Source organism: Pseudomonas sp. GW822-FHT07A10, assembly GCF_058798795.1.
This window is the reverse complement of the sequence record NZ_JBXAKV010000019.1, coordinates 1-55,266: the sequence shown is the minus strand read 5'-3', so window position 1 is coordinate 55,266 and position 55,266 is coordinate 1. Positions and strand designations below refer to the sequence as shown.

The 55,266-nt window shown below is 60.2% G+C and carries 53 protein-coding genes and 2 tRNA genes (1 of these 55 only partly in view); 37 read left to right on the top strand and 18 right to left on the bottom strand.

Annotated elements, in window-relative coordinates; translation table 11 throughout:
• The 3 genes in view from bufB to AC1RL4_RS25745 are tightly spaced (each overlapping or abutting the next) and all read left to right on the top strand, a layout consistent with a single transcriptional unit that may run on beyond the window.
• On the top strand, nt 1–584 hold the 3' portion of the coding sequence (gene bufB, locus AC1RL4_RS25755; protein ID WP_204125340.1) for an MNIO family bufferin maturase. 271 nt of this gene lie to the left of the window's left edge; the window shows 584 of its 855 coding nt (coding positions 272–855); the start codon falls outside the window, past its left edge; it ends in the stop codon at nt 582–584.
• Nucleotides 581–1,339 (top strand): HvfC/BufC N-terminal domain-containing protein, encoded by a 759-nt coding sequence (locus tag AC1RL4_RS25750; protein WP_230175519.1) that lies wholly within the window; start codon nt 581–583, stop codon nt 1,337–1,339. Before bufB ends, AC1RL4_RS25750 begins: the two co-directional genes overlap by 4 nt.
• Entirely contained in the window at nt 1,336–1,815 is a 480-nt protein-coding gene (locus tag AC1RL4_RS25745; protein ID WP_028939249.1) for a DoxX family protein, read from the top strand. Before AC1RL4_RS25750 ends, AC1RL4_RS25745 begins: the two co-directional genes overlap by 4 nt.
• Before the next feature lie 41 nt (nt 1,816–1,856).
• On the opposite strand, the gene AC1RL4_RS25740 is transcribed toward AC1RL4_RS25745, so the two are convergent.
• Nucleotides 1,857–2,771: a LysR family transcriptional regulator gene (locus AC1RL4_RS25740; RefSeq protein ID WP_019580939.1), complete on the bottom strand. Its 915-nt coding sequence runs from the start codon at nt 2,769–2,771 to the stop codon at nt 1,857–1,859.
• A gap of 106 nt (nt 2,772–2,877) precedes the next feature.
• Between AC1RL4_RS25740 and AC1RL4_RS25735 the strand changes: the two genes are divergently transcribed.
• The 3 genes from AC1RL4_RS25735 to AC1RL4_RS25725 all read left to right on the top strand — a co-directional run bounded on the left by AC1RL4_RS25735 (nt 2,878) and on the right by AC1RL4_RS25725 (nt 5,945).
• Nucleotides 2,878–3,477, top strand: a complete 600-nt coding sequence (locus tag AC1RL4_RS25735; protein ID WP_019580940.1) for a short chain dehydrogenase — start codon at nt 2,878–2,880, stop codon at nt 3,475–3,477.
• 93 nt (nt 3,478–3,570) lie between these two features.
• Complete coding sequence (locus tag AC1RL4_RS25730; protein WP_230175520.1) at nt 3,571–4,236, top strand: COG3650 family protein; 666 nt, start codon at nt 3,571–3,573, stop codon at nt 4,234–4,236.
• A 95-nt stretch (nt 4,237–4,331) separates the two neighbouring features.
• Complete coding sequence (locus tag AC1RL4_RS25725; protein ID WP_019580942.1) at nt 4,332–5,945, top strand: NAD(P)/FAD-dependent oxidoreductase; 1,614 nt, start codon at nt 4,332–4,334, stop codon at nt 5,943–5,945.
• A 43-nt stretch (nt 5,946–5,988) separates the two neighbouring features.
• Here the strand turns inward: AC1RL4_RS25725 and AC1RL4_RS25720 are convergent, their stop codons facing one another.
• Nucleotides 5,989–7,086, bottom strand: coding sequence for a PLP-dependent cysteine synthase family protein (locus AC1RL4_RS25720; protein ID WP_173861174.1), 1,098 nt, complete (start codon nt 7,084–7,086; stop codon nt 5,989–5,991).
• A 247-nt stretch (nt 7,087–7,333) separates the two neighbouring features.
• On the opposite strand from AC1RL4_RS25720, the gene nhaA reads away from it, so the two are divergent.
• The 3 genes from nhaA (at nt 7,334) to AC1RL4_RS25705 (ending at nt 10,057) form a co-directional block, all read left to right on the top strand.
• Entirely contained in the window at nt 7,334–8,521 is a 1,188-nt protein-coding gene (gene nhaA / locus AC1RL4_RS25715; protein ID WP_230175521.1) for a Na+/H+ antiporter NhaA, read from the top strand.
• Nucleotides 8,522–8,642: 121 nt separating this feature from the next.
• Nucleotides 8,643–9,824 (top strand): S-type pyocin domain-containing protein, encoded by a 1,182-nt coding sequence (locus AC1RL4_RS25710; protein WP_028939247.1) that lies wholly within the window; start codon nt 8,643–8,645, stop codon nt 9,822–9,824.
• The gene (locus AC1RL4_RS25705) at nt 9,821–10,057 is read left to right on the top strand and encodes a DUF7683 domain-containing protein (protein ID WP_018926910.1); all 237 of its coding nucleotides are present in this window, start codon (nt 9,821–9,823) and stop codon (nt 10,055–10,057) included. Before AC1RL4_RS25710 ends, AC1RL4_RS25705 begins: the two co-directional genes overlap by 4 nt.
• Before the next feature lie 83 nt (nt 10,058–10,140).
• On the opposite strand, the gene AC1RL4_RS25700 is transcribed toward AC1RL4_RS25705, so the two are convergent.
• Nucleotides 10,141–10,605, bottom strand: coding sequence for an outer membrane lipoprotein (locus tag AC1RL4_RS25700; RefSeq protein WP_019580945.1), 465 nt, complete (start codon nt 10,603–10,605; stop codon nt 10,141–10,143).
• Nucleotides 10,606–10,771: 166 nt separating this feature from the next.
• Here AC1RL4_RS25700 and AC1RL4_RS25695 point away from each other — a divergent pair, with 166 nt between their 5' ends.
• Nucleotides 10,772–11,008: a hypothetical protein gene (locus tag AC1RL4_RS25695; protein WP_230175522.1), complete on the top strand. Its 237-nt coding sequence runs from the start codon at nt 10,772–10,774 to the stop codon at nt 11,006–11,008.
• 5 nt (nt 11,009–11,013) lie between these two features.
• On the opposite strand, the gene pdxH is transcribed toward AC1RL4_RS25695, so the two are convergent.
• The 5 genes from pdxH to dinG all read right to left on the bottom strand — a co-directional run bounded on the left by pdxH (nt 11,014) and on the right by dinG (nt 18,948).
• A complete protein-coding gene (gene pdxH, locus AC1RL4_RS25690) occupies nt 11,014–11,661 on the bottom strand; it encodes a pyridoxamine 5'-phosphate oxidase (protein ID WP_007935906.1) in 648 nt (215 codons plus the stop codon).
• 24 nt (nt 11,662–11,685) lie between these two features.
• Nucleotides 11,686–12,678, bottom strand: coding sequence for an OmpA family protein (locus tag AC1RL4_RS25685; RefSeq protein WP_019580948.1), 993 nt, complete (start codon nt 12,676–12,678; stop codon nt 11,686–11,688).
• Between the two features lie 114 nt (nt 12,679–12,792).
• Nucleotides 12,793–13,938 (bottom strand): serine hydrolase domain-containing protein, encoded by a 1,146-nt coding sequence (locus AC1RL4_RS25680; RefSeq protein ID WP_230175523.1) that lies wholly within the window; start codon nt 13,936–13,938, stop codon nt 12,793–12,795.
• Nucleotides 13,939–14,202: 264 nt separating this feature from the next.
• A complete protein-coding gene (locus AC1RL4_RS25675) occupies nt 14,203–16,707 on the bottom strand; it encodes a beta-galactosidase (protein WP_230175524.1) in 2,505 nt (834 codons plus the stop codon).
• Between the two features lie 96 nt (nt 16,708–16,803).
• Nucleotides 16,804–18,948, bottom strand: coding sequence for an ATP-dependent DNA helicase DinG (dinG, locus tag AC1RL4_RS25670; RefSeq protein ID WP_007935913.1), 2,145 nt, complete (start codon nt 18,946–18,948; stop codon nt 16,804–16,806).
• 99 nt (nt 18,949–19,047) lie between these two features.
• Here dinG and AC1RL4_RS25665 point away from each other — a divergent pair, with 99 nt between their 5' ends.
• Nucleotides 19,048–19,512: a CopD family protein gene (locus AC1RL4_RS25665; RefSeq protein ID WP_019580951.1), complete on the top strand. Its 465-nt coding sequence runs from the start codon at nt 19,048–19,050 to the stop codon at nt 19,510–19,512.
• A 163-nt stretch (nt 19,513–19,675) separates the two neighbouring features.
• Here AC1RL4_RS25665 and AC1RL4_RS25660 read toward each other — a convergent pair whose 3' ends face one another.
• From AC1RL4_RS25660 to AC1RL4_RS25645, 4 genes are all read right to left on the bottom strand, one after another.
• The gene (locus AC1RL4_RS25660; RefSeq protein WP_028939243.1) at nt 19,676–20,434 is read right to left on the bottom strand and encodes a hypothetical protein; all 759 of its coding nucleotides are present in this window, start codon (nt 20,432–20,434) and stop codon (nt 19,676–19,678) included.
• Nucleotides 20,427–20,705 carry a DUF1145 domain-containing protein gene (locus AC1RL4_RS25655; protein ID WP_019580953.1) on the bottom strand — a complete coding sequence of 93 codons (279 nt, stop codon included), beginning with the start codon at nt 20,703–20,705 and terminating at the stop codon, nt 20,427–20,429. Before AC1RL4_RS25655 ends, AC1RL4_RS25660 begins: the two co-directional genes overlap by 8 nt.
• Before the next feature lie 162 nt (nt 20,706–20,867).
• On the bottom strand, nt 20,868–21,581 hold the full coding sequence (locus AC1RL4_RS25650) for a PA1041 family peptidoglycan-binding anchor lipoprotein (RefSeq protein ID WP_019580954.1): 714 nt from the start codon (nt 21,579–21,581) through the stop codon (nt 20,868–20,870).
• Between the two features lie 90 nt (nt 21,582–21,671).
• Complete coding sequence (locus tag AC1RL4_RS25645) at nt 21,672–22,367, bottom strand: PA1041 family peptidoglycan-binding anchor lipoprotein (RefSeq protein WP_019580955.1); 696 nt, start codon at nt 22,365–22,367, stop codon at nt 21,672–21,674.
• Between the two features lie 180 nt (nt 22,368–22,547).
• Here AC1RL4_RS25645 and AC1RL4_RS25640 point away from each other — a divergent pair, with 180 nt between their 5' ends.
• The 4 genes from AC1RL4_RS25640 to AC1RL4_RS25625 all read left to right on the top strand — a co-directional run bounded on the left by AC1RL4_RS25640 (nt 22,548) and on the right by AC1RL4_RS25625 (nt 24,307).
• The gene (locus tag AC1RL4_RS25640) at nt 22,548–23,045 is read left to right on the top strand and encodes a DUF6231 family protein (RefSeq protein ID WP_018926922.1); all 498 of its coding nucleotides are present in this window, start codon (nt 22,548–22,550) and stop codon (nt 23,043–23,045) included.
• Nucleotides 23,046–23,049: 4 nt separating this feature from the next.
• Nucleotides 23,050–23,526, top strand: a complete 477-nt coding sequence (locus tag AC1RL4_RS25635) for a YchJ family protein (RefSeq protein WP_028939241.1) — start codon at nt 23,050–23,052, stop codon at nt 23,524–23,526.
• A gap of 77 nt (nt 23,527–23,603) precedes the next feature.
• A complete protein-coding gene (locus AC1RL4_RS25630; RefSeq protein WP_019580957.1) occupies nt 23,604–24,092 on the top strand; it encodes an LEA/WHy family protein in 489 nt (162 codons plus the stop codon).
• A gap of 5 nt (nt 24,093–24,097) precedes the next feature.
• On the top strand, nt 24,098–24,307 hold the full coding sequence (locus AC1RL4_RS25625) for an SEC-C metal-binding domain-containing protein (RefSeq protein WP_007906737.1): 210 nt from the start codon (nt 24,098–24,100) through the stop codon (nt 24,305–24,307).
• 193 nt (nt 24,308–24,500) lie between these two features.
• On the opposite strand, the gene AC1RL4_RS25620 is transcribed toward AC1RL4_RS25625, so the two are convergent.
• Nucleotides 24,501–25,058, bottom strand: coding sequence for a cysteine hydrolase family protein (locus tag AC1RL4_RS25620; RefSeq protein ID WP_096479619.1), 558 nt, complete (start codon nt 25,056–25,058; stop codon nt 24,501–24,503).
• Nucleotides 25,059–25,259: 201 nt separating this feature from the next.
• Here AC1RL4_RS25620 and AC1RL4_RS25615 point away from each other — a divergent pair, with 201 nt between their 5' ends.
• The 8 genes from AC1RL4_RS25615 (at nt 25,260) to AC1RL4_RS25580 (ending at nt 35,168) form a co-directional block, all read left to right on the top strand.
• On the top strand, nt 25,260–27,710 hold the full coding sequence (locus tag AC1RL4_RS25615) for a penicillin acylase family protein (RefSeq protein WP_096479618.1): 2,451 nt from the start codon (nt 25,260–25,262) through the stop codon (nt 27,708–27,710).
• 161 nt (nt 27,711–27,871) lie between these two features.
• The gene (locus AC1RL4_RS25610) at nt 27,872–28,903 is read left to right on the top strand and encodes a ligase-associated DNA damage response exonuclease (RefSeq protein ID WP_096479617.1); all 1,032 of its coding nucleotides are present in this window, start codon (nt 27,872–27,874) and stop codon (nt 28,901–28,903) included.
• A complete protein-coding gene (locus AC1RL4_RS25605) occupies nt 28,900–30,588 on the top strand; it encodes an ATP-dependent DNA ligase (protein ID WP_493120432.1) in 1,689 nt (562 codons plus the stop codon). The genes AC1RL4_RS25610 and AC1RL4_RS25605 overlap by 4 nt, the downstream gene beginning before the upstream one ends.
• Nucleotides 30,589–30,984: 396 nt before the next feature.
• Nucleotides 30,985–31,767 carry a transporter substrate-binding domain-containing protein gene (locus AC1RL4_RS25600; RefSeq protein ID WP_019580963.1) on the top strand — a complete coding sequence of 261 codons (783 nt, stop codon included), beginning with the start codon at nt 30,985–30,987 and terminating at the stop codon, nt 31,765–31,767.
• A gap of 56 nt (nt 31,768–31,823) precedes the next feature.
• Complete coding sequence (locus AC1RL4_RS25595; RefSeq protein WP_018926931.1) at nt 31,824–32,552, top strand: ABC transporter permease; 729 nt, start codon at nt 31,824–31,826, stop codon at nt 32,550–32,552.
• Nucleotides 32,549–33,259, top strand: coding sequence for an ABC transporter permease (locus AC1RL4_RS25590; RefSeq protein ID WP_019580964.1), 711 nt, complete (start codon nt 32,549–32,551; stop codon nt 33,257–33,259). Before AC1RL4_RS25595 ends, AC1RL4_RS25590 begins: the two co-directional genes overlap by 4 nt.
• A 12-nt stretch (nt 33,260–33,271) precedes the next feature.
• The gene (locus AC1RL4_RS25585) at nt 33,272–34,390 is read left to right on the top strand and encodes a succinylglutamate desuccinylase/aspartoacylase family protein (protein WP_204125324.1); all 1,119 of its coding nucleotides are present in this window, start codon (nt 33,272–33,274) and stop codon (nt 34,388–34,390) included.
• 13 nt (nt 34,391–34,403) lie between these two features.
• Nucleotides 34,404–35,168, top strand: a complete 765-nt coding sequence (locus AC1RL4_RS25580; RefSeq protein ID WP_007940591.1) for an ABC transporter ATP-binding protein — start codon at nt 34,404–34,406, stop codon at nt 35,166–35,168.
• 52 nt (nt 35,169–35,220) lie between these two features.
• Here the strand turns inward: AC1RL4_RS25580 and AC1RL4_RS25575 are convergent, their stop codons facing one another.
• Together AC1RL4_RS25575 and dcd are read right to left on the bottom strand one after the other, a co-directional pair.
• A complete protein-coding gene (locus tag AC1RL4_RS25575; RefSeq protein ID WP_019580966.1) occupies nt 35,221–35,430 on the bottom strand; it encodes a hypothetical protein in 210 nt (69 codons plus the stop codon).
• Between the two features lie 107 nt (nt 35,431–35,537).
• Nucleotides 35,538–36,104 (bottom strand): dCTP deaminase, encoded by a 567-nt coding sequence (gene dcd / locus AC1RL4_RS25570; protein ID WP_007940589.1) that lies wholly within the window; start codon nt 36,102–36,104, stop codon nt 35,538–35,540.
• Between the two features lie 353 nt (nt 36,105–36,457).
• Here dcd and AC1RL4_RS25565 point away from each other — a divergent pair, with 353 nt between their 5' ends.
• Complete coding sequence (locus AC1RL4_RS25565; RefSeq protein WP_002554837.1) at nt 36,458–36,667, top strand: cold-shock protein; 210 nt, start codon at nt 36,458–36,460, stop codon at nt 36,665–36,667.
• A 150-nt stretch (nt 36,668–36,817) separates the two neighbouring features.
• On the opposite strand, the gene AC1RL4_RS25560 is transcribed toward AC1RL4_RS25565, so the two are convergent.
• The gene (locus AC1RL4_RS25560) at nt 36,818–37,825 is read right to left on the bottom strand and encodes a DUF481 domain-containing protein (protein ID WP_019580967.1); all 1,008 of its coding nucleotides are present in this window, start codon (nt 37,823–37,825) and stop codon (nt 36,818–36,820) included.
• 138 nt (nt 37,826–37,963) lie between these two features.
• Between AC1RL4_RS25560 and AC1RL4_RS25555 the strand changes: the two genes are divergently transcribed.
• The 4 genes from AC1RL4_RS25555 to AC1RL4_RS25540 all read left to right on the top strand — a co-directional run bounded on the left by AC1RL4_RS25555 (nt 37,964) and on the right by AC1RL4_RS25540 (nt 42,774).
• A complete protein-coding gene (locus AC1RL4_RS25555; protein ID WP_230175526.1) occupies nt 37,964–38,344 on the top strand; it encodes an MGMT family protein in 381 nt (126 codons plus the stop codon).
• Between the two features lie 44 nt (nt 38,345–38,388).
• Nucleotides 38,389–39,957, top strand: a complete 1,569-nt coding sequence (locus tag AC1RL4_RS25550) for an AmpG family muropeptide MFS transporter (RefSeq protein ID WP_096479615.1) — start codon at nt 38,389–38,391, stop codon at nt 39,955–39,957.
• A gap of 130 nt (nt 39,958–40,087) precedes the next feature.
• Nucleotides 40,088–41,803, top strand: coding sequence for a proline--tRNA ligase (locus AC1RL4_RS25545; protein ID WP_019580970.1), 1,716 nt, complete (start codon nt 40,088–40,090; stop codon nt 41,801–41,803).
• A gap of 17 nt (nt 41,804–41,820) precedes the next feature.
• Nucleotides 41,821–42,774 (top strand): hypothetical protein, encoded by a 954-nt coding sequence (locus AC1RL4_RS25540; protein WP_019580971.1) that lies wholly within the window; start codon nt 41,821–41,823, stop codon nt 42,772–42,774.
• Nucleotides 42,775–42,871: 97 nt separating this feature from the next.
• Here AC1RL4_RS25540 and dinB read toward each other — a convergent pair whose 3' ends face one another.
• Complete coding sequence (gene dinB, locus AC1RL4_RS25535; RefSeq protein WP_019580972.1) at nt 42,872–43,933, bottom strand: DNA polymerase IV; 1,062 nt, start codon at nt 43,931–43,933, stop codon at nt 42,872–42,874.
• Between the two features lie 301 nt (nt 43,934–44,234).
• On the opposite strand from dinB, the gene AC1RL4_RS25530 reads away from it, so the two are divergent.
• The 5 genes from AC1RL4_RS25530 to AC1RL4_RS25510 all read left to right on the top strand — a co-directional run bounded on the left by AC1RL4_RS25530 (nt 44,235) and on the right by AC1RL4_RS25510 (nt 49,634).
• Nucleotides 44,235–44,311, top strand: a tRNA-Met gene (locus AC1RL4_RS25530).
• Nucleotides 44,312–44,532: 221 nt separating this feature from the next.
• Nucleotides 44,533–44,609, top strand: a tRNA-Met gene (locus AC1RL4_RS25525).
• A 278-nt stretch (nt 44,610–44,887) separates the two neighbouring features.
• Nucleotides 44,888–47,530 (top strand): bifunctional lysylphosphatidylglycerol flippase/synthetase MprF, encoded by a 2,643-nt coding sequence (gene mprF, locus AC1RL4_RS25520; RefSeq protein ID WP_019580973.1) that lies wholly within the window; start codon nt 44,888–44,890, stop codon nt 47,528–47,530.
• The gene (locus AC1RL4_RS25515) at nt 47,530–48,825 is read left to right on the top strand and encodes a virulence factor family protein (RefSeq protein WP_019580974.1); all 1,296 of its coding nucleotides are present in this window, start codon (nt 47,530–47,532) and stop codon (nt 48,823–48,825) included. The genes mprF and AC1RL4_RS25515 overlap by 1 nt, the downstream gene beginning before the upstream one ends.
• Before the next feature lie 482 nt (nt 48,826–49,307).
• Nucleotides 49,308–49,634, top strand: coding sequence for a DUF3077 domain-containing protein (locus tag AC1RL4_RS25510; RefSeq protein WP_019580975.1), 327 nt, complete (start codon nt 49,308–49,310; stop codon nt 49,632–49,634).
• Nucleotides 49,635–49,695: 61 nt separating this feature from the next.
• On the opposite strand, the gene AC1RL4_RS25505 is transcribed toward AC1RL4_RS25510, so the two are convergent.
• Nucleotides 49,696–51,597: a potassium transporter Kup gene (locus AC1RL4_RS25505; RefSeq protein WP_019580976.1), complete on the bottom strand. Its 1,902-nt coding sequence runs from the start codon at nt 51,595–51,597 to the stop codon at nt 49,696–49,698.
• A gap of 290 nt (nt 51,598–51,887) precedes the next feature.
• Here AC1RL4_RS25505 and rimO point away from each other — a divergent pair, with 290 nt between their 5' ends.
• The 4 genes from rimO to AC1RL4_RS25485 all read left to right on the top strand — a co-directional run bounded on the left by rimO (nt 51,888) and on the right by AC1RL4_RS25485 (nt 55,208).
• Nucleotides 51,888–53,225 carry a 30S ribosomal protein S12 methylthiotransferase RimO gene (gene rimO, locus AC1RL4_RS25500; RefSeq protein ID WP_018926946.1) on the top strand — a complete coding sequence of 446 codons (1,338 nt, stop codon included), beginning with the start codon at nt 51,888–51,890 and terminating at the stop codon, nt 53,223–53,225.
• 125 nt (nt 53,226–53,350) lie between these two features.
• Nucleotides 53,351–53,824, top strand: a complete 474-nt coding sequence (locus tag AC1RL4_RS25495) for a GNAT family N-acetyltransferase (RefSeq protein ID WP_028939229.1) — start codon at nt 53,351–53,353, stop codon at nt 53,822–53,824.
• Nucleotides 53,825–53,951: 127 nt separating this feature from the next.
• Complete coding sequence (locus AC1RL4_RS25490) at nt 53,952–54,662, top strand: rRNA pseudouridine synthase (RefSeq protein WP_019580978.1); 711 nt, start codon at nt 53,952–53,954, stop codon at nt 54,660–54,662.
• Nucleotides 54,663–54,737: 75 nt separating this feature from the next.
• Nucleotides 54,738–55,208 (top strand): YehS family protein, encoded by a 471-nt coding sequence (locus AC1RL4_RS25485; protein ID WP_018926949.1) that lies wholly within the window; start codon nt 54,738–54,740, stop codon nt 55,206–55,208.
• Nucleotides 55,209–55,266: the final 58 nt, after the last annotated feature.

The following is a 55,266-nucleotide window of genomic DNA, read 5'->3' as shown; positions in this document are numbered from 1 at the left end:
ATCAACCCCACTCCTTTTCCGAACACCTGGCCTGGTCCAGCCATGGCCCGGTGTTTCTCAATGACCTGCTGCCCCTGGCCTACGATGCGCCGACGCTGAACCGCGTCTGCGAGCACATCGATCAGGTGCAGAACACCCTCAAACGCCCGATGCTGCTGGAAAATCCGGCGACGTACCTGGCGTTCCAGAACTCGACAATCGATGAAGCCGACTTCATCGGTGAAGTCATTCACCGCACCGGCTGCGGCCTGCTGCTGGACGTCAACAACGTTTACGTTTCCTGCGTCAATCACCAAAGAGATCCGCTGGCCTACATCGACGCCCTGCCGCTGCACGCGGTGGGAGAGATTCATCTGGCGGGGTTTGCCGAAGACGCCGACAGCCTTGGCGAACGACTGCTGATCGACGATCACGGCACGCCCGTCGATAACGCGGTGTGGGCGCTGTACTCGCAGGTGCTGGAGCGGGTCGGCCCGATCGCCACGTTGATCGAACGCGACAACCGGTTACCGACCTTCAGTGTGTTGCACGCCGAAGCCCGGCATGCCGATGAGTTGTTGCACCGCGCCGGGAGCCGGCAATGAGCATTCAAGCCGCTTTTGCCTCCGCCCTGCTCGATCCGCAACGGCCCTGCCCCGAGGGCGTGTTCAGTGCCAACGGTGCCGATCCGGCCAGCCGTTTCGCGGTGTACCGCAACAATGTGCAGAGCTCGCTGATCAACGCCTTGGCCGTCAGCTATCCGGTGGTTATGCAGTTAGTCGGTGATGAATTTTTCCGGGCGATGGCAGGGTTGTATGTGCAGCGTTGCCCGCCGCAAAGCCCGCTCATCAACGACTACGGCAAGGACTTCGCCGAGTTCATCGACAGTTTTGAACCGGCAGCCAGCGTGCCTTATCTGGCCGATATGGCGCGGCTGGAGCGCTTGCGCGTTCAGGCTTATCACGCCGCTGATGCGCAGCCCTTGAGCCATGAGCAGATCGCCACCGTGCTGTCGGACCCACAGGCGCTGAGCGAGCTGACCGTAGGGCTTCACCCCTCCCTGAATCTGTTGGCTTCAGCTTTCGCCGTGGTCGCCATCTGGGCGGCGCATCAACAGGACTCGACGCTGGCCGGGATCGACCTCAGCCACGGGCAAAACGCGCTGGTGTTGCGCAACGGACTGGAGGTCGAGGTCTTCGCCATCGACCACGGCGCCAGCACCTTCATTCAGAACCTGCGACTCGGCCTGCCCCTGAGCCAGGCGTTGGAAACCGCGCCCGCCTTCGATCTCAGCCAAACCCTGGCGCTGCTGATCAGCCACAACGCCATCACCCATTTACACCACAAGGTATCGCCATGAACACGAACCCCATCAGCCGCGCCATCGCGCTGCTGGAAAAAATCCCCCACAGCTTGATCGCCTTCATCGCACGCTTTTCCATCGCCGCGGTGTTCTGGAAGTCCGGGCAGACCAAGGTGGAAGGCCTGGCCATCGATTTGATCGACGGCACCTTTGAGCTTGGCGTACCCAGACTGGCGGACTCGACCATCCCGTTGTTCCAGAGTGAATACCATGTGCCGTTGCTCTCCCCGGAACTGGCGGCGCACCTGGCGGCTTTCGCTGAGCATTTCTTTCCGGTGCTGATCCTGATCGGCTTCGCCACGCGCTTTTCAGCACTGGCGCTGTTGGGCATGACCTTGACCATTCAGCTGTTCGTGTACCCCGATGCCTATCCGACCCACGGCACCTGGGCGGCAGTATTGCTGTACTTGATGGCGACCGGACCGGGTAGGTTGTCGATCGATCACCTGATTGCCAGGCGTTGCGCCCGCTGATACCGACCTCAGAACTCCCATAAAGGTTGTGTGGTGAGACGTTATCGTTGAAGCCGATCCAACGCCTCACCACTGCGCTTGAACCAACCGATCAAATAGTCCGCCAGCACTTGGGTACGCTTCGGCAACCCGCCCTGATACGGATGCACCAGATACATCGGCATGCTGCGGGTCTGATAATCACGAAGGAGCCAGCGCAAACGCCCGTCGGCCAATTCCTCTTGCAACAGATAGGACGGCAAACGCGCAATGCCGGCCCCGGTCAGTGCAGCTTTCTTCAAGAGGTTGTAATGGTTGCTGGCGAACGGCCCCGACACTCGCACCCGCGTTAACTCGTGCTGTTGGTGATAGAGCCATTCTTCGCGACCGCTGTAATGGCTGTTGAGAAGACAGCGGTGTTCGGCCAAGGCCTGTGGCGTCAGCGGCTCACCGAATCGCTCGAGATACGCCGGGCTGGCGCAGGTCATCTCGTGCCAGGCCAGCAACGGTCGGGCCACCAGACGTTCGTCGTTGGCCACTTCTGAACGGATCGCCAGGTCGAAACCGTCCCGGGACAAGTCGCGGTAGTGGTTGTTGAGTTCCAGCTCGATCTGCACCTCGGGGTACTGCCGGGAAAATTCCAGCAGTGCGCCATCAAAGAACGTTTCCCCCAATGAAACCGGCACCGTCATCCGCACCGGGCCGGCCATGTCGTCTTTCAGCCGTGCCAATGCCTGACGCGCACGCTCCACCTGCACCACCAGCGCCTGGGCTTGCGGCAACAACGCCGCACCCGCCGCCGTCAGGCTCAAGCGCCGAGTGGTGCGTTGCAGCAACACCACGCCAAAGCGCGTTTCCAGCAGGCTGATGCGCTTGGAGAGTTGCCCCTTGCTGCAACCCAGTTGCTGGGCGGCCAGGGTGAAACTGCCCGCTTCGATCAACACCGCGAACGCTGCCAGATCGTCCATTTCGCTCATGGATTGTTTCCATTTGAAAACCAAAGGTTGCCCATTAGCACGCTTATTAATAAAAAAAACCACACTAGACTTAACTTTAAATCCAACCCACTTAAGGAACTGCACGATGAAAATTCTGTTGATTGGCGCCTCCGGCACCGTCGGTTCGGCCATTGACCATGAACTGTCCCAGCGCCACAAAATCATCCGTATCGGCCGTAAAAGCGGGGATTTCCAGGTCGACATCAGTGACAGCGACTCGATCCGCAAACTGTTCGAACAGACCGGCAACTTCGATGCGTTGATCTGCGCCGCCGGCAGCGTCAACTTCGTGCCGCTGGCCACCATGACCGCACAGGACTTCGAACTGGGCTTGCGAGACAAGCTGATGGGCCAGGTCAACCTGCTGCTGATCGGCCGGGAATTCGCCAATGACGGTGCGTCTTTCACCTTCACCACCGGCATCCTCAGCCACGATCCGATTCGTACCGGCAGCTCCGCGGCCCTGGTCAACGGTGCCCTCGACGCCTTCGTCCGTGCGGCGGCGATCGAACTGCCGCGAGGCCTGCGTATCAACTCGGTCAGCCCGAACGTACTGGTCGAAGCCATGGGCAGCTATGCGCCGTACTTCCGTGGTTTCAAACCGGTTCCCGCCGCCGACGTGGCATTGGCCTACGCCAAAAGTGTGGAAGGCCTGCAGACCGGTCAGACCTATCGCGTCGGTTGAACCAGACTTGCCCACAGGAAAGCGAGAACATTGCAGGGTTGTGATGAACGGTCAGGCTGAGTAACGTGGCGACACTTGTCTGGAGACTCAAAGATGCGTGTTGCCCGTTCCCTGGTACTTGTTGCCCTGCTTCCGTTGTTCGCCGCTTGCCAACTGCTCGATGGCCCACGGCAGAGCGCCTCCCATGTGGGCCAGACCCGCATGCAGGGCCAATTGACGGCGGCCGACGGCAAGCTGCTGTTCCAGCCGTGTAATGAACAGCGCAGTTTTGTGGTCAATGACACCGGGGGCACCAGCATCCTGCAAGAGGCTGCGACCCTGGCTGACGAACAGGGCAAGTTGTTTGCCGACGTGCGCGGCCGGATCGTTGCCAGTGGCGCCGACAGCCAGCTCGACCTCACACAGTTGTACCGCGTCGAGCGTTCGGGCACCGCCTGCGACGATCCCAATTTCAAACAGCTGATCCTGCGCGCCGCCGGCCATGGCCCGGAGTGGAACGTCAAGGTCAGCGGCAAGGGCATGGTCATCGACCGCGCTGGTCAGCCGCCCCTGGCCCTGCCGTACGTTGAAGAACAACTGGGCGATGGCCGCTTCAACCTCAGTACCGAAGCCAATAATCAGCGCATCGAGCTCTGGGTCGCGCCGCAACGTTGCGTCGACAGCAGCACCGGCAGCGTGCAGCACATGAGCGCCGAGTTGCGTATCGACGGCCAGGTGCAACGCGGCTGCGGGTATTTCGGCGGATCGCGTAACGACTGATCGTTTTAGCCTCACTGGAATCATCCTTTGAGGCTTATAATCGCGGGCTTCAAACGCCTTGGCGCAGTTGTGCGCCCCGCGAACCGGATCCCGCCATGTTACGAATCACCGAACTCAAGTTGCCGATCGACCATCCCGAAGAAGACCTGCGCCCTGCCATCGTGCAGCGCCTGGGCATCGCCAGTGATGACCTGCTCGACTTCACCTTGTTCAAGCGCAGCTACGATGCGCGCAAAAAGTCCTCCGAACTGTGTTTCATCTACACCATCGACCTCAACGTTCGCGATGAGGCGGCGGTGCTGCGCACGTTCGCCGATGACCGTAACGTCAACGTGGCGCCGGATGTCAGCTACAAAATGGTCGGCCAGGCGCCGGCCGACCTGAGCCAGCGTCCGATCGTGGTCGGCTTCGGCCCGTGCGGGATCTTCGCCGGCCTGGTGCTGGCGCAGATGGGCTTCAAGCCGATCATTCTCGAACGCGGCACCGAAGTGCGCCAGCGCACCAAGGACACCTGGGGCCTGTGGCGTAAAAGTGTGCTCAACCCCGAATCCAACGTGCAGTTCGGTGAAGGCGGCGCGGGAACGTTCTCCGACGGCAAACTCTACAGCCAGATCAAAGACCCGAAATTCCTCGGTCGCAAGGTTCTGCATGAGTTCGTCAAGGCTGGTGCGCCGGAAGAAATCCTCTACGTCAGCAAGCCGCACATCGGGACGTTCCGTCTGACCGGTGTGGTGGAAAACATGCGTGAGCAGATTCGCTCCCTGGGCGGCGAAGTGCGCTTCCAGCAGCGGGTGACCGATGTGCTGATCGACGACGGCCAACTGGTGGGCGTCGAACTCCATGGCGGCGAACAGATCCATTCGAAGCACGTGATCCTGGCCCTCGGCCACAGCGCCCGGGACACCTTCCGCATGCTGCACGGCCGTGGCGTGTACATGGAAGCCAAGCCGTTCTCGGTGGGTTTCCGCATCGAACACCCGCAGTCGCTGATCGACCGCGCGCGCCTTGGCAAATACGCCGGCCACCCGAAACTCGGCGCTGCCGACTACAAACTGGTGCACCACGCCAAAAACGGCCGATCGGTCTACAGCTTCTGCATGTGCCCGGGCGGCACCGTAGTGGCGGCGACCTCCGAGCCGAACCGCGTGGTCACCAACGGCATGAGCCAATACTCGCGTAACGAGCGCAACGCCAACTCCGGGATCGTCGTCGGCATCACCCCGGAAGTCGATTATCCGGGCGGCCCACTGGCCGGCATCGAGTTGCAGGAACGCCTGGAATCCCACGCCTTTGTGCTGGGCGGCAGCAACTACGAAGCACCGGCGCAACTGGTCGGCGACTTCATTGCCGGCAAGCCGTCCACCGAATTGGGCAGCGTCGAACCGTCCTACAAACCGGGCGTTGCCTTGGGTGATTTGGCCCTGGCCCTGCCGGCGTTCGCCATCGAAGCGATTCGCGAAGCCCTGCCAGCGTTCGAGAAGCAGATTCGTGGCTACTCGCTGCACGACGCCGTGTTGACCGGGATCGAGACGCGCACCTCTTCGCCGTTGCGCATTACCCGTAACGAGTCGATGCAGAGCCTTAACGTGAAGGGTTTGTTCCCGGCGGGTGAAGGCGCGGGTTATGCGGGCGGGATTCTGTCGGCGGGTGTAGACGGGATTCGGATTGCCGAAGCGGTTGCCCGGGATATCCTTGGCCTAGAAGCCTGACCCAGATGATCGTTCCCACGCTCGCGTGGGAACGATCATCTGGTCAGATATTGGCGCGCAACACGCTGGCCGGCAGCGGCTCTCCGCGCTCAACGCTGGCCGCCACGGCATCCATCAGACCACTCAACTCATACCCCTGGGCCTTGAGCCAGGCCTGATCGTAATAGGTGTCGGCATAGCGCTCGCCGCCATCGCACAGAATCGCCACGATCGACCCCGACTCCCCCGCCGTCGCCATCTGCTGGGCCGCCATCAAGGCGCCGATCAGGTTGGTCCCGCTCGAACCGCCAACCCGTCGCCCCAAACGTTGCGCCAGGTAATGCATGGCTGCCAGTGACAAGGCGTCTGGCACCTTGACCATTGCGTCGATGACTTTGGGCAAGAACGACGCTTCGACACGCGGCCGGCCAATGCCTTCAATCCGTGACCCGTGATCCAGGCGCAGACTGGCGTCTCCGGTCTTGTAGTAATCGAAAAACACCGAACGCTCGGCATCGGCGCACAACACACGAGTGCAATGCTGGCGATAGCGAACGTAACGGCCCAGCGTCGCGGTGGTGCCGCCGGTGCCAGGGCTGGAAATCAGCCAGCTCGGTTCCGGGTGCTGCTCGAAGCGCATCTGATGGAAGATCGATTCGGCGATGTTGTTGTTCGCTCGCCAGTCGGTGGCGCGTTCTGCGTAGGTGAACTGGTCGATGAAATGCCCGTCGTGTTCGTGAGCCAGGCGTTCGGACTCAGCGTAAATCTGCGTCGGATCATCCACCAGATGGCTCTTGCCACCGTAGAAAGCGATTTGCGCGATCTTTTCCTTGGACGTGCTCGCGGGCATCACCGCAATGAACGGCAACCCCAGCAAGCGGGCGAAGTACGCCTCGGAAATCGCCGTCGAACCGCTGGACGCTTCAATCACCGGCGCACCGGGCTTGAGCCAGCCGTTACACAGCGCATAGAGGAACAATGAGCGGGCCAACCGATGTTTCAGGCTGCCGGTGGGATGGCTCGACTCATCCTTGAAGTACAACTCGATGCCCGGCAATCCCGGCAGCGGCAAGGGGATCAGGTGGGTATCAGCGCTGCGCTGGAAGTCGGCTTCGATGATCCGGATGGCTTCGCGGGCCCACTGTCGGTTGTCGCTCATGATGGTTTTCTCGTTGAATCAGGCAAGAGTGGGCCTTGTCGCAAGGCTCAGTTCACAAGCTTAGGAAAAAACCTACATCACGCACAGATACAGCTGGGGTTCAATACGTCCGGCAACTGCTAGGCTCAGGCCTTTGCTGACCGGGTACGTTGTAACGACATATAACAAAAAAGAATATAACTTTTGTTTTAACAACCAACGGTACGGGTTAGGGTGTGCCACCTTATGAATTCATCGATGGAGAGCGACCTTGCCTCTGCGTAGCACGTTCACGCGTTTCTTTCAGTTGGAAGCTGCCAGCGGTCTGCTATTGATCGCCGCAGCTGTCCTGGCCCTGATCATCAACAATTCATCGCTGTCGTGGCTCTATAACGGCCTGCTGGACACCCCCGTGGTGGCTCAGATCGGCGCGCTGAAAATCGCCAAGCCATTGCTGCTGTGGATCAACGACGGCCTGATGGCCCTGTTCTTCCTGTTGATCGGCCTGGAAGTGAAGCGCGAAGTCCTCGACGGCCAACTGTCGAAACCGTCGCAGATCGTCCTGCCCGGCGCGGCCGCAATTGGCGGCATGGTGGTGCCGGCGCTGATCTACTGGTTCCTCAACCGCGATAACCCGTCCGCCCTGAGCGGCTGGGCCATCCCGACGGCTACCGACATTGCCTTCGCCCTTGGCGTGCTGGCCCTGCTGGGTAAACGCGTGCCAGTGTCGCTGAAACTGTTCCTGATGACCCTGGCGATCATCGATGACCTTGGCGCAATCATCATCATTGCGATCTTCTATTCCGGCGCTCTGTCGACCCTGTCCCTGGCGCTGGCCGCGGCCTGCATCGCGGCCTTGATCGGAATGAACCGACTTGGTGTGGTGAAACTCGGGCCGTACATGATCATCGGGCTGATCCTTTGGGTCTGCGTACTCAAGAGCGGCGTGCATGCGACGCTGGCGGGTGTGACCCTGGCCTTCTGCATTCCACTGCGCACGAAAAACGCCGAGCCTTCGCCGCTGCTGATCCTGGAGCATGCCCTGCATCCGTGGGTGGCCTACGGCATCCTGCCGCTGTTTGCCTTCGCCAACGCTGGCTTGTCCCTGAGCGGCGTGACCGTCGAAAGCTTCACCCATCACGTACCGATGGGCATCGCCGTCGGCCTGCTGCTGGGCAAGACGGTCGGTGTTTTCGGCCTGACCTGGCTGGCGGTAAAAATCGGCATCGCCGCCCTGCCCCAAGGCGCCAACTGGGGCCAGATCATGGGGGTGGCGATTCTCTGCGGCATCGGTTTCACCATGAGTTTGTTTGTCGGCTCCCTGGCCTTCGTGCCCGGCACCAGTGAATACGCCGGGATGGACCGCATGGGTATTCTGACCGGCTCGATCCTGGCGGCATTGATCGGTTATGCGGTGACGGCGGCGGCAAGTCGCAAGAGCGCTGCACTGCAATCCTGAGTGATAGAGAACACTCTTAGCGACATTGAGGACTCGTCCTACAGCCATGATTAGCCACGTTCGTTAACGTCGCGCAGCCCCCTCTTTGGGGGTTGCCGATGGACGAGCGAAAGGACAATCAGTGGCTGGCAACAAGGACATCCCACGGGTGCAAAACCCACCGTCAGGTGACGGGCATCACGTCACTCACCGATTCATGACGGCCACCGAATTGGCCGAGCGTGATGCCAGACAAAACGCCTACGACGCTATGCTCGCAAGGCAGCAAACCTTCGAAGACAGCCTTCAAGTCGCAGCGAGAAAGGACAACGTTGCCCGTGCGGGATGCGTGTTCGCCAAGTCCTGCAAACTGCCTGATGCAATCATCGACTACACGAACACCTCCGGCGTTGTTCCGACCGACAGCCTGAAAGACTACGGCGAACTGGTTCTGCTCGGCGCCCGCGAGGCTGATGAAACCGGTGTCGTGCCGCTGAAGAAAATCAGTGGCACCGCTATTCCTGCGGGTTTCGGCAGCTTCGCCCTGGGTGGCTCAGCGTTCGCCGCATTACCCGCCGTCGCAGCCAGCACCGCTGCGGCTACCTTGGCAGGCCTGGTGGCTCTGGTCATACCGTCAAGCCTTGGCGACAGCTCTCTCTACACCGAAGAACAACTGCGATCCCTCAAACAGGCCCGCACTCGCGTGCGTCTGCGGGTCGAGCAACAGGCTGATGGCAGTCTCAAGGGATACGGTTTTTACACTGGCAAAAACCGCGATTGGGAAATGGTCGATGTCGTGCAGTTCACCTTGCGCGGCAGTCAGCAGGTGGCTGATCTCGGGGACGGCATTGAGCTGATCTGGACGCCGGCCGAGAACGGTTCAAGCACCCTCGGCATCCCCGCTTTGGAAGCTGCGCCACAAGCGCCGCACATCTGGGTTTACCCGCCGACGAAGGCGGCTGACAGCATCATCGTGAATCCGGTTTATCCGCCGGAGTACAAGGATTTCATTCTTGTGTTTCCGGCGGATTCGGGGGTGTTGCCGGTTTATATTGTGGTGAGTGTTGCGGACCACAAATATCATCCGGCGCCAAACGGGCTTACCGCTTTTCCTGATGCCACACCGGCAAAACAGAAGACTCGGGTCAAAGGTAGAGGCACCCGAATGCGCTGGAGAACGGCTGAAGGGCGAATTCTAGAATGGGATTATCAGCATGGAGCAGTAGAAATGTATGACAAACGAGGTCGCCATCTGGGTGAGTTTGACGCTGAAACAGGTAATCAAAACAAGCCGGCGGATCCGAAAAGAAGGATAGAACCGTGAACCACGTAATTTATGCTTTTGATAAAGAAACAGAAGCGCTGGTATTCGAAGTGCCTGTCCCGGCAGACGGCATTGCACAGCTGAGGGCGATAATGAGTTGGACTGAGGCTGAAGAAGAAATCTATGGCTATGACCTTGATTCCCAGCAGATAACAAAACTGGAAACATTAGTCGGTCGATCATTTTACGATCCACAATACGATTTTCAGCTCGGTTGTTATGCAAGCAAGTAAATGCTCTGGTTCAACTCCACAGCCCAAAAGAAAACCCCGACCAGCTCACCTGATCGGGGTTTTCTTTTACCCTACATTCCCGCTTAGTGCGAAACGCGGCTGGTCCCACCCACAGTGGAAATCCGCACACGCTCACCCACACGGAACACTTCGTTTGGCTGAACTTCCTGCACGTAGGCGCGCATGCTGCCATCGTCTTCGCGTACGGTGATTTCGACGCCTTGAGTGCGAGTCAGGCCTTCTTCGGCAGCCGAGCCCACCAGGCCACCCGCTACCGCGCCGATAACCGCTGCAACGATGCTGCCGCGACCGCCGCCGACGGCGCTACCGCCTACGCCACCCACGACTGCGCCCGCAGCGCTGCCGATCGGGGTTTTGGTGCCTTCGATTTTCACCGGACGCAGGGATTCGATGGTGCCCATGCGAATCGTCTGCACGCGACGCGCTTCGTCACGGGAGTAGGAGTCACCGGTCAGGCTCGATTGGCAGCCAGTGAGCAACATCGCCATCGTGGAAAAGGAAGCAACCAGCAAAACAGACTTACGCATAGCATCAAACTCCATAGGACAGGTATCCATTAAAACCCGCAGCTTGACGCCTGTCACGGCATCGCCCGGATAAAATTGGTTTCATTCAGGCCTGGTACAGGCACTTCTCGAACTCACCACAGTAGCGTCAAATTACAAAATCTGCGCCGCTGACCCAAGGATTATCATGGATTACTTCATCATTGTCGTCACAACCGTCGCCGGTTTGTACTTCCATTGGTGGTTGTACGTGCGGATCAAACGCTGGGTGGACCGCGATCTGGCGTTGTCACTGGCGGGTAAAGACCAACAGAAAAGAGCCTTCATGCTCCAGCAACTGGCGAACGCTCAAGCGCAGAAGATCAAGCGCCGGGACCTGCCGCAGTGGCTTGAGGCCGCTGCGGCAGGGTATTCCGATCGATAGACCGTTTACGGGGCCAGGCGTTCGCGAACCCAATCGGCGCCCTGCAAGCGGTAGTTGAGGCGATCGTGCAGACGGCTCGGACGGCCCTGCCAGAATTCGATGCGCTCCGGTAGCAAGCGATAACCGCCCCAATGCTCGGGGCAATGAGGCTGAGTGTCGCTGAAACGCTGCTCGGTGTCCTTGAGCAGCGCTTCCAGTTCGGCGCGATCGGCGATCACCCGGCTCTGGGGCGACGCCCACGCACCGAGACGACTACCCAGAGGCCGAACCTGATAGTAGGCGTCGGACTCTTCCGGCGTGACCTTCACCACCCGCCCTTCGATGCGCACCTGGCGCTCCAGGGCAGGCCAGAAGAACGTCATGGCTGCAAATGGATTGGCTGCCAATTGCTGACCCTTGTCGCTCTCGTAGTTGGTGAAGAAGGTGAAGCCCTGCTCGTCCAGGCCCTTGAGCAGCAGAATGCGGCAATGCGGCCGACCGTCCTGATCGACGGTGGCCAACGTCATGGCATTCGCCTCCACCGGTACCTGCTCGGTTTTCACCGCATCGGCAAACCACTGATGGAACAGTGCGAACGGCTCGGCCGGGGCTTGCGCCTCGGTCAAGCCATCTCGGGTGTAATCGCGACGCATATCTGCCAAGGGCCGGGTCATGGCGCATTCCTTTTGGTTAACGGATCACTGCTTTGTGGCATCGGTGGCGGTGGCGCTCTTCGAATCGACAGCGGTTTTAGCCGGTGCGGCCTTTTTCGCGGGTGCCTTTTTGGCTGGAGCCTTGGCGGCCGCTTTCTTGGCCGGTGCCTTTTTCTTCGACGAGGCAGCCGTTTTTTTCGCAGCCGGTTCCGGGGTCACAGGCTTGGCCACTGGCTTGACGTCTTGCGCGACGACTTTGGTTACCGGTGCCGGAGCCGGCATATTGTACTTGCTTAGCAGCGCGGCCATGGTGTTTTGCGGCGTCAACAACAGCTCGACGCGACGGTTCAAGGCACGACCTTCGGCACTGTCGTTGGCGGCACGCGGTGCGTCACCGCCCATACCGCGCAACATCAGGCGATCACGCTGCAGACCGCTGAGACGGAAGATCGCTGCCACCGCCTGGGCGCGCTCCTGGCTCAGTTTCACGTTGGCCGGTGCGGCACCCGACGTATCACTGTGGCCGAGTACCAGCACGGCAGTCTTTGGATCGGCTTCGAGGATTTTCGCGACACGGGTGAACGGAGCGAGGGTCACCGGCAGCAGCATGGCCGGGCGGTCCGGGTTGAACGAGCCATCTACCGGAGCCGTGACGACCAGCACGTTTTCACGGCGTTCGAGTTGCAGGTTGCTGCCCTTGACCGCCTCGCGCAGGCGCGGCTCATAGTCGTCGAGCCAGGCTTGGGTGATTTTCGGATCGGGCATCGGCACGGCTGCTTTGGCAGTGCTGGTGCTCTGTTCCTTGCCGCCGAACGGCCACCACCATTTGCCACCGGCATCGGCTTCAGCCTTGGCGACGGGTACTGCGGCAGCAGGTTTCAGGGGCGCCGGAGCCGGGGCGGGTTCTTTAGTCGCGACCTTGTCGGAAGAACCGAACGGCCACCAACTGCTGCCACCTGCGGCATCATTTTGTGGGGTTTGTGCACAACCGGTGATAGCGAAGCACAGGGCCAGGGCGAGGGTTTTATTGGACGACATTGGGTATCCACAAAATGAGGTAATGAAAAGTCAGCTGGGGGGGCCCCCGGCTAAACAGACGCTTTGAAACCACAAAGGCTTTCGGGTTCCAGCCCTGGCCCCCTTAAGCGTGATTTACAGACAAGTGGCCAGTACTCGCACGAGCTTTTGCGCTCGTGGATCCATCAAGACGTACGGCCCCAGGGTATTTGTCACAAAACCGAAGGCCACATCATGTTCCGGATCAGCAAAACCGATGGAGCCGCCAGCACCCGGGTGACCGAACGCCCGTGGGCCGAGGCCGTAGGTGGCGTTGGGTACATCCGGTTGATCGAGCATGCAACCCAGACCGAAGCGGGTCCGGGTCAATAAAGTCTTGTCTTCGCCAACGCTATGTTCGCGGGTCAGCTCGTCGAGCATTTCGCTTTCCAGCAGGCTGCCATCGAGCAGTCCAGCGTAGAAACCGGCCAGGCTGCGGGCGTTGCCGTGGCCATTGGCGGCCGGCTGCTGCATGCGCCGCCATTCTGGTTTGTTGGTGCTGGTCATGATCGACGGCGGGTTGGTGAAGGCCCGAGTGCTCATGGCTGTCGGTTCGCGCATGGTCACTTGCAGCAAGCGCTGGGCCGCGGCATCGCCGACGTTGCCCTTACTGCGGGCGATGTGCGCCACGCGATGGAACTCTTTGTCGGCGAGGCCGACGTGGAAATCCAGCCCCAAGGGCTTGGCAACCCGCGCCACGATTGACTCACCCGGCCCACGACCGTCAGCGCGATGCAGCAATTCACCCACCAGCCAGCCATAGGTGATTGCCGCATAACCGTGACCTTCACCCGGCGTCCACCAGGGTGCTTCGGCGGCCAAAGCATTGACCATGGTCTGCCAGTCGTAAAGTGCCTCAGGGGGCAGCAACTCGCGCAAGGCCGGCAGACCCGCCTGATGGCAGAGCAAGTGGCGCAGCGTCACGGATTCTTTACCGGCGGCGGCAAATTCGGGCCAGTAGCGGGCGACCGGGGCATCGAGTTGCAGCTTGCCTTCAGCCACCAATTGCAGCGCCGTCACGGCGGTGAAGGTTTTGGTGCAGGAGAAAAGGTTGGCGATGGTATCGCTGTGCCAGGCCTCATGGCCGTCCTTGTCGGCGGTACCGGCCCAAAGGTCGAGGACGGTTTCACCACCGATCCGGATGCACAACGCCGCGCCACGTTCCTGAGGATCGTCGAACAGTGCTGCAAACGCTTCACGCACCGCTTCGAACTTAAGCTCGTAATGACCCTGAATCTGCACCCGCAACTCTCCCGGATAAACGCTCTACAAAGTGGCCCGCATTGTTCCAGCCCTTGAGGGATTTGGGAACAGGATCGGGTCGGATGGTCGCCCGGTTATGGAAATGCCACAGACATCAACGATGCAATCCCCGTGGCGAGGGGGCTTGCCCCCGTTCGACTGCGAAGCGGTCGCAAAGACCTGTATTCGCGGTGCATCTGTAAGCATGGGGGCCGCTTCGCGGCCCAACGGGGGCAAGCCCCCTCGCCACAGGTCTATCAGGAATCAGTGGCCATTGCCCGAATGCCCACCCGCATGCCCGGCGCCCTTGCCCGGGCCTTTGCCTGCCTCGCCCTTCCTGCCGCCCTCGACATCGTGACTGGCTTTATCCGCTTCAGCGCTGGCCTTCTCCGCCTCTTTGCCAAGCTGATCGATGATCTGCACATTGCTTTTGCGCACACTGTCGACAAAGCCCTGGAACGGCAAATCAGTAATGCCCACCAGACCGAAGTGCCCGTTCTCGCCATCCAGCAGACGACCGGTCACCGGTTGATCGAGGTATTGGAACCAATGCACCCCGACAATCGACGGTTCGCTCATCGCCTGTTTGAGGAAGTGGGCGTAAGCCGTGCCGCGGTCTTCTTCCTTCGCCAGTTGCGTCACACCACCCCAGAACGGGCCGCGATCTGCCGAGCCGAAGTTGAATTCGGTGATCAGCACCGGTTTGTCCAGACTGCGCAGTTTGGCGAAGTCGTAACCGTCCTGGGGTTGCAGGGTGTACATGTTGAAGCTCAACACGTCGCAGTATTGCGCACAGGATTCGACTGCCTCGGGGGAACTGACGGCAAAGCGGCCGCCCAGCAACAATTGGTTCGGCGCGTGCCATTTGAGCGAGTCTGAAACAGTCTTGAAGTAGGTGTCGGCGAAGACCTTCTGGAAGTATTTGAAGTCGGCTTCGATTTCCGGGTGTTCGGCGCTCGGCTCCGGCGGCACGAAGCCTGGGTCTTCCATCAATTCCCAAGCCGGCAGATCAATGCCCCAGGCTTTCGACAACCCCGCCTGGTTGCGGTACTTGTCGCGCAGCTGCTTGAGGAAGGCACGTTTGGCCGGCACGTCGGTGGTCATTTTCAAGGTGCCGTAGGCCAGCGCATAGCGAGCCTTCGGGTCATCGCCGGGACCGGCCCAGGCCAGTTCGTTGTCGGCGAAGTAACCGATCAGCCACGGATCGTCGCGATGGTCGCGGGCGGCGATGGCCACGGCGCGTTCGGTGGCCATGGCGAAACGTGGATCGAACGGGTCAGGCATGCCGCCCCACCAATCGGTGCCAGTGCTGATGCTGGCGTAATCGCCGACGATCGATAGCGGCAAGGTGTACGGCACACGGTCAGCGTTGCCCAACACCGGTGCGCTCCAGTTGCCGAGGGTGTTGAAACCCCAGGCTTGCAGGCGATCGAGGGTATGACTGGCCCAACGTTGTTCGTCGACAGTTACTTTGCAGGGTTCGGCGGCCGCCTTTTCGACTGTCGCTTCAACCACGCCGGTCTTGGCCGCTTCGGCAACACCGGTACTGGACTCGGTAGGTGCTGGAGCGGCTGATTGTTCGGCGGCCTTATCGACCGAAGCCTCAACCGCATCGGCCTTGGCGGCTTCGGCAATACCGGCCTTGGTGCCACTGCCCGGTGCGCAAGGATCGCCGTACAGCCGCTGCAGGTTGGCGCCATAGAAATCGTACCAACGACCGGCGTTGTAGGCTCGGCCCTGATCAACACCGTTGCCGCCACGGTTATCGCCTTCGCCATAGTGACTGGCCAAGGGTTCTTCGGGTTTGGGCAGGGACTCGAACATCCACTCGCGCCCGGCGACGTAGGTCTGGTTGACGCTCGGGGTCACGGTGTTGACGCCGAGGGAATAAAACGGATGCCCCTCCGGAGTCACCAGGTACCAGCGGCCATCACGCTTTTCGGTGCGGAAAAAGCCGCTGGCCTTGAACACCGGACCTTTGTTCAAGCCGCCGAACTTGTCCAGAGGCGCCTTCTCGCGCTCCGCCAGCCAGGTTTTCAGTTGTTGATTTTCTTTGCCAGCGGCGGATTTCAGTTGTTCGTCGCTGCTGATCTTCTCCGGCCATTTGGCCCGGGTCGATTGACCGTAAGCGTCCACCAGACCGCCATAAGCGGCTTTGGTCACGGCCTCGCCGTCCTGCACGCCGAAGCGCTCGAGCAGAATGCTTTGGGCGACTTTCGGCTGATCCATCGACAAGGTCACCGACACCACCTGGCTGCGGTCCAGCTCACCGGTACTGCTGGCCAGCAATACACGCTGCCCTTCGAAATTGATCGGCATCGGCGGGCCAGCTTTCATGCCCTGGCTCAGCGGCGAACTCGGCTGCAGCGGTACCAGTAAGGTCTGCGCCGGGCCGGCCGGCAGATCGACACGGCTGACCAGAGTCTTGCCGTCGTTACTCTGGATTCTCACGTACAAGGTCACGGCCCAGTTCATCGCGCTCTGGATCCGCAGGCTCATGACGCCCGACTGCGACCAGTCCCAGGCACCGGTCTGCGGTGTCAGGCGCAAGGTCGGCTGGGCAGTCGGGTTGAAGGTCGCGCGACGCAACACTTCGCCTTCGGCCGTTTGCTCCGCATTGGATTGCGGCAGGCTGGCGTCCTGGGTCGCCACCTGAACCACGTCGGCAGGACGCACAAAATTGAACAGCGTCTGCTGGCCGGCGGGGGCCGCCAGCAAAGGGGCTGCGAACATCAAGGCAAAAACGGCGGGCAACGAACGGCGAATCATAAGAACGTGGTTCTCCCTAACGACCATCAATGGGCCAGTGGAAAGGCAGTGGCAGTGAGGTAGACAACGCGGTGGGCAAATTTGCCCACCGGCGCATCAGGAAATTTCACGACGAAATGGCGGCAACGCATTGAGAATAGCTTTGCCGTAGCGCTGCGTGACCAAACGACGGTCAAGCAAGGTGATGGTGCCGCGGTCTTCTTCGGTTCGCAGCAGGCGACCGCAGGCCTGGACCAGTTTCAGCGAGGCGTCCGGCACGGAGATTTCCATGAAAGGATTGCCGCCGCGAGCCTCGATCCACTCAGCCAGCGCGGCTTCGACCGGATCGTCGGGCACCGAGAACGGGATCTTGGCGATCACCACGTGCTCGCAGTAGGCACCGGGCAAATCCACGCCTTCGGCAAAACTCGCCAGGCCGAACAGCACGCTGGAATCCCCGCCATCGACCCGCGCCTTGTGCTTGTTCAGGGTTTCCTGCTTCGACAGGTTGCCTTGAATGAACACTTGCTTGCGCCAGTCGCGATCCAGCCCGTCGAATACGTCCTGCATCTGTTTGCGCGAGGAGAACAGCACCAGAGTGCCACGGGAGCCCTCGACCAGTTCCGGCAAGTCGCGAATGATCGCCGCCGTATGAGCCGGCGCATCGCGCGGGTCGGCTTTCAGGTCCGGCACCCGCAGTACGCCGGCGTCGGCATGATGGAACGGGCTCGGGACCACGGCGGTCACGGCGGTTTTCGGCAGGCCGGCGCGCATGCGGAAACGGTCGAAGGTGCCGAGAGCGGTCAGGGTCGCCGAGGTCACCAGCGCCCCGTAAGCCACGTTCCACAGGTTGCGCCGGAGCATTTCCGCCGCGAGGATCGGGCTGGCATTGACCTCGATGTCGAACAACGAACCGCTTTCGGCCAGCGTCAGCCAACGGGCCATGGGCGGGTTGTCTTCCGGGTCTTCGACGGTGAAGGCGGTCCACAACTCCCAGTTGCCCGAAGAACGCGACAGCAGGCTACCGAACAGCGGATACCACTCTTCGGCCTGGTTGCTGGCGATGCCGATGTTGACCTCACCGTCCATGCCTTCCTTGAGCAGTTCGGTAAGCCGGGTGAACAGGTCGGTCAGTCGGGCAAAGCCCTTTTTCAACTCGATGCCCATCTCACGCATGTGTTCGGGAATCACCCCGCCGACGAAACGGTGACGCGGCCGCTCGCGACCTTCGACGTCTTCGCCGGGCTTGAAGTCGGCGACTTGCTCACAGGCACTGAACATGAACTGCTGCTGGGTCTTGATCTCCCGGGCCAGTTCCGGCACCTGCTCGATCAACTTGCCCAGATCCCCCGGCAACGGGTGCTGGGCGAGCAATTTGGTGAGGTTCTTGGCGGTGGTCTCCAGCCAGTCGGCAGTGGAGCGCAGGCGCGTGTAATGGGCGAAGTGGCCGATGGCCTTGTCTGGCAGGTGATGGCCTTCGTCGAACACGTAGATCGTGTCGCGCGGGTCCGGCAGAACCGCGCCGCCGCCCAGGGCCAGGTCGGCCAGGACCATGTCGTGGTTGGTGACAATCACGTCGACCTTGCCCATGCCTTCGCGGGCCTTGTAGAAGGCGCACTGGCCGAAGTTGGGGCAATGGCGGTTGGTGCACTGGCTGTGATCGGTGGTCAGGCGCGCCCAGTCGGCGTCTTCGAGCGCGGTGGACCAACTGTCGCGGTCGCCGTCCCACTTATTGCCGGCAAGTTTCTCGATCATGCTGGTGAACAGCTTCTGACTGGCCTCATCGACCTCGATCTTGAAGCCTTCTTCTTCGAACAGCTGTGCGGTAGCGGTTTGCGCGTGACCTTCCTGGAGCAACATGTCGAGCTTGGACAAGCACATGTAGCGCCCCCGGCCCTTGGCCAGGGCGAAGCTGAAATTCAGCCCGCTGTTGCGCATCAGGTCGGGCAGATCCTTGTAGACGATCTGCTCTTGCAGGGCCACGGTGGCCGTGGCGATCACCAGACGCTTGCCAGCGGCCTTGGCGGCGGGAATCGCCGCCAGGCTGTAGGCCACGGTTTTGCCGGTACCGGTGCCGGCTTCCACCGCGACAATCGCGGGGTCGCCACTGCGCCGGCCTTCGTCGTCGGTGTCGATGTCACCGAGGACTTTGGCGATTTCGGCGATCATCAGGCGTTGGCCGTAGCGCGGCTTGAGGCTCTTGGCTTCGAGAAAACGCGAGTAGGCGCCCTGGATCGTGGTTTTGAGTTCAGTGCTGATCATTGATTGTCGGGCGCAAAAAACGCTGGATAAATTTTCAGTGGTTCGGATCGGCCGCTATCATACCCCGCTAATTAATCCCGCGCAGAACGGAGTACCCCAATGACACCTTTTGGCATCGTTTATACCCTGCATGTCCTGGCCGCCCTGGTCTGGGTCGGCGGCATGTTTTTCGCCTGGATGGTCCTGCGTCCTGCGGCGTTGAAGGCGTTGGAAGGCCCTGCCCGGTTGAAGCTGTGGGTGGAAGTGTTTCAAGGTTTTTTCCGCTGGGTCTGGGTCGCGGTGGTGCTTTTGCCGATCAGCGGTGTGGGCATGATTCATTTGCAGTTCACCGGGTTTGAAGCGGCACCGCGGTATGTGCAGGTGATGATGGGACTGTATGTGGTGATGACCGCGTTGTTTATCCGGATTCAGGCGTTGCTGCTGCCGGAACTGCGCACGGCGGTGGCGGCTGAGGATTGGCCGACGGGCGCGGCGACGCTGGGCAAGATTCGCCGGTTGGTGGGGATTAACCTGATGGTCGGGTTGGTGCTGGTGGCGATTGCTGCGGCTCGGCCGATGTTCTGAGCAATGCATAGTGTCTGTGGCGAGGGAGCTTGCTCCCGCTCGGCTGCGTAGTAGTCGTAATCGATCACTGCGCACGTTCTGAAAGAACAGGGTCGCCGGCTTTGGGGCCGCTTCGCGACCCAGCGGGAGCAAGCTCCCTCGCCACAGGGGTTCTCGGTCGTTCTTACAACCGCTGAATGCTCACCGAACCTGCCGCCCCGGCAGGCCCAGGCTGGCCATCGGCACCGGGGCGACCGCTCTTGCCGCCATCGGCTTTATAGACAATGCAGCCCTTGGCCTTGCCGCCCGCCCCCGGTTTGCCACCCGGTCCGGCCGCGCCACCGACTCCGCCCGCCACCTCGACCTTGATCTGCTCCGCCGGATAGTCACGCGGCACTTCCAGCCGAACCAGCGCCCCCGGCGCACCGGGTTGGCCGTCGCTGCCGTCACTGCCATCGGAGCCGCGACCGGCCTGGCCCCAGGTGCAACCCGGTGCTTGGCCGTTGGCCCCGTCAAGACCGACAAAACCCGGGGCGCCCGCGCCACCGCGAGCGTCTACCGACAATTGCGGCGCCTTCAGCGCTTTGATCTGCAAATTCAGATTGCGCCCGGAGCGGGCGGCCTTGAGATAAGTTCCGGGGGCGCCCCGCGCGGTGATCTGGCTGCCTTCAGCCAACTCGGCCCGGCTGACTTTCAATTCCAGTGCCTGTTCGCTCGGCACAATGGCGATCCGCGCTTCGCGTCCCAGGCGCAGTTCACTGACCGATACTTCGGTCACATTCGAAGGAATCAGCAAGGTGCCGTAATCGGCGACTTCCAACCGTTCCAGTTGCAAGGAACTGGCAGTGTTGGGCAAACGCATCAGCGAATTGGTTTCGACGCTCACCACTTGGGCGCAAGCCAATGGGCTGATGAGTGCAGCGAGTAGACAGAGTTTACGCATGGGAAGCCTTCGCAGTGGCCGGGGCCGGAATGGTTTGCAGGTGAAAAACGCCGAAAAAGACAATTTTCAGGCGATCACGCCAGGGGTGGGCTCGACCTTTGAGGCTACGATTGCAGAACACCAGCTCCAGAAGATGAGCCAGCGCCAACAGACTGCCGGCCAGGTTGACCAACAGGTGCAGTGGATGCACAAACGGTATGAGCAGATTGACCAGCACCACCAACCAGAACAGCAGGGTCAACAACTTCCCCAGCCCCCAAAACACCTTCATACGCTCCCCCGTCGAGAATTATTATTTGCACGCACAGTAACGGCTTACACGCGGGATAAGCCAGAGGGCAACGGAAAATTCTTCCGAAAGGCATCGAATGGCCGCCGGATCAACCTTGACGGTCATCCGACGGCTCTATCACGGGCCTCTTGATCACGGAGCCTAGCGATTGATGTGCAACTCCACACGACGGTTTTTTGCCCGCCCTTCTTCCGTATCATTGTCAGCCACCGGCTGGGTTTCACCCCGTCCTTCGCTGGTGAGTTTGTTCGGCGCCAGCCCCCGGCTCAACAAGTAGGCCGCCACGCTGCTGGCACGACGCTCCGACAGCTTCTGGTTATAGGCGTCCGAACCCTGACTGTCGGTATGGCCGACGACCTTGACGCTCACCACATCGGCGCCCTGCAATTTGGGCATCAACGAATCCAGCTCGCTGCGCGCCTCGGGCGTCAGGTCGGATTTGTTGTACGCGAACAACACATTACTGCTCAGCGTGATGACTTCGGATACCGGCGGTTCAGCAGGTTTTACGCTGGCCGGATATTGCGGCAGCGGGCAACCGTGATGATCGACAGGTGTATTGGCAGGCGTATCGGGGCACCGATCGCGTCGATCGAAAACACCGTCACCGTCCTCGTCGCCATCCTGGGCGTAACAGACCAAGCCACCGGTCAAGATACCGAGCGCCGCTCCACCTGCCGCCCAACCGCCACTTTCGATCGCGCCCAAACCGCCGCCAACCAGTCCGCCAATGACACTGCAGATCGGCCAGGTACGTTGATTCAAGGGGGCGGTGCCATCGCTGTGAGTCGCGCAGCCGGTCAGAAGACTGCCAAGCAGTAGAACCGGCAAGACGGTCCTTGTGAGAACGCTCATTGTGAATGCTCCTGTGTCACCGGCCCATACCGGTCACACAGGAGTAAAGACCCGCATCCGCGACTGCACAAGCCGCGGAATACAAGGGGGTTAGCGGTCGATTTTGATTTCCGTACGCCGGTTCAGCGCACGGCCTTCAGCGGTTTTGTTATCGGCCACCGGCTGGCTTTCACCGGCACCGGTCACAGACACGAAACTGCTGCGTGGCACGCCTTGGGAAATCAGGTACTCCACCACCGAATGGGCGCGTTTGTCCGACAGTTTCTGGTTGTATTTATCGCTGCCGACGCTGTCGGTATGACCGGTCACGGTCAACCGGGCGCTGGCGGATTCCTGTTTCAGGCGCGTAGCAACGGTGTTGAGTACCTCTTTATCGGCTGGGGTGAGCTTGGACGAGTCGAACTGGAAGTGAACATCACGGATAACGATGACTTCTTCCTTGACCACCGCCTTCTCTTCGACCACTGGCGCAGGCGCGGGTGGAGGGCAGCCGTCGGCATCGACTCGCACGCCTCTTGGTGTGTGCGGGCACTTGTCGCGGCTATCCGGCACGCCATCGCCGTCTTCGTCGCCATCGCCATGCACCCAGCAATAAGCCGCTGCCGTGCCGCCGACCAGCAGTGCGCCATACCCCGCCCATGAAGAGCTCTCCGTCGCACCGAGCCCTGCACCGACGACACCACCGACCGCCGCACAGGTCGGCCAGTCGGTTTTCTGCAAACCTGCGCAACCAGTCAACACACTGGTTAGCAGAACCAAAGGTAATGCTGTCCGAACTATGCTCATCTAGTTTTCTCCTGAGGGATCGGCTAATAACCGATTTCAAGGAGTAAAGACTGGACTTTTAATCTCCGCCAGCAATAGGCCATTGCTGTTTTGCCTTATGTTCACGGAAGATCGGCGCTTTTTTGCTTAAACACGCTCGACAAGACACGTTAATCTTGGCGTTCTGATTGAGGATCTTCGATGACTGCAAGTATTTCTTCGCGCACGCCCCAGCAGGCGTTGGCCGCTTTGCTTGATCGTTACGCCCCGACGCGTCTGTTGCTGATTGGCGCCAGTGAGTTCCCCGCGCTCGAGGCATTCAAGCTCGCGCACCCGGACAGCATCGTGGCTTTTGCCGCACCCGGAGCATTGCCGGCCGAACTGGCGGCGCAGCGGTTTGATCTGGCGCTGGTGGTCGATTGCCTCGAACACTTGCCCAAGCGCGACGGCCTGAATCTGCTCGGCGGGATCCGCAACCTCAATGCCAGTCGCATTGCGGTGCTGGCCGACTTGCCGGCCAGCGGTTGGCAGGAGACGGATTTTTTCTCCCTGGCCCTGCAAGCCAGCGAACGCTTCCAGCGCGACGATCAAGTGTTGACGTTGTTTACCTACGATCTGCTTGACTACAAACAGGTGCCCGACTGGCTCAACTCACGCTTCTGGGCCAATCCGGAAAACTTCGGGAAATACTGGTGGTAACGCAATGAGTACATCCATTTGCCCTTGCGGCAGCGGCACGCTGCTCGATGCCTGCTGCGGCCATTACCATGCCGGCCATCCGGCCCCCAGCGCCGAAGTCCTGATGCGTTCGCGCTACAGCGCCTATGTGCTGGGGCTGGTCGACTATCTGGTGGCCACCACCCTACCCGCGCAACAGGCCGGCCTGGATCGCCAGTCGATCAGCGACTGGAGCGCCCAAAGCACCTGGCTGGGCCTGGAGGTGGAAAGCGCCGAGGTTTTCGGTGGCCAGCCGGAGCACGCCTTCGTCACCTTTACCGCTCGCTGGCACGACAGCAGCGGCGAACACAGCCACCGCGAACGTTCGTCATTCGTGCAGAACGCCGGCCGCTGGTACTTCATCGACCCTACCGTGCCGCTCAAGGCCGGGCGCAACGATGCGTGCCCGTGCGCCAGCGGGCAGAAGTTCAAGAAGTGCTGCGCGAGTTATTTCAGCGCTTGAGGTGCCCCCTGTAGCAGCTGCTACAGCGAACGCAGCCTCGCAGGCTCGGCAGCTGCTACAAAGGGAGAAACACGACCATGATCACCGGACGACTCGCGCTCTATCTGTTCACTTTGCTGCTTCTGTTTTCAGGACTCGGCGGCTGTGCCTCATGGTTCAGCAACGACTTGCCAGACCCGCAAGTGCATCTGGTCAAGGTCGAGGTGGTCCGGGCCAAGTTGCTGGAGCAGAAATTCCTGCTGCATTTTCGCGTCGACAACCCTAATGACGAAGACCTGACGGTGCGCGCCCTGGAATATCGCATTCACCTGGGGGACATCCTGCTGGCCGAAGGCGAGCACGAACATTGGTTCACCGTCGGCCCCAAGCACAGCGCCTACTTCAAGGTGCCGATCCGCACCAACCTGTGGCCCAGGGTTCGGGACGTGGTGAAACTGCTGAAAAAACCCGAGCAACCGATTCCCTATCGTCTGGAAGGAACGCTTGAAACCGGTTTATTCATCGCGCACTACGTGCACCTGGCGCGCAATGGCGTGATAATCGCCGCCGATTTAATTCCGGAGTGACCCCGATGACCCAGCAACCCCACGTCCATGGCCCTGACTGCAACCACGATCATGACCATCACGACCACCATGATCACGACCATGGCCACGTTCATGGCCCGAACTGCGGCCACGCCCACCAGGAACCGGTGCGTAACGCCCTGAAAGACGTCGGCCGCAACGACCCTTGCCCATGCGGCAACGGCAAGAAATTCAAGAAGTGCCACGGGGCTTGAGGCTTCGGGCGGATAATTTCTTCGCCTGTTGAATCGCAAATCCCTGTAGGAGCGAGGCTTGCCCGCGAAAAGGGCGCCACGATCAATCAGAAAAACCGCGTCATCGTTCTTCGCGGGCAAGCCTCGCTCCTACAAGTTGATCTGCACCCCAAAAGTTGGACACCAATCCTAATTTTGGGGTCAGTTCAAGGTTTCAGTCGTTCATGAGGATGTTTGCGGCGCTGACGACCGTCGCATATTCCCCATGCAGATTCCCCAGCGACATCGCATGCACTTCTTCAGCTGAATGGGCATTACCGAAAAAGTCCGCCTTGTCGAAGGTAAAGCACGCATCCTCCACAACCCACGCCTCAAACCCCAGGTTGCCAGCCGTTCGTGCCGTGGACTCCACCGAGTTGTGAGTCGCCACGCCAACGATGATCAATTGATCGATCTCCGCCTCGCGCAAACGCGCCTCCAGCCCCGTCGAACAAAACGCATCCGGCACTTGTTTCTGTATCAGCCACTCACCGATCGATGGCTGGAAGCGCTCCTGAAACTCCACCCCCGATTGCTGCGGCCAGAACACCGAATCCACAGAGCGGGACAGGTGCTGCACATGAATCACCGGTCGCCCGGTGCGACGCCAATGCCCCAATAACTCCAGGATGCGCTCTTCAGCCTGAGGGTTGTTTCGACGACCCAACTTGGGATGCAGGATGCCTTTTTGTTGATCGATGATGATCAGCGCCGCGTTTGTCCTAAGCTCCATGCCGACTTTCCCTATGCGAGGTCATTGAATTTGCCGCACTTCAGCATCGCCTCTTGCTACTGGCAAGCCATCAAACGCAAACAGGATGACCTGATGCCGGCGATCACCGAAAAGAAATAACCCAGCCGCCGCTTGCGCGGCCACCTCCTGCTCACTAACGTAGCGCCTTTGTCGCGTCACTACCCCCGCAGGAGCTTTGCCATGGCCTCGCCAGCCCTTACACATTTTCTTCCCCGGTTCGGCGTTGCCGCAGCAGTGGCCGGTGTTTTGAGCCTGACCGGTTGTCAGACCTGGAACGCCCAGGACACCCTCCCCCCCACCTCCGGCGTGCAAGCGCTGAAGGGCCTGGCGCAAAACGTTTCGGTTCGCCGCAATGCCATGGGCATGCCGCTGATCGAGAGCAACAGCTTCCACGATGCGCTGTTCACCCTCGGCTACGTGCACGCCAGCGACCGCATCAGCCAAATGGTCACTCTGCGCCTGCTGGCCCAGGGCCGTCTGGCGGAGATGTCCGGCGCGGACCTGCTCGATGCCGACCGCTACATGCGTGCGGTCAACCTGAAGAAAAGCGCGGATGAGCTGTATAAGGCCTCGTCGCCACGCCTCAAGCGTTTCTTCGAAGTCTATGCCCGCGGGGTCAACGCCTACCTGTTCCGCTACCGCGACAAGCTGCCGGCGGACCTCGCGGCCACCGGCTACAAGCCTGAGTACTGGAAACCGGAAGATTCGGCGCTGATGTTCTGCCTGCTGAACTTCAGCCAGTCGGCGAACCTGCCGGAAGAAATTTCCTCGCTGATGCTGGCCCAGACCGTCAGCACCGACAAACTGGCGTGGCTGACCCCGTCCGCTCCCGACGAAAAACTGCCGGTGGCTGAAGCTGAAAAACTTCAGGGCATCAAACTCACCGGGCAAATCCCGGGGCTGAGCGAAATCAGCAAAGCCACTGGTCAACTGTCGGATCTGAATCTGCTGGGCGCTACCTCCTCGAACAACTGGGCGATCGCCCCGCAACGCAGCCGCAGCGGTAAGAGCCTGCTGGCCAGCGACAGCCATGGACCGCTGGGCGTCCCTTCGTTGTTCAGTTACGTGCAGATTCGCGCACCGAAATACCAGGCCTCCGGCGTAACCATTGCCGGGTTACCGATGGTGCTCGCTGGTTTCAACGGCAAAGTGGCGTGGAGCATGACCACAGTCATGGGCGACAACCAGGACGTGTTCCTGGAAAAAATCAAACGCCAGGGCAATGGCCTTTCCTACGAAGTGGGCGGCAAATGGCAGCCGGCGATCGTGCGCAACGAAACCTATTTCGTCAAAGGCCAGCGACCGATTCGCGAAGCGGTGTACGAAACTCGCCATGGGCCACTGCTCAACAGCGCCCAGGGCACGGCACTGGCGAATGGTTTCGGCCTGGCCCTGCAGGCGCCGGACTTCACCGATGACAAAACCCTGGACGCCTTTTTCGACCTGTCCCGGGCGCAGAGTACCGAGAGAGCGTCGGACGCCAGCCGTGAAATCCGCGCCATCGCCCTGAATCTGGTGTTTGCCGATGCCAGCAATATCGGCTGGCAAGTCACCGGTCGCTACCCGAACCGTCGCGAAGGCGAAGGCTTGCTGCCGTCGCCAGGCTGGGAAGGTCGCTACGACTGGGACGGTTACGCCGACCCGATGCTCCATCCGTATGACCAGGACCCGGCGCAGGGCTGGCTCGGCACCGCCAACCAGCGGGTCATTCCCCATGGCTACGGCATGCAGCTGTCCAATTCCTGGGCGGCGCCGGAGCGTGGCGAACGCATGGCCGAACTGGCGGGCGCGGGCAAACACGACACCCGCAGCCTGATCGCCATGCAATACGACCAGACCACCACCTTCGCCGCCAAGCTGAAGAAGATGTTTGAAGCGCCGGGCATGGCCCAGCCACTCAAGCAGGCCATCGAAGCGTTGCCGGTGGCCGATCGCGGCAAGGCTCGCGAGGCGTATACCCGCTTGATGGCCTTCGACGGCAAACTCAGCCCGACCTCCGCCGACGCGGCGATTTACGAGCTGTTCCTGCAGGAAAGCACCAAACAGATTTTCCTCGACGAACTGGGCCCGGAAAGCAGCCCGGCGTGGAAAGCCTTTATCGCCAACGGCAATTTATCCTACGCGGCCCAGGCCGATCACCTGCTTGGGCGTGAGGACAGTCCGTTTTGGGATGACGTGCGCACCGCGCAGAAAGAAGACAAACCGGCGATCCTGGCCCGTAGCCTGGCGGCTGCGATCAGCGCGGGTGACAGCCAGCTGGGCGGTGATCACAAAGCCTGGCAGTGGGGCAAGCTGCACCGCTACGAGTGGAAAAACGCCAGCGGCCAGACCGTGCGCGGTCCGCTGGCGGCCGGCGGCGATCACACCACGCTCAACACCGCCTCGTTCGCCTGGGGTCAGGACTTCAACACCACGCAGGCCCCGGCCATGCGCTTTATTGTCGACTTCGGCCAGGCCGAGCCGCTGATGGGCCAGAACGCTACCGGCCAATCCGGCAACCCGGCCAGCCCGCACTATCTCGACAGCGTCGATCCATGGCTCAAGGGTCAATACATGAGCCTGCCGATGCAGCCGCAGAACTTTGACAAGGTGTATGGCAAGACGCGGTTGACGTTGACGCCTGGCAAGTAACAAAGATCGCAGTCTGCGGCAGCGCCTACAGGGGATTCGCACCCATTTGTAAGCGCTGCCGCAGGCTGCGATCTTTTGTTTTTAATCTCTGTGAAAATAAATAGAACTTCTCGTTTCGGGCAAACCTCCTAGCTAACAGGCCTCTCCATTCTGGTAACAATATGGACCTTGTTATCGCACGTCCTGAAGGTTTGTACTGCCCGCCCGGGGATTTCTATATCGACCCGTGGCGCCCTGTCGAGCGCTCAGTCATCACCCACGCTCATAGCGACCATGCTCGCCGTGGCAATCAACACTATCTGGCGGCGGCCCCGGGTGCGGGCATTCTGCGCGCGCAGCTGGGCCAGCACATCAACCTGCAAACGCTGCCCTATGGCGAGCAATTGCTGCACCATGGCGTAAAACTGAGTTTTCACCCCGCAGGCCACATGCTCGGCTCAGCCCAGGTGCGGCTGGAATGCGGCGGTGAGGTCTGGGTCGCCTCCGGTGATTACAAAACAGAGCCCGACGGCACCTGTGCACCGTTCGAACCGGTGCGCTGTCACACCTTCATCACAGAATCGACGTTCGGCCTGCCAATTTACCGCTGGCAACCCCAGGCGCAGATCCTTGCCGAGATCAATCAGTGGTGGCGGGCCAACGCCGCAGTCGATAAAACCAGCGTGCTGCTCTGCCATGCCTTCGGCAAGGCTCAGCGGGTTCTTCATGGCCTCGATACCAGCCTGGGTCCGATCCTGGTGCATGGCGCGGTTGAACCGATCAATCAGTTTTATCGTCAGAGCGGCATTCATTTACCGCCAACGATTTATGCCCGCGAAGTAAAAAAGCAGGATCCGATGATGCGCAAAGCTCTGGTCCTCGCGCCGCCTGCAACGGGTACCAGCAATTGGGTACGGCGCTTCGGCGACTACAGCGATGCCCTCGCCAGCGGTTGGATGCGTTTGCGCGGCACGCAGCGGCGGCATGGTGTGGATCGTGGTTTCGTGTTGTCCGATCACGCCGATTGGCCCGGCCTGCTCTGGGCCATCGAACAGTCCGGGGCCGAGCGGGTGAAGGTCACCCATGGATCGATCGGAGTGCTGGTGCGGCATCTGCGCGAACAGGGCCTTGATGCCATGGGACTGCGCACCGAATACGGCGACGACGAGAACAACGCAGCCTTCGAACCCGAGAGCACCGAGGTGCAGGCATGAAAGCCTTCGCCGAGCTGTATGCCGAACTCGATGCCACCACCTCAAGCAACGCCAAACTGGCGGCGATGCGGCATTATTTCGCCCAGGCCACGCCCGAAGATGCCGCCTGGGCGGTGTATTTGCTGGCCGGCGGGAGGTCTCGGCAATGGGTGCCGGTACGGGTGCTGCGCGACATGGCAATCGCGTGTTCCGGGCTCTCGCCCTGGTTGTTCGAGGAAAGCTACCAGGCGGTGGGTGATCTGGCGGAAACCATTTCGCTGGTGCTGCCCGAAACGCCTCACACGTCTACCGACAGACTGACGGTGTGGATTGAAGACAAACTGTTGCCGCTGCGTAGCGCGCCCCCGCGGGTCCTCGCCGAACGCCTGCCCGCGCTGTGGGCGCAACTGGATCGCCAGGGCCTGATGCTGTGCATCAAACTGATCACCGGCAGTTTCCGTGTCGGTGTCTCCAAATCGCAGGTCACCCGCGCCGTGGCAACTATGGCCGGGCTCGACGGTAAACGCGTGGCCCAGCGGCTGGTGGGTTACACCGACCCGTCGCACCGCCCGAATGCCGCCAGTTACCTGAAGCTGATTGCCCCCGAAGCACCCGATGAACATGCCCAACGGGGTGGCCAACCCTACCCGTTCTTCCTTGCCCATGCGTTGTCGCAACCGGTTAAGCAGTTCGAAGCCCTGCTCGGCCCGGCCAGCCAATGGCAAGTGGAGTGGAAATGGGACGGCATCCGCGCCCAAGTGGTCAAGCGCGACGGTCGCTTATGGGTCTGGTCGCGAGGCGAAGAACTGGTGACCGAACGCTTCCCCGAACTGGGCAGCCTGGTTCACGACTTGCCCGACGGCACGGTGATCGACGGTGAAATCGTCGCCTGGAAAACCGCGCCCTCGGGTTCTGGGAGCGCTTGCGAGCGGCAATCGCCTGCGTCGCTGGCGGTGCAACCTTTCGCCCTGCTGCAAAAACGCAGCAGCCGTAACACGCTGGACAAGAAAATCCTCGATGAGGTGCCCGTGGTCATTCAGGCCTTTGACCTGCTCGAATGGCAGGGCCAGGATTTGCGCAACCAGACTCAGGCCATGCGCCGCACTCAGTTGGAACACCTCGTCACCACCTGCGCAAACCCGGTGTTACTTGCCTCGCCCATGTTGATCGGCGAAGACTGGTTCGACCTCGCCCGCCAACGAGAAGCCTCTCGCAAACTGAAGGTCGAAGGCATGATGCTCAAGGCCCGCGATGCGCAGTATGGCGTCGGGCGGAACAAAGACACGGGCGTGTGGTGGAAATGGAAAGTCGACCCGTTCAGTGTCGATGCAGTGCTGATCCATGCCCAGCAGGGTCATGGCCGCCAGGCCAGTCTCTACACTGATTACACTTTCGCCGTGTGGGACGGCCCACCCTCTGCCAGCGAGCGGACACTGGTGCCTTTCGCCAAGGCCTACTCCGGGTTGACCAACGAAGAAATCCGCCAGATCGACAGCATCGTACGCAAGACCACGGTTGAAAAATCCGGACCGGTGATCCGTGTGCAACCGAGCCTCGTGTTTGAGCTGGGATTCGAGAGCATTGCCCCGTCGAAACGGCACCCGAGCGGGATTGCGGTGCGGTTTCCGCGGATATTGCGCTGGCGGCTGGACAAGTCGGTGGAAGAAGCTGACAGCCTGGCGACGTTGCAGGATTTACTGGCTTGACCCGACTCTTGTGGCCCTGCCTTTGTAGCAGCTGGCGAAGCCTGCGTTCGGCTGCGCAGCAGTCGTGAATCCAGCTGATGCGGTCCGCCTGACTCACCGCAAGTTCTGATTTTTCGACTGCTGCGCAGCCGAACGCAGCCTCGCAGGCTCGACAGCTGCTACATAAATAACATCAAGATTTAATGGGCATGAGCCTCCCCGCGCACCATCCAGGCGCAAGAATCTGGCGATGCCCGTTTTCGTGCACAAATCGCGCTTTGCCACTTCCTGAATCATCTTTTAAAACGCTTGTTCGGGACTCTGGTTCGGAAATTGCTACTTTTAATAGGTCTTACGCTTTTCAGTAACAGTACTTCTGCGCCACAAGCGCTCATATTGGTTCTTAGGGATTGAATAATGAAAAAAGCATTGCTGACCCTTTCTGCACTGGCGTTGTGCATGGCCGCCGGCTCCGCGCTGGCAAAGGAATACAAAGAATTGCGTTTTGGCGTTGACCCTTCCTACGCGCCGTTCGAGTCCAAGGCAGCCGACGGTAGCCTGGTAGGCTTCGACATCGACCTGGGCAATGCAATCTGCGCCGAGCTGAAGGTCAAGTGCAAATGGGTCGAAAGCGATTTCGACGGTATGATTCCGGGCCTCAAAGCCAATAAATTCGACGGTGTGATCTCTTCGATGACCGTTACTCCGGCCCGCGAAAAAGTCATCGACTTCTCCAGCGAGCTGTTCTCCGGCCCTACCGCCTACGTGTTCAAGAAAGGCTCCGGCCTGAGCGCAGACGTCGCCTCATTGAAGGGCAAAACCGTCGGTTACGAGCAAGGCACCATTCAGGAAGCCTATGCCAAAGCCGTGCTGGACAAGGCCGGCGTGAAAACCCAGGCCTACGCCAACCAGGATCAGGTGTATTCCGACCTGACTTCCGGTCGTCTCGACGCCGCGATCCAGGACATGCTGCAAGCTGAACTTGGCTTCATCAAATCGCCAAAAGGCGCCGATTACGAAGTCAGCAAGCCCGTCGACAGCGAATTGCTGCCGGCCAAAACAGCAGTCGGTATCTCGAAAGGTAACAAAGAGCTGAAAGCACTTCTGGATAAAGGTATCAAAGCGTTACACGACGATGGCACCTACGCCACCATTCAGAAGAAACACTTTGGCGATCTGAATCTGTACAGCGGCAAGTAATGCCCGGCGCCCATCTCGCGATGGGCGCTTTTTTCACCCGATCAGGTTGCTGATTTATGTTTGAAAACCTATTACAAAACTTGGGGCTCTCAGCCTTCAGCCTTCAGGGCTTCGGTCCGTTGCTGTTGGAAGGCACTTGGATGACCATCAAATTATCGGTGTTGTCGCTGTTGGTGGCCGTGTTGCTCGGCCTGCTGGGCGCCAGCGCCAAGCTGTCAAAAGTCAAACTGCTGCGCGTGCCCGCGCAAATCTACACTACGCTGATTCGCGGGGTACCGGACCTGGTGCTGATGCTGCTGATCTTCTACAGCCTGCAAACCTGGCTGACCTCGTTAACCGACCTCATGGAATGGGAATACATCGAGATCAACCCGTTCAGCGCCGGGGTCATCACCCTGGGCTTCATTTATGGCGCGTACTTCACCGAAACGTTCCGCGGGGCGATCCTCGCCGTGCCACGGGGCCAGGTCGAAGCCGCCACTGCCTACGGCCTCAAACGTGGCCAGCGTTTTCGTTTCGTGGTGTTCCCGCAAATGATGCGCTTCGCCCTGCCGGGCATCGGCAACAACTGGATGGTGATGCTAAAGGCCACCGCGCTGGTCTCGATCATCGGCCTCGCCGACCTGGTCAAGGCTGCGCAGGACGCCGGTAAAAGCACCTATCAACTGTTCTACTTCCTAGTGCTGGCCGCATTGATCTACTTGCTGATCACCAGTGCCTCCAACGTTGTCCTGCGCTGGCTCGAACGCCGCTACGCCGCCGGTGCCCGGGAGGCCGTACGATGATCGAACTCTTGCAGGAATACTGGAAACCCTTCCTTTATACCGACGGCTACAACATCACCGGCCTGGCCATGACCATGTGGCTGCTCAGTGCGTCGATCTTCATCGGCTTTCTGGTATCGATCCCGCTGTCCATTGCTCGGGTTTCCCCCAAGTTCTACCTGCGCTGGCCGGTGCAGTTCTACACCTATCTGTTTCGGGGTACGCCGCTCTATATTCAGCTGCTGATCTGTTACACCGGCATCTACAGCCTGGCGGCCGTGCGCGCGCAGCCCGTCCTTGATGCGTTCTTTCGCGATGCGATGAACTGCACGATCCTGGCTTTTGCCCTGAACACCTGCGCCTACACCACGGAAATCTTCGCCGGGGCGATTCGCAGCATGGCTCACGGCGAAGTCGAGGCGGCCAAGGCCTACGGTCTGTCAGGCTGGAAGCTCTATGCCTACATCATCATGCCGTCGGCGCTACGTCGCTCGTTGCCTTACTACAGCAACGAAGTGATCCTGATGCTGCACTCGACCACCGTAGCGTTCACCGCGACCATCCCGGATGTCCTGAAAGTCGCTCGCGACGCCAACTCGGCGACCTTCCTGACCTTCCAGTCGTTCGGCATCGCCGCGCTGATCTACCTGACCGTTACCTTTGCGCTGGTCGGCCTGTTCCGCCTCGCCGAACGCCGATGGCTGGCCTTCCTCGGGCCGACTCACTAGGACAATTCGTACATGCGCCACCAGATTCATGACCTGCTGGCCCCACTGCCGGGGACCGTGCGACAGATCCACAGCTTTCACTTCGGCCCCCAGGCGGCCAAAGGCAAGATCTACATCCAGTCCTCCCTGCACGCCGATGAATTGCCCGGCATGCTGGTGGCCTGGCACCTCAAACAGCGTCTGGCGGAGCTGGAAGCCGCCGGCCGGCTGCGCAGCGAAATCGTGCTGGTGCCCGTGGCCAACCCGGTTGGCCTGGAACAAGTGTTGATGGACGTTCCATTGGGCCGCTACGAGCTGGAAAGCGGGCAGAACTTCAATCGCTGGTTCGTCGACTTGAGTGAAGAAGTCGCCAATGAGATCGAAGGCCTGCTGGGCGACGATCCACAACGCAACCTCGAACTGATCCGCAGCAGCCTGCGCGACGCATTGGCGCGCCATACCGCCAGCACGCAACTGCAATCCCAACGTCTGACCCTGCAACGACTGGCTTGCGACGCGGACATGGTGCTGGACCTGCATTGCGATTTCGAAGCCGTCGCGCACCTCTACACCACGCCCGAAGCCTGGCCTCAGGTCGAACCGCTGGCGCGCTACATCGGTGCCGAAGCCAGCCTGTTGGCCACCGACTCTGGCGGCCAGTCATTCGATGAATGCTTCACCCTGCTCTGGTGGCAGTTGAAAGAACGCTTCGGCGAGCATTTCGATATTCCGCTGGGCAGCTTTTCGGTCACCGTCGAATTGCGCGGTCAGGGCGACGTTAATCACCCGTTGGCCAGCCTCGACTGCCAAGCGCTGATCGATTATCTGATTCACTTCGGCGCGATTGCCGGTGAGCCGGCGCCCTTACCGGAACTGCCCTACCCGGCCACGCCACTGGCCGGCGTCGAACCGGTGGCGACACCCGTGGGCGGACTGCTGGTGTTTACGGCCCTGCCCGGGGAATACCTGGAGGCCGGGCAACTGATCGCCGAAGTCATCGACCCGATCAATGATCGCGTCACCCCTGTTCATTGCACCGTCGCCGGGCTGATGTATGCCCGTTCGCTACGGCGCATGGCCACTGCCGGCATGGTAATCGCCCACGTCGCGGGCACCGAAGCCTATCGCAGCGGCTATCTACTTTCGCCTTGAGGATGCATGCCCCATGTACAAACTGACCATCGAAGGCCTGCATAAAAGCTATGGCGATCATCAGGTGCTCAAAGGCGTTTCGCTCAAGGCCAAAACCGGCGACGTTATCAGCCTGATCGGCGCCAGCGGCTCGGGCAAAAGCACCTTTTTGCGCTGCATCAACTTTCTAGAGCAACCCAACGACGGCACCATGAGCATGGACGGCCAGAACATCCGCATGGCCAAGGACCGTCACGGTATCCATGTGGCCGACCCCGATGAGCTGCAACGGATCCGCACCCGCCTGGCCATGGTGTTCCAGCACTTCAACCTGTGGAGCCACATGACGGTGCTGGAAAACATCACCATGGCTCCGCGGCGGGTGCTCGGTTGTAGCAAGGCAGAAGCCGAGGACCGCGCCCGACGTTACCTCGACAAGGTTGGCCTGGCGCCGCGTGTGGCGGATCAGTACCCGGCGTTCCTGTCAGGCGGTCAGCAACAACGGGTAGCCATTGCCCGTGCGCTGGCCATGGAACCTGAAGTCATGCTGTTCGACGAACCAACCTCAGCGCTCGACCCGGAACTGGTAGGCGAAGTGCTCAAGGTCATTCAGGGCCTGGCCGAGGAAGGCCGGACCATGATCATGGTCACCCATGAAATGAGCTTCGCCCGCAAAGTGTCGAGCCAGGTGCTGTTCCTGCATCAGGGGCTGGTGGAAGAAGAAGGTGCGCCGGAAGACGTGCTGGGCAATCCGAAGAGTGAGCGGTTGAAGCAGTTTTTGAGCGGCAACCTCAAGTAAAACGCCACCTTCCCGTGGGAGCGAGCGATGCTCGCTCCCACAAAAACGGGTATCAGACCACAGGCGCGGGAGGTGGCTCATCCGGCAGGGTGGGCTCTCCGGGTTCTGTCGGATCTTCATTGGGGGTGTCGGGATCAGGCTGATGGGGGATGCCCCCTGCCATGCTGACTGGCGGATGCGCCAACAAGGACCAGGCCAGCACGCCAACCTGATTGGGCTCGAGCCTTGCCAGTTCGGCACTTATTCGCGGATCGATCTTCATGAAGCACTCCTGAGCGATGGCCCGATCCGCCTTGCGCGAATCGGAGCAGTACACCCCATAGAGTGTACGCCCGCCCAGGAATTCCAACGGTTTGTCAGACGGTTGACTCAGGTACGCGGCAGGGTCACGCCACGCTGGCCCTGATACTTACCGCCACGGTCCTTGTAGGACACTTCACATTCCTCGTCGGACTCGAGGAACAGCATCTGCGCCACGCCTTCGTTGGCGTAGATCTTCGCCGGCAGGTTGGTGGTGTTCGAGAACTCCAGGGTCACATGGCCTTCCCACTCGGGCTCGAGCGGGGTCACGTTGACGATGATGCCGCAGCGGGCGTAGGTGCTCTTGCCCAGACAGATGGTCAATACGTTGCGCGGAATGCGGAAGTATTCGACGGTACTGGCCAAGGCGAAGGAGTTTGGCGGGATGATGCACACGTCGCTGTGGATGTCGACGAAGCTGCCAGCGTCGAAGTTTTTCGGATCGACGATGGCCGAATTAATGTTGGTGAACACCTTGAAATGATTGGTGCAACGCACATCGTACCCGTAGCTCGACACACCATAGGAGATCACACGACTGTCGTCACTGCCGCGCATCTGACGTTCCACGAAGGGCTCGATCATGCCGTGCTCTTGCGCCATGCGGCGAATCCACTTGTCCGATTTGATGCTCATGGCGGGAGTCCTGAATAGCGAGGTGGAAAAATTCTGTCCGGCATCTTACCGGGCAGTCGCTCGGGTTCAAAGTCCGGGAGACAATTCTCGCCGTTTCCCCGTGAATTCCGGGGCCTCACCGCCATGTTATTAACCGTCAGTCATTAAAAAAGAGAAACCTTCGCAAGAACCATTGGCACGTTCCGGAAAAAGGGTTAAGGTGGCGCCACTGTGCTGCTTGTGTCACTGAGAATCTCTACACGATATGTTGAATTTCGATCCAACCATCTACAAGAATTTTTCCTGCTCTTTGCACTCAGTCTCGGCCAGGGTTCTTCCTGAGTCGCAGTTATCTTTGTTCAAGGAGTTACACCATGTCTAATCGCCAAACCGGTACCGTTAAGTGGTTCAACGATGAAAAAGGCTTCGGCTTCATCACTCCACAATCCGGTGACGACCTGTTCGTTCACTTCAAAGCTATCCAATCCGACGGCTTCAAAAGCCTGAAAGAAGGCCAACAGGTTTCTTTCATCGCTACCCGCGGTCAGAAAGGCATGCAAGCTGAAGAAGTTCAAGTTATCTAACTTGTACTTGCTTTAGTAAAAGGCCCCGCCCTTAAAAGCGGGGCTTTTTTGTGCCTGTATGTTTTGTGTGGCAACAAAAAATCGCAGCCTTCGGCGGCACCCACAGGTGCGGAGCTGCCGAAGGCTGCGATCTTTTGATTTTCCAGCGTGTTACCAAGCCACGCCAAACCCTGCGGTATATCGGGTCTTGTTCAGGTCCGCATTGTCGGTGCCACTGATGATGTCTTTCTCGGCCTTCAGGTTCAGCGACGCCCAGTCGGTGACTTTGTAGCGCAGGCCGGCCTCGGTATCGAGTGCGTAATCGGCGACACCCGACAGTGGCTTGCCCACTTCGCCTTTGGTGAAGAACTCGACCTTCTTGCCAATCAGGTAGCGGTTGTAGTCCCACTTCACGGCCAGGGAATAGAAGTTTTGCTTTCCGCCATCGGAAAATTCGTAGTCCGTACGGTTGAGGAGCGAGCCCAGGGAGAAGGCACCCAGTTCGTCATCCCAGAATTGATAACCAGGGCCGGTACCGACGGTGCGCTGACGGGAGAGTTCTTCGACCTTGTCGCGCTTGTAATTCAAACGCCCCTGCCAGAACCACTTCTCGGTGAGGAAGCGGTCGAGAGAATACTCGGCACGCCAGTTATCAGTGGTGACCACGTCATCCTGAAACTCGCGGTTGTACTCACCTTCCGCCGTATGACGCCACCGACCGTGACGCGCGGTGGTTTTGAAGCCGACGTCGTAATCATCGGTATCTTTTTCTGCGCGCTGATAATCCAGCGCCAGGTCGACGTTACCTTTAAACACCAAATCCTCGACCACCGGTTTGGGCTTGAGCATCTGCTGAATGCTGGCCAACTCCACAGTCTTGGGGCCATCGCCGTTGGCCAGGGTGACCTTGCCGTCCTCTGCCGCATGCAGCGACTTGGCCTTCTCGCCAGTGTAAGCATCCTGCTTGACCAACATTTGCTGATCGCTTTCCAGGGTTTTGACCTCTTTCCAGTCAATCGGAACCGCACCGGCATACGGGGTCTGGATCAACAGCTTGCCGCCATCGAAGAGCGTAATCTTGCCGCTCAGCTTGTCACCGTTCTTCAACCAGACCGTATCGGCGAGCAAAGGAGTGGAGGCACTGACAACAGCGAGGCACAGCAAGGTTCTGGGCAACATAAGCGAATCAAAAGCTCAACTTTGCGAAAAAAAATCGGCATTATTCTTGGAAATAAGGCCCTGGCAAGGACTGACCCGGCTATTTCTATTGAGTTCATTTCTCAACTGACAATCCAGGATTTACTCTACAGACGGTCAATGCGTATTTTTTTCAGGAACCCGGACGTGACCGACTCAACCGCTGAAACCGAAAGCGCAGCGCAAATCCGACGCACGGCGCTCTACCTGACCCTGGCACAAGTGCCCGAGGGCAAAGTCGTGAGTTACGGTCAGCTCGCCGAGCTGGCGGGACTGGGTCGCGCCGCCCGCTGGGTCGGGCGAACATTGAGCCAACTGCCCGGTGACACTAAATTGCCCTGGCATCGTGTGCTGGGTGCCGGTGGTCGGATCAGTCTGCCCGCAGGCAGCCCTTCAGGGGATGAACAGCGGGCCCGATTGCGCATGGAAGGCATCAGCATTCTGAACAATCGTGTTGATATTCAGCGCCATGGCTGGCGCCCGGTAGAGCACAGCGGTTAGAGTGCGCGCTTTGTTTCCGTAATTCTTGAGGCAGACTCCAGCCCATGCCCCGTAAAACCTGGCGCGCCGCGCTCGCCGCCTATGCCAGCCCCTCGACGCTCGTGCTGTTGCTGCTTGGTTTCGCCGCCGGCCTGCCCTACATGCTGGTGTTTTCGACGCTTTCAGTCTGGCTGCGCGAAGCTGGTGTTGCCCGTGAAACCATCGGCTATGCAAGCCTGATCGGCCTGGCCTACGCCTTTAAATGGGTCTGGTCCCCGCTGCTCGACCAGTGGCGCCTACCCCTGCTCGGCAAGCTTGGCCGACGACGCTCCTGGCTGGTGCTGGCCCAGGCACTGGTGATCCTCGGCCTGATCGGCATGGGTTTCTGCGACCCGCAAAAACACCTCTCCTGGCTGATCGCCATCGCTGTGGTAGTCGCCTTTGCTTCGGCAACGCAAGACATTGCCATCGACGCCTATCGCCTGGAAATCGTCGACGATACCCGCCAGGCTGCACTGGCGGCCAGCTACATGGCCGGTTATCGGGTCGCGGCCCTGCTGGCAACGGCGGGCGCGCTGTTTTTTGCCGAAGGCTTCGGCTCCACCGGTTTCAACTACAAACATGCGGCGTGGACTGGCACCTATCTGCTGTTCGGCATCTTGATGATCCCGGCGCTGCTGACCTCCCTCTTCATGCGCGAACCGCCGGTGCCACTGCGCACTCAGCTTCAGGCCGGACGCTACAGCTTCGTGCACCAGCTGGCGTCGGTGTTCGTGCTGATCGTACTGCTGGTGTCCGTACCGGCCATGTTCACCCAGTTCTACAATACCGACTTCGCCAGCGTGCTATTCAACGGTGTCAGCCTGCTCGACCTGTTGCTCGAAGACCGCGCATTCCTGCGGGCAATCCTCTACACCACGCTCACCGCCCTGTGCTTGTCGGCCATGGGCCGCCGTGGCCTGGCGCCGGTGCTCACGCCGGTCAACGACTTCATTCTGCGTTACCGCTGGCAAGCCCTGCTGCTGCTTGGGCTGATCGCCACCTACCGGATGTCCGATACGGTCATGGGCGTGATGGCCAACGTGTTCTACATCGACCAAGGGTTCACCAAGGATCAGATTGCCAGTGTCAGCAAGATTTTCGGCCTGATCATGACATTGGTCGGCGCCGGCATGGGCGGTTTGCTGATCGTGCGCTTCGGCATTCTGCCCATTCTGTTCATCGGCGGTGCCGCATCGGCGGCCACTAACCTGCTGTTCCTGATGCTCACGGACATGGGCGCCAATCTGCAGATGCTGATCGTCACCATTTCCCTGGACAACTTCAGCTCGGGCCTGGCGACTTCGGCTTTCGTCGCTTACCTGTCGAGCCTGACCAACCTCAAATTCTCCGCGACCCAGTACGCCCTGCTCAGCTCGATCATGCTCTTGTTGCCTCGTCTGATCGGCGGCTATTCAGGGGTCATGGTGGAAAAATTCGGCTACCACAACTTCTTCCTGATCACTGCCCTGCTGGGCGTTCCGACGCTGCTGTTGATCGCCTTGCACTGGTTCCAGGAAAACCGCCGTGCCGGTCCGACCCCGACGCCTGAACCGGCTCAGACCCCGGTCACGGAAGAATCGCAGCCTCTTTGATACAGGTCGCAGAGGGCGAGCAGATTCTCGCCCTCCAGCCACACAGCCGGCCGCACGCCTGTACGCCAGCAGATCTCGCCCGTACAATGCCCCATTACTTCTCGTTATCAGCAACCGACAACGGCCAACCATGCGCACCAGTCAATTTTTGCTCGCCACACAGAAAGAAACGCCTTCCGACGCGGTCGTCATCAGCCATCAGCTGATGCTGCGTGCCGGCATGATCCGCAAACTCGCCTCGGGCCTGTACACCTGGCTGCCGATGGGCTTGCGAGTAATGCGCAAGGTCGAAGCCATCGTGCGTGAAGAAATGAACGCCGCCGGTTCTCTCGAAGTGTTGATGCCGAGCACTCAACCGGCTGAGCTGTGGCAGGAATCGGGTCGCTGGGAAGAGTACGGCCCTGAATTGCTGCGCTTCAAGGATCGCCACGGTCGCGACTTCTGCGCCGGCCCGACTCACGAAGAGGTCATCACCGACCTGATGCGCAACGAGTTGAGCAGCTACAAACAGCTGCCGATCAACCTGTATCAGATCCAGACCAAATTCCGTGACGAAATCCGCCCACGCTTCGGTTTGATGCGTGGCCGCGAATTCATCATGAAGGACGCCTACTCGTTCCATGCCGACCAGGCATCGCTGCAGGTCACCTACGACCGCATGCACCAGGCGTACTGCAACGTGTTCACCCGCCTGGGCCTGAAATTCCGTCCGGTTGAAGCTGACAACGGCTCCATCGGTGGCGCCGGTTCCCACGAGTTCCACGTACTGGCTGAGTCCGGCGAAGACGACATCGTCTTCAGCAACGGTTCCGACTACGCCGCGAACATCGAGAAAGCCGAAGCCGTACCGCGGGAAACCTCTCGTCCACTGCCTGCCGAAGAGCTGCGTCTGGTCGACACGCCGAACGCCAAGACCATTGCGCAACTGGTCGAAGGCTTCAACCTGCCGATCGAAAAAACCATCAAGACCCTGGTGGTGCACGCTGAAGAGAAAGGCAAGCTGATTGCCCTGATCATCCGTGGCGACCACGAACTGAACGAAATCAAGGCCGCCAACCAGCCTGGCGTTGCCAGCCCGCTGGTCATGGCTTCCGAAGCCGAACTGCGCGACGCCATTGGCGCCGGCGCCGGCTCCCTCGGCCCGCTGAACCTGCCGCTGCCGATCATCATCGACCGTTCCGTCGAACTGATGAGCGACTTCGGCATCGGCGCCAACATCGACGACAAGCACTACTTTGGCGTGAACTGGGAGCGCGATCTGCCGGTTCCGACCGTTGCCGACCTGCGCAACGTCGTGGCCGGTGACCCAAGCCCTGACGGCAAAGGCACCCTGGAAATCAAGCGCGGGATCGAAGTCGGGCACATCTTCCAGCTGGGCAACAAGTACAGCAAAGCGATGAAGTGCGAAGTGCTGGGCGAGAACGGCAAACCGGTGACCCTGGAAATGGGCTGCTACGGCATTGGCGTCTCCCGCGTGGTGGCCGCCGCCATCGAACAGAACAACGACGAGAACGGGATCATCTGGAGCGACGCTCTGGCCCCGTTCCAGATTGCTCTGGTACCGCTGCGCTACGAAACCGAACAGGTTCGCGAAGCCACCGACAAGCTCTACGCAGAACTGACTGCCGCCGGTTTCGACGTGCTGCTGGACGACCGCGACAAGAAAACCAGCCCGGGCATCAAGTTCGCGGACATGGAGCTGATCGGCATTCCACACCGGATCGTGGTCAGTGACCGCGGCCTCGCCGACGGCAATCTGGAATACAAGAGCCGTACCGAAGCCGAGGCGCAAGCGCTGCCGGTCGCTGACGTGCTGTCTTTCCTCCAGGCCCGTATCCGCCGCTGACACCAGATAGAGACGTCATGTTCAAGCGAAACACCTTAGGCCTCGGTGGTGCCGCCCTGTGCGGCACCCTGCTGGTCAGCGGCTGTGCCAATCAGATGTCACAACGCAGCGAACACGAGGAGCGGGTCGAGCGTAAGTTGCTCGATCACAGCCTGCAGATCGATGTCGGCGAACCCAAAGTGCTGGAGCTGCCGCAACGCCGGGTGAAAATCCACGAGCAGAAGACCTTCGAAGTCACCGAATTCGAAGTCACACGCCACTATGACCGTTACACGCCTTACCAACCCTGGAGGGAGATCTATGAGATCCCGCTGGGCGCGGTGGCCGTAGTGGCCGGCGTCGGTGCGAACGTGGTCAACGTGTTCGCCCTCGGTAATCTGCCGGACAGCGTGACGAAGGATTGGCTCAGCTATGGTTTTGCCGGGCTCAACCCGTTCATGAACGTGCAGTCTCACGGTCGCGCACAGCAGAACCTGGCGGGCATCGACGAAGTCCAGCGTGACAAGCGCACGGAATACTCGAGCCTGCCCTGGAGCGAGCGTCCGGTGCAGGTCAAGGCCGGCAAGGACACGTTCGAGCTGAGCACCGACCGCAACGGTGTGTTGCGCCTGAACCTGCTGGACAGCCCGTTCGCCGAACATGACCTCAATCATCTGGGCAAGCTGCAGATCAGTGTCGAGGACAACAAAGACGATGTGCACACCGACTCGTCCCTGGCGATCAGCAACAACTTGCGCGGCAAGCTGCTCGAAGCCCATGAGCTGATTTACGACGACCTCGAAGACGACGAAGTAAGCCAGTGGGTGCACCGGGTCAAACGTCTGTCGGAACTGGGCCTGGAAGAAGAAGCCAGCGAACTGGAACAGAGCCTGATCGAACTGACCCGCAACGATCCCGAGTTGCAGGCTGAGTTCCTCAAGTCACTGACCAAGGATGCCGGGCGACTGGTGGCGGATCCGGGGCCGAATTAAGGCCTATTAAAAGATCGCAGCCTTCGACGGCTCCTACATTGGATGGAGTACACCCTGTAGGGGCTGCCGAAGGCTGCGATCTTTTGATTTTAAAATCTCACCGTTCAAACAACTCCAACTGCTCGAACCCGCCCCGCAAATCCTCCAGCCTCACCCCAATCCCCAACAACCGCACCGGTTTCCCGCCGCGATTGAAGGCCTGGGTCAACAACAGCTGATAACTCCCCAGATCCCGCCCTGCCCCGGCCTGCTCCAACGTAGTCTGGGTAAAATCGTGGAACTTCACTTTGACGAACGGTTTGCCCGGGCGATAGCTGCTGTCGATCCGCGCCATTCGGCCATTCAGGGACTCCAGCAGCTCGGGCAATTTATCCAGACAACTCACCAGATCCGGCAGGTCCACGTCATAGGTGTTTTCAACGCTGATCGACTGCCGACGACTGTCGTTGTGCACTAACCGCTCATCGATCCCACGGGCCAGGCTCCAGAGTCGCTCGCCGAAGCTGCCGAATTCACGCACCAGCGCCAATTTGCTCCACTCGCGTAATTGCAGGCAATCGACGATGCCGAGCTTGCCCAGCTTGTCGGCGGTCACTTTGCCAACACCATGCAGTTTGCTCACCGGCAACCCGCTGACGAAGTCTTCCACCTGATCGGGCGTGATCACGAACAAGCCATTGGGCTTCTTCCAGTCGCTGGCGATCTTGGCAAGAAACTTGTTCGGCGCCACGCCGGCCGACACGGTGATGTGCAACTGATTGGACACCCGACGACGAATATCCTGGGCGATTCGCGTGGCGCTGCCGCCAAAATGCGCACTCTCCGACACGTCGAGGTAAGCCTCGTCCAGGGAAAGCGGCTCGATCAGGTCGGTGTAATCGCGAAAGATCGTATGTATTTCCTTCGACGCCTCTCTATAGGCCTCCATGCGCGGCTTGACGATGGTCAGGTCCGGACACAGTTTCAAGGCATGTCCGGAAGACATGGCCGAGCGCACGCCATAAGCCCGCGCTTCATAGTTACAGGTAGCAATCACCCCACGCCGATCCGCCGAGCCACCCACCGCCAAAGGCTTACCGGCCAGGCGTGGGTCGTCACGCATCTCGATGGCGGCGTAGAAGCAGTCACAATCGACGTGGATGATTTTTCGCTGCGTCATATAAAAGCGGTGTTCATGGCGAAGAAATGAAGTATCGGCGTGTCGTACCGGCAGTATCTCACTGACACCTGTATATAGCACCAGTAGTCTGAATCTTCTTTTCAAGCGGTAGGAAAAGTACTGGAGGAATTTATTTTCTCAATCGAAAGCCACCTACCGATAGAGCCGAAAGCCTTGCCCTGCCTGCGTTTCAGCCCGATCCACACCCCACTTTTTCACCTAAGCGATTGAACAGGAACAGATTTTACCGAGATTGAAGGTTGACAGCCCGGCGATCCTCTGTAGAATGCCGACACACAGACGCGGGATGGAGCAGTCTGGTAGCTCGTCGGGCTCATAACCCGAAGGTCGTCGGTTCAAATCCGGCTCCCGCAACCAAACATCGAAAAAGGCTACTCGAAAGAGTGGCCTTTTTTGTGCGCGCCTATTTTATAAAAAATCAGCGTTTCATGCCTTACCGAGCAGAAACGAGAAATCCTTCTGATTCCGAAACTTAGCGTTCCTCGGCGACCGTTCAGCGCTGATTCTTGTTTATTTGACCCATACTTGGATTAACGGTTGACACTCCGGCATTCGCCTGTAGAATGCCGCCACACAGACGCGGGATGGAGCAGTCTGGTAGCTCGTCGGGCTCATAACCCGAAGGTCGTCGGTTCAAATCCGGCTCCCGCAACCAAACATCAAAAAAGGCTACTCGAAAGAGTGGCCTTTTTTGTATCTGTTGAAAAAGTCCTTTCGCAACAATGATCTGTCACTGTGCAGTGAGCCGTTCAGGGTCGCCAGACTGTGAGTTCAGACCTAGGCTGAACCGCAAGGAAAACCCTCGACGACTGGTGATGCGCCATCGCCGATACCCGGTGAGACGCGTTAATATTTGTGATTATTTTTTTCTACAGGGATTGGTAACTTGGCTGGATACCCCCATCCTGTCGCGCACAATCCAAGAGGTGATTGATGCGCGCCAACTCGTCTGATCCACAAGACACCGTCACAGCGACACAACCGATCAAAGCCGAGCGTCTGCGCTTGCTGGATCGAATCAGCAAATACCGTCAACCCATCGGTCTGGCGGTCACTTTGCTGTTGTTCGCCATCGCGCTGATTGCCTGTCGTCACCTGCTGAGCGAACTCGATCTGTACGCACTGCACGACTCGATCCTGGAAGTGCCGAGACCGGCCTTGCTGGGTGCGTTAGGCGCGACCGTCGTCGGCTTCGTCATTCTGCTGGGTTACGAATGGTCGGCCAGCCGTTATGCCGGCGTGACACTGGCGCCGCGAGTCGTGGCGCTAGGGGGCTTCACTGCTTTCGCCATCGGCAATGCCATCGGCCTGTCGCTGCTGTCGGGGGGCTCGGTTCGCTACCGTCTATATGCACGGCATGGCGTGGGGGCTTCGGAAGTCGCGCACATGACGCTGTTTGCCAGCCTCTCGCTCGGCTGTGCCCTCCCGCCCCTGGCCGCCCTCGCCACCCTCAGCAACCTGCCAGCCGCCTCGCTGGCCCTGGGTTTCTCCGAGACGTTGCTGGGTGCGATTGCAGTGGCCGTGCTGCTGCTCGCCACAGTACTGGCGATCGGCATCTACCGCCGTCGCTTGCCGGAACAGCCTTACCCGGACAACCTGCTGGTCAAGGTCGGCCGCCGCACCTTGCGCCTGCCGGGCCGCCGCCTGACCTTCCTGCAACTGGTCATCACCGCCCTGGACGTGGCCGCCGCCGCGACAGTGCTCTATCTGTTACTGCCCGAAGCGCCGCCCTTCGGAGCATTCCTGCTGGTCTATCTATTGGCCCTGGCCGCTGGTGTGCTCAGCCATGTACCCGGCGGTGTCGGGGTGTTCGAAGCGATTTTGCTGGCGGCCTTCGCCGACAAGCTCGGCGCCGCACCACTGGCTGCCGCCCTGCTGCTCTACCGCCTGATCTACGTGATCTTGCCGCTGCTGGTGGCTTGCGTACTGCTGCTGATCAACGAAGGCCAGCGCCTGTTTCAGACACGCCAGACACTACGTGCCGCCTCGGGCCTGGCCGCGCCGATTCTGGCGGTGCTGGTGTTCCTGTCCGGCGTGGTGCTGCTGTTCTCCGGTGTAACACCGGAGATCGATACTCGCCTTGAACACATCGGTTTTCTGATCCCGCATCGACTGGTCGACGCCTCGCACTTCGGCGCCAGCCTGGTGGGCGTGCTCTGCCTGCTGCTGGCTCAGGGCTTGCGTCGCCGCCTGTCGGCCGCGTGGATGCTGACCACTATTCTGTTGTTGGTCGGCGCCGTGCTCTCTCTGCTCAAAGGCTTCGATTGGGAAGAAGCCAGCCTGATGACCCTGACAGCAAGTTTGCTGGGGGTTTTCCGGCGGTCGTTCTACCGCCCCAGCCGCCTGACCGAGCTGCCGTTTTCGCCGCTGTATCTGGTGTCGAGTCTTTGCGTACTCGGCGCCTCGATCTGGTTGCTGCTGTTCGCCTATCAGGACGTTCCGTACAGCCATCAACTCTGGTGGCAGTTCACCCTCGACGCCGACGCCCCGCGAGGTTTGCGTTCGTTGCTGGGTGCCGCGGTGCTGCTGGTGGTGGTATCGCTGACGTGGCTGCTGCGCACCGCGCGTCCGATAATCCATCTGCCAACCTCCGATGAACTGGAGCGCGCGGCAAAGATCCTCATGGCTTCAAACCAACCGGATGGCGGCCTGGCCCTGACCGGTGACAAGGCGCTGCTGTTCCACCCTAACGACGAGGCGTTCCTGATGTACGCCCGCCGTGGCCGCAGCCTGGTAGCGCTGTATGACCCGATCGGCCCGACCCAGCAACGGGCGGAAATGATCTGGCAGTTCCGTGACCTGTGCGATATCCATCACGCCCGCCCTGTGTTTTATCAAGTACGCGCTGAGAACCTGCCGTACTACATGGACATCGGCCTGACCGCGATCAAGCTCGGCGAAGAAGCCCGGGTCGATCTCAAGCGTTTCGATCTCGAAGCCAAAGGCAAAGAGATGAAGGACCTGCGCTACACCTGGAACCGTGGCACCCGTGACGGCCTGTCGCTGGAGATCCATGAGCCGGGACAAGCGCCGATGGACGAGCTCAAGGTGATTTCCGATGCCTGGCTGACCGGCAAGAATGTGCGCGAGAAAGGCTTCTCGCTCGGGCGTTTCAGCGATGACTACCTCAAGCACTTCCGCGTTGCGGTGATTCGTTTCGAAGGGCGCCCGGTGGCGTTCGCCAACCTGCTCGAGACCTACGGCCATGAACTGGCCAGCCTCGACCTGATGCGCGCGCACCCCGACGCCCCTAAGCTGACCATGGAATTCATGATGGTCGGCCTGATTCAACATTATAAAAATCATGGATACGCGCGCTTCAGCCTGGGCATGGTGCCGTTGTCGGGGTTGCAACCCCGGCGCGGCGCACCACTGACCCAGCGCCTGGGCTCGATGGTGTTCCGCCGTGGTGAGCAGCTGTATAACTTCCAAGGTTTGCGCCGCTTCAAAGACAAGTTCCAGCCTGACTGGGAACCCCGTTATATGGCCGTGCCCGCCGGACTCGATCCGCTGGTGGCCCTGGCCGACACTGCCGCCCTGATTGCGGGCGGCTTGACTGGATTGGTGAAACGCTGATGATTCAACGCTCCCTGCGGTACGTACTGGCCACACTGGTAGTGCTGGCCCTGATTGTCGGTGGCGGTTACTGGTACCTCAAACGCCCGGCGCCAGAACCGACCCTTGAACTGCTGACGCCGGCCGATGGCGCCGTGATGACCCGCGTCATCCCCGGCACCACGCCGCGCGCGCAGGTGCTGGTGGCGGTCAATGAAGAGCAGAAGCTCAGCGATAAACAATTGATGACCCTGAGCCGCAGCGGCTCGGCGCAGATCGTCCAAGTGATCCTGCCCAAGGACTGCATCCAACAAAGTCGTGCCCTGCAAGCAGGCCTCAGAGAACTCAAAGGCCCGGCAACCCTGGTCAGCGGTATCGGCCCTGGCGCGGTGCTGGCGTGGCGCTGGCTGTCCGAGCAGAAGGACGACAAGGCCCAGGCCATTTCGGTTGACCTGGCCCTGGAAAAACCCGGCTGCACCCACCTGTTGCCAAAAAGTGCTGCCCACGGTCACTGGCTGGTGGCCTGGAACGACAACCCGGACGACACCAGCGCCGGCTTCGTGCGTGACCAGCCCAACGCCGAAACCAGCATCAGCGACTACGACATCAACCTGCCGCAAGTGCTGAACAACGAACTGCGCAAAACCCTCGTCGGTGGCGATAAAGCCGCCGGCGGCCTGCAGATTCCGGTGGTCGAAGTGCCGGCCGGCCAGGCCAAGGACACCGTCACCCTGTTCCTCTCCGGCGACGGCGGCTGGCGCGACCTGGACCGCGACGTGGCCGGCGAGATGGCCAAGATCGGCTACCCGGTGGTCGGCATCGACACCCTGCGCTACTACTGGCAGCACAAGAGCCCGGAACAAAGCGCCCTGGACCTGACCGAACTGATGCAGCACTACCGGCAGAAATGGGGCACCAAGCGCTTCATCCTGACCGGCTACTCATTCGGCGCCGACGTTCTGCCAGCCATCTACAACCGCCTGCCGGAAGCCGAACAGCAGCGGGTCGACGCAATCATCCTGCTGGCCTTCGCCCGCACCGGCAGCTTCGAGATCGAAGTCGAAGGCTGGCTCGGCAACGCCGGCAAAGAAGCCGCCACCGGCCCGGAAATGGCCAAGCTGCCGCCGGCGAAAGTAGTGTGCATCTACGGCGAGGAAGAAGTCGACGAGAGCGGCTGCACCGACAAGACCGCCGTGGGCGAAGCGATGAAACTGCCTGGCGGCCATCACTTCGACGAGAACTACCCGGCGTTGGCCCAGCGGTTGGTGGATGCGATCGTGAAGCGTCAAACGAAGGAGACGGCGGCTCAGGAGTGATCTGAGTCCCCGGACACAAAAAAGCCCCCGACACCTTATGGTTGCGGGGGCTTTTTCATTAGCACGCAATTTAACCGCACCACAGGGGGCTGCGCTGAACTCAGATAAATGGGGACATGTTTAGTCTCGTTTACAGAAGGTGTCACAATATCGGATGACGCCCGCAGACCTTGTAGGCAAACTCCGAATCTCGCTTTTTGGGCACTTTGCCGCCTTGTTGCGTTTTTCTTCGACGGGATACTCTCCGGACGTCGCTGACCATTCAGCGATCGGGCTTGGAAACCCGTCGAGTTAAGTGCAACAGCGCCCCCCATCAGTACGGCAGCGGTTTTTACAGCTGCGATCCTGTTATGGCGGCTGTGCGTGGGACGCCTTCGGGTGTGCCGGTTCCTTAGCTCCCGGTTTTCCAACCTACGTACAGCTGCCACCCATTCGCTTGGAAACGAACGTGGCCGCTGCTCCCTCGGGTTAAGGAGTTAGACATGAACAAAACAGATTCAAGCGCGATTTCAGAACTAAAAACCCTCGGCTTCACGCCACTGATCTACTGCTCGGATCAGGCGCTATTCAACGTCCGCGCCGGCGTCCCCATTGTTGATGCCTTGTCACAAGCCTCCGACCTGCTGTTCCTCGTCAGATCATTTACCGAGGATGCAGCCTACGCAAAAGACACCGACCGCCACGCCTGGGCCGCGCATTACCTGACGGCGATGAGTAAGGCGGTGATTGATGATGTGGTGAAGGTGCTGACCCCGCGACCCGCCCGAACAAAGACCGAATCCGAAGAAGAGCGGCCTGAAAGCAAGTAAAGGCACAGACACAAAAAAGCCCCCGCTACCTTCATGGCAACGGGGGCTTTTTCATGGGGGCTTACATCTCGACCTGGGTACCTAGTTCAATCACCCGGTTCAGCGGCAGATTGAAGAAACGCAGGTTGCCATTGGCGTTTTTCAGCATGAAGGCGAACAACGCCTCGCGCCAACGGGCCATGCCTTCGAGCTTGGAGGCGATGACCGTCTCGCGGCTGAGGAAGTACGTGGTGCGCATCGGGCTGAAGTCCAGGTCATCGAGATGACACAGTTTCAGCGCTTGCGGCACGTCCGGCTCGTCGGTGAAACCGAAGTGCAGGATGACCCGGAAGAAGCCTTCGCCGTAGGAATCAACCTCGAAACGCCGTTGCGGCGGTACGCGCGGGATGTCTTCGTACACCACTGTCAGCAACACCACTTGCTCGTGCAGCACCTGGTTATGCAGCAGGTTGTGCAACAGCGCGTGGGGCACGGCATCCGGGCGAGCGGTAAGGAACACAGCGGTGCCCTGGACCCGATGTGGCGGTTGCACGCGGATACTGCTGATGAAGATCGGCAGCGGCAACCCGCCTTCGTCCAGGCGATCCACCAGCAGTTGCTTGCCGCGTTTCCAGGTGGTCATCAGGACGAACAGTGCGATACCGGCGATCACCGGGAATGCACCACCCTGAACGATTTTTGGCACGTTGGCGGCGAAGTACAGACCGTCCACCAACAGGAAACCGAGCAATACCGGGACCGCAAGAACCGGTGGCCACTTCCACAGCAGCAGCATCACCGCCGACACCAGAATCGTGGTCATCAGCATGGTCCCGGTCACCGCCACGCCGTAGGCCGAGGCCAGGGCACCGGAGGACTCGAAGCCCAGTACCAGCAGGATCACGCCGACCATTAGCGCCCAGTTCACCGCGCCGATATAAATCTGCCCTTGTTCGGCACTGGAGGTGTGCTGAATGCGCATGCGCGGAATGTAGCCGAGCTGGATCGCCTGGCGGGTCAGGGAGAATGCACCGGAGATGACCGCTTGCGAGGCAATCACCGTGGCCATGGTCGACAACGCGACCAACGGGATCAGCGCCCAGCTTGGCGCCAGCAGATAGAACGGGTTGCGGGCCGCTTCCGGATCACCGAGCAGCAATGCGCCCTGACCGAAGTAGTTCAGCACCAGTGCGGGCAACACCAGGATGAACCAGGCCCGAGCGATCGGCTTGCGCCCGAAGTGGCCCATGTCCGCGTACAGCGCCTCGGCACCGGTCAACGCCAGCACCACGGCGCCAAGAATCGTGATCCCCATGCCTGGATGGTCCATGAAGAAGCGTACGCCCCACACCGGGTTTATCGCTTGCAACACTTCCGGGTGTTGGTTGATGCCGTACACGCCCAGCGCGCCGAGTACCAGAAACCAGGTGACCATGATCGGCCCGAACAGAATGCCGATCCGGGCCGTACCATGACGCTGGATCAGAAACAGCGCCACCAGCACGATCAACGACAACGGCACCACCCAATGGTCGATGCCTTCGAAGGCCAGCCCCAGCCCTTCGATCGCCGAAAGAACGGAAATCGCCGGGGTGATCATGCTGTCGCCGTAGAACAGCGCCGTGCCGATCAGCCCGCAGACCACCAGCAGCGTGCGCAATTTCGCATGCCCCCCCGCCGCTCGTCGTGCCAGCGCGGTCAAGGCCATGATCCCGCCTTCGCCCTGGTTGTCGGCACGCAGCACGAACATCATGTATTTGATCGACACGACCCAGATCAGCGACCAGAAGATCAGCGCCAGAATGCCCAGCACGCCGTCATGGTTGACGGGCACGCCATAGCCACCGGAAAACACTTCTTTGAGGGTGTACAACGGGCTCGTGCCGATGTCGCCATAAACCACTCCGACCGCCGCAACCAGCATGCTGATCGGCTTCGCCGCCGAATGTCCGCCGGCTATCGCCTGACTACTTGCCTGCCCCATCCATCACTCCTACTACTCAGATCCGGGCTTCTTCAAAGAAGCACTATGATTTGTGGTGCAGCATGCACTGTTTTACTTGTTGTTACAGACGATTTATTGACTGTAAAAAATCGGTAAAGCGTAAAGGCGCGAAGCATAGCGCAGCACTCGTCGTATTTCCCTGCATAAAGCTGGTCAAGTGCGCCGCCCATCGTTAGAATTGCGCACTTTTTGACCAGAGGGTGCAACATAGCGCCCGTCTGTCGCCTTGCCGTCATCGGCTGGAGGCGTCACAAATACCGAGGTTAGACATGTCCACCACTCCTGCGCCGGCCAATCCAAAGGTTGGCTTCGTATCCCTGGGTTGCCCGAAAGCACTGGTCGACTCCGAGCGCATCCTTACCCAGCTGCGCATGGAAGGCTATGACGTTGTGTCCACTTATCAGGACGCCGACGTCGTGGTGGTCAACACCTGCGGCTTCATCGACTCGGCCAAGGCTGAGTCCCTGGAAGTGATCGGCGAAGCCATCAAGGAAAACGGCAAGGTCATTGTGACCGGCTGCATGGGCGTCGAAGAAGGCAATATCCGTAACGTGCACCCGAGTGTGCTGGCCGTGACCGGTCCGCAGCAGTACGAGCAAGTGGTCAACGCCGTGCACGACGTCGTGCCGCCGCGTCAGGATCACAACCCGCTGATCGACCTGGTGCCGCCGCAAGGGATCAAACTGACCCCGCGCCACTACGCCTACCTGAAGATTTCCGAAGGCTGCAACCACAGCTGCAGCTTCTGCATCATCCCGTCGATGCGCGGCAAACTGGTCAGCCGCCCGGTCGGTGACGTGCTCGACGAGGCCCAGCGCCTGGTCAAGTCCGGCGTCAAAGAGCTGCTGGTGATTTCCCAGGACACCAGTGCCTATGGCGTCGACGTGAAATACCGCACCGGTTTCTGGAACGGCGCGCCGGTGAAAACCCGCATGACCGAACTCTGCGAAGCCCTGAGCACCCTCGGCGTCTGGGTTCGCCTGCACTACGTTTATCCGTACCCGCACGTCGACGAGCTGATCCCGCTGATGGCCGCCGGGAAAATCCTGCCGTACCTGGACATCCCGTTCCAGCACGCCAGCCCGAAAGTCCTCAAAGCCATGAAACGCCCGGCCTTCGAAGACAAGACCCTGGCGCGGATCAAGAACTGGCGCGAGATCTGCCCGGACCTGATCATCCGTTCGACCTTCATCGTCGGCTTCCCCGGCGAAACCGAAGAAGACTTCCAGTACCTGCTGAACTGGCTGACCGAAGCCCAACTGGACCGCGTCGGCTGCTTCCAGTACTCGCCGGTCGAAGGCGCACCGGCCAACGATCTGGACCTGGAAATTGTTCCGGACGACGTCAAGCAAGACCGTTGGGATCGCTTCATGGCGCACCAGCAGGCCATCAGCTCGGCACGCCTGCAAATGCGCATCGGCCGTGAGATCGAAGTGCTGGTGGACGAAGTCGACGAGCAAGGCGCGGTCGGCCGCTGCTTCTTCGATGCCCCGGAAATCGACGGCAACGTGTTCATCGACAACGGCAGCAACCTGAAGCCGGGCGACAAGGTCTGGTGCAAAGTGACTGACGCCGACGAATACGACCTGTGGGCTGAACAGATCTAAACGCAAAAAATACGAAAAGCCCCGCTCTCTTGACGAGATGCGGGGCTTTTTTACGTCTATCTTTTTGTGGGAGAAAAAACTCGCAGCCTTACGGGAACGGCTCTTAACAGAAGGAGCAAGCGGCCATGCGCCAACATTCGGTCATTTACACACCGAAACAGAGCGACTACGAAGAACTCACCCACGTGTGGGAGGCCTCGGTGCGCGCTACCCATGACTTTCTGCCCGACAGCTACATCGAACTGCTGAAGAACCTGGTCCTGACCCGCTACCTCGACGCCGTCATGCTGATCTGCACCAAGGACTCGCGCCAGCGCATCACCGGGTTCGCTGGCGTGGCGGCGGGCAAGATCGAAATGCTGTTCATCGATCCGGATCACCGTGGCCAAGGCCTGGGCAAGCAATTACTGCGCTACGCCCTGGAACACCTGAACGCCGATGAGCTGGACGTCAACGAGCAGAACCCACAGGCCCTGGGTTTTTACTTCAAGCAGGGCTTCGAGGTGATTGGTCGTTCCGAGCATGACGGTATGGGCCAGCCCTATCCGTTGCTGCACATGCGTTTGCGCCAGGGCCAGCAACTGGCGCGCAATGGCTGACCACCATGGCGCCATGTGGGAACGGGCTTGCTCGCTCCCACATTAAAAACACATGAGGCAAATGGACCCGCGATTAACCGGCGCCAGGCAGGTACAATGCCCCCCCCTTTTTTGTTACGGCCCTGTCATGACTGACCCGATTCGTCTCTCCAAACGCCTCATCGAACTCGTCGGCTGCTCCCGTCGGGAGGCTGAGCTGTTCATCGAGGGCGGCTGGGTCACCGTCGATGGTGAAGTCATCGACGAGCCGCAGTTCAAGGTCGACACCCAGAAAGTCGAGCTCGACCCAGAGGCCAAGGCCACTGCGCCGGAGCCGGTGACCATCCTGATGAACGTCCCGGCGGGCATGGACGCGGACAGCGCCATGGCGACCCTCAGCGCCGCGACCCTGAGCGAAGAACACCGCTACGGCAAACGTCCGCTCAAGGGCCACTTCCTGCGCCTGACCGCCAGCGCCGACCTGCAGGCCAACGCCAGCGGTCTGCTGGTGTTCACCCAGGACTGGAAGATTCTGCGCAAGCTCACCGCCGATGCCAGCAAGATCGAGCAGGAATATGTGGTCGAGGTCGAAGGCGACATGGTGGCTCACGGCCTCAACCGCCTGAACCACGGCCTGACGTACAAGGGCAAGGAACTGCCGCCGGTCAAGGCCAGCTGGCAGAACGAAAACCGTCTGCGCTTTGCCATGAAAAACCCACAACCGGGCGTGATCGCCCTGTTCTGCCAGGCCGTCGGCCTGAAGGTCGTCGCCATCCGCCGCATCCGCATCGGCGGTGTGTCCATCGGCAAAGTGCCGTTGGGGCAATGGCGCTACCTGTCCGGCAAAGAGAAGTTCTAAGGCTTTTCCCGCCGCCATACATTTCGGCGCCGCAGCTTCATGCGGCGCCCACAGCGAAATATCAGGACTGCACACATGATTCATAACGACGTACTGCGCAGCGTGCGCTACATGCTCGACATCAGCGACAAGAAAGTCATCGAGATCATCAAGCTCGGTGGCATGGACGTCACGCTGGAAGACCTGGTGACGTACCTCGACAAGAAAGAAGAAGACGAGGAAGGTTTCGTACGCTGCCCGGACGAAGTCATGGCGCATTTCCTCGATGGCCTGGTGATCTTCAAGCGTGGCAAGGACGAAAGCCGTCCACCGCAGCCGATCGAAGTGCCGGTGACCAACAACATCATCCTGAAGAAATTGCGTGTCGCCTTCGAACTGAAGGAAGACGACATGCACGCGATCCTCAAGGCCGCCGAGTTCCCGGTATCCAAGCCTGAGCTGAGTGCGCTGTTCCGCAAATTCGGCCACACCAACTACCGCCCGTGCGGCGATCAATTGCTGCGCAACTTCCTCAAGGGCCTGACCCTGCGCGTGCGCCCGCAGTAAACCGCGCAGCGCGCCCTGTAGGAGCCGGCTTGCTGGCGATGGCGATCTTGAGAACGCC

What these genes read in the sequence shown, in the direction of transcription:
- AC1RL4_RS25750 (WP_230175519.1), top strand. Translation starts at nt 581, where the DNA reads ATGAGCATTCAAGCCGCTTTTGCCTCCGCCCTGCTCGATCCGCAACGG.
- AC1RL4_RS25745 (WP_028939249.1), top strand. Translation starts at nt 1,336, where the DNA reads ATGAACACGAACCCCATCAGCCGCGCCATCGCGCTGCTGGAAAAAATC.
- AC1RL4_RS25740 (WP_019580939.1), bottom strand. Translation starts at nt 2,771, where the DNA reads ATGAGCGAAATGGACGATCTGGCAGCGTTCGCGGTGTTGATCGAAGCG.
- AC1RL4_RS25735 (WP_019580940.1), top strand. Translation starts at nt 2,878, where the DNA reads ATGAAAATTCTGTTGATTGGCGCCTCCGGCACCGTCGGTTCGGCCATT.
- AC1RL4_RS25730 (WP_230175520.1), top strand. Translation starts at nt 3,571, where the DNA reads ATGCGTGTTGCCCGTTCCCTGGTACTTGTTGCCCTGCTTCCGTTGTTC.
- AC1RL4_RS25725 (WP_019580942.1), top strand. Translation starts at nt 4,332, where the DNA reads ATGTTACGAATCACCGAACTCAAGTTGCCGATCGACCATCCCGAAGAA.
- AC1RL4_RS25700 (WP_019580945.1), bottom strand. Translation starts at nt 10,605, where the DNA reads ATGCGTAAGTCTGTTTTGCTGGTTGCTTCCTTTTCCACGATGGCGATG.
- AC1RL4_RS25695 (WP_230175522.1), top strand. Translation starts at nt 10,772, where the DNA reads ATGGATTACTTCATCATTGTCGTCACAACCGTCGCCGGTTTGTACTTC.
- pdxH (WP_007935906.1), bottom strand. Translation starts at nt 11,661, where the DNA reads ATGACCCGGCCCTTGGCAGATATGCGTCGCGATTACACCCGAGATGGC.
- AC1RL4_RS25685 (WP_019580948.1), bottom strand. Translation starts at nt 12,678, where the DNA reads ATGTCGTCCAATAAAACCCTCGCCCTGGCCCTGTGCTTCGCTATCACC.
- AC1RL4_RS25675 (WP_230175524.1), bottom strand. Translation starts at nt 16,707, where the DNA reads ATGATTCGCCGTTCGTTGCCCGCCGTTTTTGCCTTGATGTTCGCAGCC.
- dinG (WP_007935913.1), bottom strand. Translation starts at nt 18,948, where the DNA reads ATGATCAGCACTGAACTCAAAACCACGATCCAGGGCGCCTACTCGCGT.
- AC1RL4_RS25665 (WP_019580951.1), top strand. Translation starts at nt 19,048, where the DNA reads ATGACACCTTTTGGCATCGTTTATACCCTGCATGTCCTGGCCGCCCTG.
- AC1RL4_RS25660 (WP_028939243.1), bottom strand. Translation starts at nt 20,434, where the DNA reads ATGCGTAAACTCTGTCTACTCGCTGCACTCATCAGCCCATTGGCTTGC.
- AC1RL4_RS25655 (WP_019580953.1), bottom strand. Translation starts at nt 20,705, where the DNA reads ATGAAGGTGTTTTGGGGGCTGGGGAAGTTGTTGACCCTGCTGTTCTGG.
- AC1RL4_RS25650 (WP_019580954.1), bottom strand. Translation starts at nt 21,581, where the DNA reads ATGAGCGTTCTCACAAGGACCGTCTTGCCGGTTCTACTGCTTGGCAGT.
- AC1RL4_RS25645 (WP_019580955.1), bottom strand. Translation starts at nt 22,367, where the DNA reads ATGAGCATAGTTCGGACAGCATTACCTTTGGTTCTGCTAACCAGTGTG.
- AC1RL4_RS25640 (WP_018926922.1), top strand. Translation starts at nt 22,548, where the DNA reads ATGACTGCAAGTATTTCTTCGCGCACGCCCCAGCAGGCGTTGGCCGCT.
- AC1RL4_RS25635 (WP_028939241.1), top strand. Translation starts at nt 23,050, where the DNA reads ATGAGTACATCCATTTGCCCTTGCGGCAGCGGCACGCTGCTCGATGCC.
- AC1RL4_RS25630 (WP_019580957.1), top strand. Translation starts at nt 23,604, where the DNA reads ATGATCACCGGACGACTCGCGCTCTATCTGTTCACTTTGCTGCTTCTG.
- AC1RL4_RS25625 (WP_007906737.1), top strand. Translation starts at nt 24,098, where the DNA reads ATGACCCAGCAACCCCACGTCCATGGCCCTGACTGCAACCACGATCAT.
- AC1RL4_RS25620 (WP_096479619.1), bottom strand. Translation starts at nt 25,058, where the DNA reads ATGGAGCTTAGGACAAACGCGGCGCTGATCATCATCGATCAACAAAAA.
- AC1RL4_RS25615 (WP_096479618.1), top strand. Translation starts at nt 25,260, where the DNA reads ATGGCCTCGCCAGCCCTTACACATTTTCTTCCCCGGTTCGGCGTTGCC.
- AC1RL4_RS25610 (WP_096479617.1), top strand. Translation starts at nt 27,872, where the DNA reads ATGGACCTTGTTATCGCACGTCCTGAAGGTTTGTACTGCCCGCCCGGG.
- AC1RL4_RS25605 (WP_493120432.1), top strand. Translation starts at nt 28,900, where the DNA reads ATGAAAGCCTTCGCCGAGCTGTATGCCGAACTCGATGCCACCACCTCA.
- AC1RL4_RS25600 (WP_019580963.1), top strand. Translation starts at nt 30,985, where the DNA reads ATGAAAAAAGCATTGCTGACCCTTTCTGCACTGGCGTTGTGCATGGCC.
- AC1RL4_RS25595 (WP_018926931.1), top strand. Translation starts at nt 31,824, where the DNA reads ATGTTTGAAAACCTATTACAAAACTTGGGGCTCTCAGCCTTCAGCCTT.
- AC1RL4_RS25590 (WP_019580964.1), top strand. Translation starts at nt 32,549, where the DNA reads ATGATCGAACTCTTGCAGGAATACTGGAAACCCTTCCTTTATACCGAC.
- AC1RL4_RS25585 (WP_204125324.1), top strand. Translation starts at nt 33,272, where the DNA reads ATGCGCCACCAGATTCATGACCTGCTGGCCCCACTGCCGGGGACCGTG.
- AC1RL4_RS25580 (WP_007940591.1), top strand. Translation starts at nt 34,404, where the DNA reads ATGTACAAACTGACCATCGAAGGCCTGCATAAAAGCTATGGCGATCAT.
- AC1RL4_RS25575 (WP_019580966.1), bottom strand. Translation starts at nt 35,430, where the DNA reads ATGAAGATCGATCCGCGAATAAGTGCCGAACTGGCAAGGCTCGAGCCC.
- dcd (WP_007940589.1), bottom strand. Translation starts at nt 36,104, where the DNA reads ATGAGCATCAAATCGGACAAGTGGATTCGCCGCATGGCGCAAGAGCAC.
- AC1RL4_RS25565 (WP_002554837.1), top strand. Translation starts at nt 36,458, where the DNA reads ATGTCTAATCGCCAAACCGGTACCGTTAAGTGGTTCAACGATGAAAAA.
- AC1RL4_RS25560 (WP_019580967.1), bottom strand. Translation starts at nt 37,825, where the DNA reads ATGTTGCCCAGAACCTTGCTGTGCCTCGCTGTTGTCAGTGCCTCCACT.
- AC1RL4_RS25555 (WP_230175526.1), top strand. Translation starts at nt 37,964, where the DNA reads ATGCGTATTTTTTTCAGGAACCCGGACGTGACCGACTCAACCGCTGAA.
- AC1RL4_RS25550 (WP_096479615.1), top strand. Translation starts at nt 38,389, where the DNA reads ATGCCCCGTAAAACCTGGCGCGCCGCGCTCGCCGCCTATGCCAGCCCC.
- AC1RL4_RS25545 (WP_019580970.1), top strand. Translation starts at nt 40,088, where the DNA reads ATGCGCACCAGTCAATTTTTGCTCGCCACACAGAAAGAAACGCCTTCC.
- AC1RL4_RS25540 (WP_019580971.1), top strand. Translation starts at nt 41,821, where the DNA reads ATGTTCAAGCGAAACACCTTAGGCCTCGGTGGTGCCGCCCTGTGCGGC.
- dinB (WP_019580972.1), bottom strand. Translation starts at nt 43,933, where the DNA reads ATGACGCAGCGAAAAATCATCCACGTCGATTGTGACTGCTTCTACGCC.
- mprF (WP_019580973.1), top strand. Translation starts at nt 44,888, where the DNA reads ATGCGCGCCAACTCGTCTGATCCACAAGACACCGTCACAGCGACACAA.
- AC1RL4_RS25515 (WP_019580974.1), top strand. Translation starts at nt 47,530, where the DNA reads ATGATTCAACGCTCCCTGCGGTACGTACTGGCCACACTGGTAGTGCTG.
- AC1RL4_RS25510 (WP_019580975.1), top strand. Translation starts at nt 49,308, where the DNA reads ATGAACAAAACAGATTCAAGCGCGATTTCAGAACTAAAAACCCTCGGC.
- AC1RL4_RS25505 (WP_019580976.1), bottom strand. Translation starts at nt 51,597, where the DNA reads ATGGGGCAGGCAAGTAGTCAGGCGATAGCCGGCGGACATTCGGCGGCG.
- rimO (WP_018926946.1), top strand. Translation starts at nt 51,888, where the DNA reads ATGTCCACCACTCCTGCGCCGGCCAATCCAAAGGTTGGCTTCGTATCC.
- AC1RL4_RS25495 (WP_028939229.1), top strand. Translation starts at nt 53,351, where the DNA reads ATGCGCCAACATTCGGTCATTTACACACCGAAACAGAGCGACTACGAA.
- AC1RL4_RS25490 (WP_019580978.1), top strand. Translation starts at nt 53,952, where the DNA reads ATGACTGACCCGATTCGTCTCTCCAAACGCCTCATCGAACTCGTCGGC.
- AC1RL4_RS25485 (WP_018926949.1), top strand. Translation starts at nt 54,738, where the DNA reads ATGATTCATAACGACGTACTGCGCAGCGTGCGCTACATGCTCGACATC.